This is a genomic window from Mesorhizobium sp. BHscii (assembly GCF_053848065.1).
On sequence record NZ_JBSPKW010000026.1, the window covers coordinates 1 to 56,278 of the forward strand.

51 protein-coding genes, 1 tRNA gene, 1 pseudogene and 1 riboswitch are annotated in these 56,278 nt (G+C 62.5%); of the genes and pseudogenes, 27 read left to right on the top strand and 26 right to left on the bottom strand.

Annotated elements, in window-relative coordinates:
• From ACWTU7_RS27110 to ACWTU7_RS27120, 3 genes and pseudogenes are all read left to right on the top strand, one after another.
• Positions 1 to 900 (top strand): annotated as a pseudogene (locus ACWTU7_RS27110) (hypothetical protein); the annotation flags it as partial.
• Positions 901 to 1,045: 145 nt separating this feature from the next.
• The gene (locus ACWTU7_RS27115; protein WP_455840973.1) at positions 1,046 to 1,183 is read left to right on the top strand and encodes a hypothetical protein; all 138 of its coding nucleotides are present in this window, start codon (positions 1,046 to 1,048) and stop codon (positions 1,181 to 1,183) included.
• A 274-nt stretch (positions 1,184 to 1,457) separates the two neighbouring features.
• Positions 1,458 to 1,907, top strand: coding sequence for a YybH family protein (locus ACWTU7_RS27120; protein WP_165778533.1), 450 nt, complete (start codon positions 1,458 to 1,460; stop codon positions 1,905 to 1,907).
• Between the two features lie 96 nt (positions 1,908 to 2,003).
• Here the strand turns inward: ACWTU7_RS27120 and ACWTU7_RS27125 are convergent.
• The 3 genes from ACWTU7_RS27125 to phaC form a co-directional block, all read right to left on the bottom strand.
• Positions 2,004 to 2,078, bottom strand: a tRNA-Glu gene (locus ACWTU7_RS27125).
• A gap of 180 nt (positions 2,079 to 2,258) precedes the next feature.
• Positions 2,259 to 3,401 carry a YcbK family protein gene (locus tag ACWTU7_RS27130; RefSeq protein ID WP_455840975.1) on the bottom strand — a complete coding sequence of 381 codons (1,143 nt, stop codon included), beginning with the start codon at positions 3,399 to 3,401 and terminating at the stop codon, positions 2,259 to 2,261.
• 336 nt (positions 3,402 to 3,737) lie between these two features.
• The gene (phaC, locus tag ACWTU7_RS27135; protein ID WP_095520540.1) at positions 3,738 to 5,573 is read right to left on the bottom strand and encodes a class I poly(R)-hydroxyalkanoic acid synthase; all 1,836 of its coding nucleotides are present in this window, start codon (positions 5,571 to 5,573) and stop codon (positions 3,738 to 3,740) included.
• A 97-nt stretch (positions 5,574 to 5,670) separates the two neighbouring features.
• On the opposite strand from phaC, the gene ACWTU7_RS27140 reads away from it, so the two are divergent.
• The 5 genes from ACWTU7_RS27140 to recJ all read left to right on the top strand — a co-directional run bounded on the left by ACWTU7_RS27140 (position 5,671) and on the right by recJ (position 11,772).
• The gene (locus ACWTU7_RS27140; RefSeq protein ID WP_455840972.1) at positions 5,671 to 6,063 is read left to right on the top strand and encodes a hypothetical protein; all 393 of its coding nucleotides are present in this window, start codon (positions 5,671 to 5,673) and stop codon (positions 6,061 to 6,063) included.
• Between the two features lie 61 nt (positions 6,064 to 6,124).
• Positions 6,125 to 7,342, top strand: a complete 1,218-nt coding sequence (locus tag ACWTU7_RS27145) for an LL-diaminopimelate aminotransferase (RefSeq protein WP_127319036.1) — start codon at positions 6,125 to 6,127, stop codon at positions 7,340 to 7,342.
• A gap of 46 nt (positions 7,343 to 7,388) precedes the next feature.
• Complete coding sequence (locus ACWTU7_RS27150) at positions 7,389 to 8,702, top strand: homoserine dehydrogenase (protein ID WP_455840971.1); 1,314 nt, start codon at positions 7,389 to 7,391, stop codon at positions 8,700 to 8,702.
• Between the two features lie 240 nt (positions 8,703 to 8,942).
• Positions 8,943 to 9,926 carry a class II fructose-bisphosphatase gene (gene glpX, locus ACWTU7_RS27155; RefSeq protein WP_455840970.1) on the top strand — a complete coding sequence of 328 codons (984 nt, stop codon included), beginning with the start codon at positions 8,943 to 8,945 and terminating at the stop codon, positions 9,924 to 9,926.
• A gap of 61 nt (positions 9,927 to 9,987) precedes the next feature.
• A complete protein-coding gene (recJ, locus tag ACWTU7_RS27160) occupies positions 9,988 to 11,772 on the top strand; it encodes a single-stranded-DNA-specific exonuclease RecJ (protein ID WP_455840969.1) in 1,785 nt (594 codons plus the stop codon).
• 35 nt (positions 11,773 to 11,807) lie between these two features.
• Here the strand turns inward: recJ and ACWTU7_RS27165 are convergent, their stop codons facing one another.
• From ACWTU7_RS27165 to folE, 3 genes are all read right to left on the bottom strand, one after another.
• Positions 11,808 to 12,776 (bottom strand): patatin family protein, encoded by a 969-nt coding sequence (locus tag ACWTU7_RS27165; protein ID WP_455840968.1) that lies wholly within the window; start codon positions 12,774 to 12,776, stop codon positions 11,808 to 11,810.
• 84 nt (positions 12,777 to 12,860) lie between these two features.
• Complete coding sequence (hisI, locus tag ACWTU7_RS27170; protein ID WP_455840967.1) at positions 12,861 to 13,331, bottom strand: phosphoribosyl-AMP cyclohydrolase; 471 nt, start codon at positions 13,329 to 13,331, stop codon at positions 12,861 to 12,863.
• A gap of 65 nt (positions 13,332 to 13,396) precedes the next feature.
• Positions 13,397 to 14,032: a GTP cyclohydrolase I FolE gene (gene folE / locus ACWTU7_RS27175; protein ID WP_029353093.1), complete on the bottom strand. Its 636-nt coding sequence runs from the start codon at positions 14,030 to 14,032 to the stop codon at positions 13,397 to 13,399.
• A 239-nt stretch (positions 14,033 to 14,271) separates the two neighbouring features.
• Between folE and ACWTU7_RS27180 the strand changes: the two genes are divergently transcribed.
• From ACWTU7_RS27180 to ACWTU7_RS27200, 5 genes are all read left to right on the top strand, one after another.
• Entirely contained in the window at positions 14,272 to 14,718 is a 447-nt protein-coding gene (locus ACWTU7_RS27180) for an iron-sulfur cluster assembly scaffold protein (RefSeq protein ID WP_029353091.1), read from the top strand.
• Between the two features lie 7 nt (positions 14,719 to 14,725).
• Positions 14,726 to 15,094: a membrane protein insertion efficiency factor YidD gene (gene yidD, locus ACWTU7_RS27185; RefSeq protein ID WP_455840966.1), complete on the top strand. Its 369-nt coding sequence runs from the start codon at positions 14,726 to 14,728 to the stop codon at positions 15,092 to 15,094.
• A gap of 136 nt (positions 15,095 to 15,230) precedes the next feature.
• Positions 15,231 to 16,058: a class D beta-lactamase gene (blaOXA, locus tag ACWTU7_RS27190; protein ID WP_455840965.1), complete on the top strand. Its 828-nt coding sequence runs from the start codon at positions 15,231 to 15,233 to the stop codon at positions 16,056 to 16,058.
• A 113-nt stretch (positions 16,059 to 16,171) separates the two neighbouring features.
• Entirely contained in the window at positions 16,172 to 18,148 is a 1,977-nt protein-coding gene (thrS, locus tag ACWTU7_RS27195; protein ID WP_455840964.1) for a threonine--tRNA ligase, read from the top strand.
• Between the two features lie 118 nt (positions 18,149 to 18,266).
• Positions 18,267 to 19,205 carry a lysophospholipid acyltransferase family protein gene (locus ACWTU7_RS27200; RefSeq protein ID WP_455840963.1) on the top strand — a complete coding sequence of 313 codons (939 nt, stop codon included), beginning with the start codon at positions 18,267 to 18,269 and terminating at the stop codon, positions 19,203 to 19,205.
• A gap of 52 nt (positions 19,206 to 19,257) precedes the next feature.
• Here ACWTU7_RS27200 and ACWTU7_RS27205 read toward each other — a convergent pair whose 3' ends face one another.
• Positions 19,258 to 20,223: a hypothetical protein gene (locus tag ACWTU7_RS27205; protein ID WP_455840962.1), complete on the bottom strand. Its 966-nt coding sequence runs from the start codon at positions 20,221 to 20,223 to the stop codon at positions 19,258 to 19,260.
• Between the two features lie 157 nt (positions 20,224 to 20,380).
• On the opposite strand from ACWTU7_RS27205, the gene ACWTU7_RS27210 reads away from it, so the two are divergent.
• Together ACWTU7_RS27210 and ACWTU7_RS27215 are read left to right on the top strand one after the other, a co-directional pair.
• A complete protein-coding gene (locus ACWTU7_RS27210) occupies positions 20,381 to 20,965 on the top strand; it encodes a nitroreductase family protein (RefSeq protein WP_455840961.1) in 585 nt (194 codons plus the stop codon).
• Positions 20,966 to 21,574: a flavin reductase family protein gene (locus ACWTU7_RS27215; RefSeq protein WP_455840960.1), complete on the top strand. Its 609-nt coding sequence runs from the start codon at positions 20,966 to 20,968 to the stop codon at positions 21,572 to 21,574.
• A gap of 30 nt (positions 21,575 to 21,604) precedes the next feature.
• On the opposite strand, the gene ACWTU7_RS27220 is transcribed toward ACWTU7_RS27215, so the two are convergent.
• Positions 21,605 to 22,486: an HpcH/HpaI aldolase/citrate lyase family protein gene (locus ACWTU7_RS27220; protein ID WP_455840959.1), complete on the bottom strand. Its 882-nt coding sequence runs from the start codon at positions 22,484 to 22,486 to the stop codon at positions 21,605 to 21,607.
• 3 nt (positions 22,487 to 22,489) lie between these two features.
• Positions 22,490 to 22,969, bottom strand: coding sequence for a MaoC family dehydratase (locus tag ACWTU7_RS27225; protein ID WP_455840958.1), 480 nt, complete (start codon positions 22,967 to 22,969; stop codon positions 22,490 to 22,492).
• Positions 22,970 to 23,182: 213 nt separating this feature from the next.
• Between ACWTU7_RS27225 and ACWTU7_RS27230 the strand changes: the two genes are divergently transcribed.
• Positions 23,183 to 24,304: a DUF2336 domain-containing protein gene (locus ACWTU7_RS27230; RefSeq protein WP_455840957.1), complete on the top strand. Its 1,122-nt coding sequence runs from the start codon at positions 23,183 to 23,185 to the stop codon at positions 24,302 to 24,304.
• 88 nt (positions 24,305 to 24,392) lie between these two features.
• Here ACWTU7_RS27230 and ACWTU7_RS27235 read toward each other — a convergent pair whose 3' ends face one another.
• The 5 genes from ACWTU7_RS27235 to gcvT form a co-directional block, all read right to left on the bottom strand.
• Positions 24,393 to 25,067, bottom strand: coding sequence for an outer membrane protein (locus tag ACWTU7_RS27235; RefSeq protein WP_127212158.1), 675 nt, complete (start codon positions 25,065 to 25,067; stop codon positions 24,393 to 24,395).
• A gap of 362 nt (positions 25,068 to 25,429) precedes the next feature.
• Positions 25,430 to 27,481, bottom strand: coding sequence for a DNA topoisomerase IV subunit B (gene parE, locus ACWTU7_RS27240; RefSeq protein ID WP_455840956.1), 2,052 nt, complete (start codon positions 27,479 to 27,481; stop codon positions 25,430 to 25,432).
• A 234-nt stretch (positions 27,482 to 27,715) separates the two neighbouring features.
• Entirely contained in the window at positions 27,716 to 30,526 is a 2,811-nt protein-coding gene (gene gcvP, locus ACWTU7_RS27245; RefSeq protein WP_455840955.1) for an aminomethyl-transferring glycine dehydrogenase, read from the bottom strand.
• A gap of 16 nt (positions 30,527 to 30,542) precedes the next feature.
• Positions 30,543 to 30,911, bottom strand: a complete 369-nt coding sequence (gene gcvH / locus ACWTU7_RS27250) for a glycine cleavage system protein GcvH (protein WP_455840954.1) — start codon at positions 30,909 to 30,911, stop codon at positions 30,543 to 30,545.
• 5 nt (positions 30,912 to 30,916) lie between these two features.
• A complete protein-coding gene (gene gcvT / locus ACWTU7_RS27255; RefSeq protein ID WP_455840953.1) occupies positions 30,917 to 32,035 on the bottom strand; it encodes a glycine cleavage system aminomethyltransferase GcvT in 1,119 nt (372 codons plus the stop codon).
• Between the two features lie 148 nt (positions 32,036 to 32,183).
• Positions 32,184 to 32,270: riboswitch (glycine riboswitch) on the bottom strand.
• 164 nt (positions 32,271 to 32,434) lie between these two features.
• Between gcvT and ACWTU7_RS27260 the strand changes: the two genes are divergently transcribed.
• Positions 32,435 to 33,436 (top strand): hypothetical protein, encoded by a 1,002-nt coding sequence (locus ACWTU7_RS27260; protein WP_455840952.1) that lies wholly within the window; start codon positions 32,435 to 32,437, stop codon positions 33,434 to 33,436.
• Positions 33,437 to 33,480: 44 nt separating this feature from the next.
• Here ACWTU7_RS27260 and ACWTU7_RS27265 read toward each other — a convergent pair whose 3' ends face one another.
• The 6 genes from ACWTU7_RS27265 to ACWTU7_RS27290 form a co-directional block, all read right to left on the bottom strand.
• Positions 33,481 to 34,287, bottom strand: a complete 807-nt coding sequence (locus tag ACWTU7_RS27265; RefSeq protein ID WP_455840951.1) for a molybdopterin-binding protein — start codon at positions 34,285 to 34,287, stop codon at positions 33,481 to 33,483.
• Between the two features lies 1 nt (position 34,288).
• Entirely contained in the window at positions 34,289 to 35,173 is an 885-nt protein-coding gene (locus tag ACWTU7_RS27270; RefSeq protein WP_455840950.1) for a cytochrome b/b6 domain-containing protein, read from the bottom strand.
• Positions 35,174 to 35,287: 114 nt separating this feature from the next.
• Positions 35,288 to 35,971 carry a DUF1345 domain-containing protein gene (locus ACWTU7_RS27275; RefSeq protein ID WP_127211939.1) on the bottom strand — a complete coding sequence of 228 codons (684 nt, stop codon included), beginning with the start codon at positions 35,969 to 35,971 and terminating at the stop codon, positions 35,288 to 35,290.
• Positions 35,972 to 36,103: 132 nt separating this feature from the next.
• Entirely contained in the window at positions 36,104 to 36,598 is a 495-nt protein-coding gene (locus tag ACWTU7_RS27280; RefSeq protein WP_127211940.1) for a YaiI/YqxD family protein, read from the bottom strand.
• The gene (locus ACWTU7_RS27285; protein ID WP_455840949.1) at positions 36,585 to 36,860 is read right to left on the bottom strand and encodes a hypothetical protein; all 276 of its coding nucleotides are present in this window, start codon (positions 36,858 to 36,860) and stop codon (positions 36,585 to 36,587) included. Before ACWTU7_RS27285 ends, ACWTU7_RS27280 begins: the two co-directional genes overlap by 14 nt.
• A gap of 116 nt (positions 36,861 to 36,976) precedes the next feature.
• Positions 36,977 to 38,104, bottom strand: a complete 1,128-nt coding sequence (locus ACWTU7_RS27290; RefSeq protein ID WP_455840948.1) for an S-(hydroxymethyl)glutathione dehydrogenase/class III alcohol dehydrogenase — start codon at positions 38,102 to 38,104, stop codon at positions 36,977 to 36,979.
• A 200-nt stretch (positions 38,105 to 38,304) separates the two neighbouring features.
• Between ACWTU7_RS27290 and ACWTU7_RS27295 the strand changes: the two genes are divergently transcribed.
• From ACWTU7_RS27295 to ACWTU7_RS27310, 4 genes are all read left to right on the top strand, one after another.
• Positions 38,305 to 40,317, top strand: coding sequence for an acetyl-CoA carboxylase biotin carboxylase subunit (locus ACWTU7_RS27295; RefSeq protein WP_455840947.1), 2,013 nt, complete (start codon positions 38,305 to 38,307; stop codon positions 40,315 to 40,317).
• A gap of 246 nt (positions 40,318 to 40,563) precedes the next feature.
• Entirely contained in the window at positions 40,564 to 44,043 is a 3,480-nt protein-coding gene (gene dnaE, locus ACWTU7_RS27300) for a DNA polymerase III subunit alpha (protein ID WP_455840974.1), read from the top strand.
• Positions 44,044 to 44,216: 173 nt separating this feature from the next.
• Positions 44,217 to 45,227, top strand: coding sequence for a methyltransferase (locus ACWTU7_RS27305; RefSeq protein ID WP_455840946.1), 1,011 nt, complete (start codon positions 44,217 to 44,219; stop codon positions 45,225 to 45,227).
• Positions 45,228 to 45,331: 104 nt separating this feature from the next.
• Positions 45,332 to 46,132, top strand: a complete 801-nt coding sequence (locus ACWTU7_RS27310; protein WP_127210358.1) for a potassium channel family protein — start codon at positions 45,332 to 45,334, stop codon at positions 46,130 to 46,132.
• Positions 46,133 to 46,237: 105 nt separating this feature from the next.
• On the opposite strand, the gene ACWTU7_RS27315 is transcribed toward ACWTU7_RS27310, so the two are convergent.
• A complete protein-coding gene (locus ACWTU7_RS27315; protein ID WP_127210360.1) occupies positions 46,238 to 47,119 on the bottom strand; it encodes a DMT family transporter in 882 nt (293 codons plus the stop codon).
• 182 nt (positions 47,120 to 47,301) lie between these two features.
• On the opposite strand from ACWTU7_RS27315, the gene ACWTU7_RS27320 reads away from it, so the two are divergent.
• The gene (locus ACWTU7_RS27320) at positions 47,302 to 47,808 is read left to right on the top strand and encodes a hypothetical protein (protein WP_029353042.1); all 507 of its coding nucleotides are present in this window, start codon (positions 47,302 to 47,304) and stop codon (positions 47,806 to 47,808) included.
• Positions 47,809 to 47,894: 86 nt separating this feature from the next.
• On the opposite strand, the gene ACWTU7_RS27325 is transcribed toward ACWTU7_RS27320, so the two are convergent.
• Positions 47,895 to 49,223 (bottom strand): DNA polymerase IV, encoded by a 1,329-nt coding sequence (locus ACWTU7_RS27325; protein ID WP_455840945.1) that lies wholly within the window; start codon positions 49,221 to 49,223, stop codon positions 47,895 to 47,897.
• 68 nt (positions 49,224 to 49,291) lie between these two features.
• Here ACWTU7_RS27325 and ACWTU7_RS27330 point away from each other — a divergent pair, with 68 nt between their 5' ends.
• From ACWTU7_RS27330 to ACWTU7_RS27340, 3 genes are all read left to right on the top strand, one after another.
• Entirely contained in the window at positions 49,292 to 49,867 is a 576-nt protein-coding gene (locus ACWTU7_RS27330; protein WP_455840944.1) for a GNAT family N-acetyltransferase, read from the top strand.
• A 148-nt stretch (positions 49,868 to 50,015) separates the two neighbouring features.
• Positions 50,016 to 50,726, top strand: a complete 711-nt coding sequence (locus ACWTU7_RS27335; RefSeq protein ID WP_455840943.1) for a DUF6065 family protein — start codon at positions 50,016 to 50,018, stop codon at positions 50,724 to 50,726.
• A gap of 112 nt (positions 50,727 to 50,838) precedes the next feature.
• Positions 50,839 to 51,249, top strand: coding sequence for a hypothetical protein (locus ACWTU7_RS27340; RefSeq protein WP_455840942.1), 411 nt, complete (start codon positions 50,839 to 50,841; stop codon positions 51,247 to 51,249).
• Positions 51,250 to 51,270: 21 nt separating this feature from the next.
• Here the strand turns inward: ACWTU7_RS27340 and ACWTU7_RS27345 are convergent, their stop codons facing one another.
• From ACWTU7_RS27345 to ACWTU7_RS27355, 3 genes are all read right to left on the bottom strand, one after another.
• Positions 51,271 to 52,056, bottom strand: coding sequence for an anti-sigma factor family protein (locus ACWTU7_RS27345; RefSeq protein ID WP_455840941.1), 786 nt, complete (start codon positions 52,054 to 52,056; stop codon positions 51,271 to 51,273).
• Positions 52,053 to 52,595 carry an RNA polymerase sigma factor gene (locus ACWTU7_RS27350; RefSeq protein WP_029353034.1) on the bottom strand — a complete coding sequence of 181 codons (543 nt, stop codon included), beginning with the start codon at positions 52,593 to 52,595 and terminating at the stop codon, positions 52,053 to 52,055. The genes ACWTU7_RS27345 and ACWTU7_RS27350 overlap by 4 nt, the downstream gene beginning before the upstream one ends.
• A gap of 187 nt (positions 52,596 to 52,782) precedes the next feature.
• Positions 52,783 to 52,908 carry a hypothetical protein gene (locus ACWTU7_RS27355; protein ID WP_455840940.1) on the bottom strand — a complete coding sequence of 42 codons (126 nt, stop codon included), beginning with the start codon at positions 52,906 to 52,908 and terminating at the stop codon, positions 52,783 to 52,785.
• A 138-nt stretch (positions 52,909 to 53,046) separates the two neighbouring features.
• Between ACWTU7_RS27355 and ACWTU7_RS27360 the strand changes: the two genes are divergently transcribed.
• Both ACWTU7_RS27360 and ACWTU7_RS27365 read left to right on the top strand, forming a co-directional pair.
• The gene (locus ACWTU7_RS27360; protein WP_455840939.1) at positions 53,047 to 54,153 is read left to right on the top strand and encodes a S8 family serine peptidase; all 1,107 of its coding nucleotides are present in this window, start codon (positions 53,047 to 53,049) and stop codon (positions 54,151 to 54,153) included.
• Between the two features lie 225 nt (positions 54,154 to 54,378).
• Complete coding sequence (locus ACWTU7_RS27365; protein ID WP_455840938.1) at positions 54,379 to 55,872, top strand: hypothetical protein; 1,494 nt, start codon at positions 54,379 to 54,381, stop codon at positions 55,870 to 55,872.
• 24 nt (positions 55,873 to 55,896) lie between these two features.
• Here ACWTU7_RS27365 and ACWTU7_RS27370 read toward each other — a convergent pair whose 3' ends face one another.
• Positions 55,897 to 56,196, bottom strand: a complete 300-nt coding sequence (locus ACWTU7_RS27370; RefSeq protein ID WP_095520561.1) for a DUF3572 domain-containing protein — start codon at positions 56,194 to 56,196, stop codon at positions 55,897 to 55,899.
• Positions 56,197 to 56,278: the final 82 nt, after the last annotated feature.

Sequence of the window (56,278 nt, forward strand, 5' to 3'; positions counted from 1 at the left end):
CCGGCCTTTGACTATACCTATAAGTGGGGAACACAGAACGGCGACACCGCGCTTGAAAGCTCCCCGGAACTGCAGGCTGTTTTCCGGGAACACAATCTCAGCACCGCTGGGACCGCCGCTTCAGACGCCACCGATGACAGCTCTACCGCGACTGTCCCTGCCGACGTCACCATCAGCGACGACAGCTCTACTGCGGCCGCCGCTTTCGACACCACCATCAGCGACGACAGCGCTACTGCGACCGCCGCTTCTGACACAACCATCAGCGACGACAGCTCTACTGCGGCCGCCGCTTCCGAGACCGCCGCCAGCGATGGCAGTTCCACTGAGACCGCCGCTTCCCGCCCCACGACCAGCAATGGCGGTGTTCATGCTGTCCATGGTGCCGATGCGACCCATGCAGCCGCCGGCACCGACAGGGCGGCAAACCATGACGGCAACGACACCTCCCATGTCGACAATGGCGGCGAAAAGGCAGGCAGCAGTGTCGACCGGGTGTTGGCCGCCCTTTCTGGCGGCTCGGAGTCGCTCGCCGGTTCACACGACAAGACGGCCGGCAACGGGTTCGCCCACACCGTCGATAATGAAAATGTCGGCGCCAATGCTAGCAAGGGCGGCGCCGCCGAGATCATGTCCGGCCGCGGAGGCCACGACGCCTTCGACTTCAGCTGGCTCCAGGAAAAGCTGCAGGACAAGCCTCACTTCGACCAGGCCTTCTTGGACGGGCTCAAGTCGGGAGGGGAGTCATCCGACGCTCTGTCTACGGCTGCGCATGATCGTTCCGACCAGGTCAGCTACGACAGTTCAACCGGGTCGCTCTCTTTGGACAGCGACGGGACGGGAGATGCATCTCAAACGCAGCTCGCCAGCCATTTTCCATGGCAGCATCATTCGCTGTGACCTGAAGGAGCTACGGGCGGGAAACTAGATCAGGCCCGGCCTTTGTTCACCTCGAAGAACATGGGCCGGGTCGTTCCCGTGCCGGTCATCAAACGTCTTTCCAGAAATTCCGCGGCGAGATACAGGTCATACAGGCGTCGCGGGATTGCCTCCGCAGTTCGGCAAAATCCGAACGGGCCTTCTCATCGAGGACGATGGCTTCGCCGTTGATGAGGCCTCGCCCGGTGAAGACGCGCGCGCCGCCAGCGATGAGCTGTGCGTGGCGGCAAGAAAGCAGGCCTGATCTACACGCCCCACACTGCGCCGAACGCCTATGGCAAGGCCAAGGACGAACTATGAGAGACGCGCGAGAGCATCAGCGCGACCGGCGGAAACGCGCGCGCTGGTGAGGCTTTACGCCCCGCTCTTGGCTGCGCAGCTGCGCTTGCGCCGTCATATCAGATAAGCCTAATGTAAATCATGACCTGGCCATTGAGCGGGCGCGGCGGCGCACTCGGATTGGGCCCACTATTCATCCGGTGGATATATCGATCACGCAAAGGGAGGACGAGATGAGAGTGGCTAAGTTATTTGCATTTGCTGCTGTGCTGTTTCTTTCGTCTGCGTTGTCTGCGGCCGCCCAGTCGGCTCGCGAGGACATCGAAGCTGCGCTGACGAAATTCACGGACGCCTTCAACAGCGGAAACGCGGTGGAGGTCGGTCAAATGTATACCGAGGATGCCGCCGTGCTGCCGCCCGACGGCAAGCGCGTCGATGGTCGCAAGGGCGTGGAAGAATTCTGGCAGGGCGCGATCAAAAGCGGGATGAAGAATCTCACCCTAAAGGCCCTGGAGGTGGAAGAGAGCGCAAACCTCGCCTACGAAGTTGGCGCATTTACGCTCGATGTGCCGAGCAAAGACGGCGCCCTCTCCACCGTTGCGGGCAAGTACATCGTCGTCTGGAAGAAGGGCGACGACGGGACATGGCGCCTGCATCGGGACATCTGGAATTTAGGTGCGGCCCAATAGGGATTTGATATCCAGGTCCTCATCGACCGCCTTGGCGACGAGTACGGCTGCATGCACTGGGATCTGATGCTCTATTGCCATGCCAGTTGAAATCTCTGGTACGCCCAAGGGGAATCGAACCCCTGTTACCGCCGTGAAAGGGCGGTGTCCTGACCGCTAGACGATGGGCGCGCTCAGATGTGAGCGCTTATAGTTGCCTTGCACCAAACCGGCAACCCGTCTGCCGCCGCCTGCGACAACTTTTTTCATTGGCCGCAAAACCGCGCATTTTCGGCGATTTAGCCCGGTTCGACCGTGCCGTCGTGAGGCGGCACATTGCGAACGTTGCGTAATGAGAGAGAGAGCCAGCCGTTACCGCCGCCGGCGGCAGCGCCAGTTCCAGTCGCGCTCGGGACCGACGTCGATGTGAACAGATTCGGTATGGCAGTAGGTGCCGACGCCGCCGCGCCCGGGCATGCTGCGGATGTAGCTTGCCAGTTGCGCTTTCGCGACGCCTGGAACCTGGATGTCGGCAGCGGCGCAATACATGTGCAGCGAATTCTTGGCGCCGTTGGCGCGGCGGTTGCGGGCCGGGTCACGATAGCCGGAGGTGACGATCATCTTCTTGCCGTAGTGGCCCTCGATCGTCTTCAGCACACGGACCAGCGAAGGTTTTAGGCAGGCAACGTCGACATTCTCGGTCTGCTTCAAAAGACCGTTGGGCGCCAGCCGGGCAAGCCCGGCAGCGGATGCCACCTGATAGGCGCCGCCTTCATCCTCGTTCAGATCGACGTCGCTGTCGTCGTCGAGGCCGGATTTGCGCTTGATCTCGAAGAGTGCGGTCTTGCGTACGCCAGGCAGCGCGTCATCGGTGAAATGGCTGGTATCGCCGATCGAAGCCAGTTGCACCGGCTTTTCAGCCGATTTGGCCGAGGCCAACGTGATGGTCGGCTTTGCGGCCGCCTTGGGCTGCGCCGCCGTCGATTGCTCGCCCGACCTGTTGCTGGTCTGCGGGGCAGGCGCCGCCGAGGCCGGCGTGGCGCTGAACAAAGAGGCGAGGAACCCCTTCTTCTTCGGCGCATAAGCTTGCGGCTGCGGCTCCCCGGCGGTCACATAAACCGGGTTGTTCATCGCCGGCGCGGCGGCCTCGGCCTTGGACTTCGGCGCGGTCGTGCCTGCATCGACAGTTACAGTCTTCTGCGTAGCAGAGCCGGCCTGTTCAACCGTCTGCGCGGACTGTTGCTGGGGCTGCGGCGTCTGGCCCGCAGCAGCGTCTGCGCGAGCAGGAGCCGTGACGGGGAGGCCGGCATCGGACTTGGCGCCTCCCTGAGGGGCTCCCCCCTGGGTTCCCGGCTTGCCCATTGGCACATAGCCGACCTGCTCGGGAAGGCTTGCGTCGCCCTCGGCGGTCATCGTCATCTGTGAAGTCGTGATCTGCGATGACGAATCAACGGCGACCTGTTGGGTACCAGAGGCCGTGCTGATATCCGTAGCAGAGGCGTTATAACCGGGCATGCCGACGGACAGGGACGGGTCGCCGGCCGAGGTGCAGGACGCCAGGAGCACGGAGAAAAGCGCGGCCGCAATGGCGCGGCTTTCTCCCTTCGCGAGGCGCGATCCTGCTGATTTCAAAACAAAATTCCCCCTCGATGTCCGGCCGGTACGTCATTGGCGGCGTCGAAACGTCTCGCCGAAATAAATCCTTGTCCCCGAACGAAAACGAGACCTGTGTCAAATCCGCAAGCCCCAGAGTAATTCGACGGCTAAAGAGGAATCGAGACTGCTTGAGGGTTGACGACACCATTTCGCCCTCTTTTACCGGCGCGTCAACTCACCACACATTACAGAAGGTTACACACGCACCTTGACATAGGTGCCTGGCGCGTCGCCCAGAGTTTTCATGTGCTTGCCGGGTTTGCGGGCCGGCACGCGGGTGTTGTCCTTCGCCTCGACCCAGCGTTGCCAGTGCGGCCACCAGGAGCCGGGATGGTTTATGGCCTCGGCGATCCACTGGTCGAAGTCGCCCGCCGGCTTGCCGCCGGTCCAGTAGTGATATTTCTGCGCTGCCGGCGGATTGACGACACCGGCGATGTGGCCGGAGCCGGCCATGACGTAGTCGACTTCGCCGCCGAAATACTTCGAACCGAGGAACACCGAAAGCGCCGGCGCGATGTGATCTTCCTTCGCGGCAAGGTTGTAGACCGGGATGGTGACGTCCTTCAGCGAAACCACGCGGCCCGCCAGCTCCATCATGCCTTGCGAAAGTCTGTTCTCGAGATAGCAGTTGCGCAGATAGAAGGAATGGTTGGCCGCGCCCATGCGGGTCGAATCGGCGTTCCAGTAGAGCAGATCGAAGGGCAGGGGATCCTTGCCGCGCATGTAGTTGTTGACGACATAGGGCCAGATCAGGTCGCCCGAGCGCAGCATGTTGAAGGCGGTCGCCATCTTGGTGCCGTCGAGATAGCCTTTCTCGTTCATCGCCTTTTCGACGGCCGCTACCTGCTCCTCGTCGACGAACACTTTCAGGTCGCCGGCATAGGTGAAATCGACCTGCGTGGTGAAGAAGGTGGCCGATTTGATGCGGTGGTCGCCTTCCTGCGCCATCAGCGCCAGGGCCGCCGCCAGAAGCGTGCCGCCGACGCAATAGCCGACGGCATTGACGTCCTTTTCACCGGTGGCCTTTTCGATCGTGTCCAGGCCGTATTGCAGTCCCTCTCGGATATAGGCCTCCCAGCTCTTGGTGCCGTGCCGCTCGTCCGGGTTGATCCAGGAGATGACGAAGACGGTGTGACCCTGCTCTACCGCCCAGCGGATGAAGGACTTTTGCGGGTTGAGATCGAGAATATAGAATTTGTTGATCCATGGCGGGCAGATCAGTAGCGGCCGCTTGAGTACGGTCTCGGTCGCCGGATCGTACTGCAAGATCTCGGCGACATCGCTGCGGCCCACCACCTTGCCGGGCGTCGTGGCGAGGTTCTTGCCGATCTCGAAGGGCGAATAATCGGCCTGCCGGAGTTTCAGGTCGCCCTTGCCGGCGGCGATGTCCTCGGCCAGCATCTTCATGCCGCGGACCAGGTTTTCGCCATTCGAAGCGACGGTCTCGCGAAACAGCTCCGGGTTGGTCAGGATGAAATTCGACGGCGAGATGGCGTTGGACACCTGCTTGACGTAGAAGCTGGCCTTGTGGCGGGTGTGCTCGTCCAGGCCATCGGCGTGCTCGACCAGCTCGGCCGCCCAGCGCGAGGTGACGAGATAGGCCTGCTTGAGGAAATCGAAGAAGGCGTTGCGGCCCCATTCCGGGTCCTGGAAACGCTTGTCGCCGGGCTCGGGCTTGACCGCGTCTTCGGCATCTTCGCCGCCGGCGCCGAGACGCTGGATGGAGTTGGCCCAGACGGTCATGTAGCCGGAGAACAGCCGCGTCTGCGCCTCCAGGGCACGCTGCGGGTCGGAAAGCCAGTATTCGCTGAGCTTGGAGAAGGTTTTCACCATGTCGACGACCGGCTCGGCGACATGATCGCGTACGTCGCCTTTTTCGCGCGGCTCGGCCCATGCGGAAGCCGCCTTGCCGGCCTGCTCGATCATGCGAGCCATGTTCAAGGCGAAGCGCTCCGGGTCCTTCACCAGATATTGCTCGACGGTCGAAGCCTGGTCATCTTCCGCTTTGCCCGAATCGGGTGTTTTGGACATGGTTCGCGGGGTTCCTCCCGAAGCGTTTTCTTGACATATTATCATGGGACATCGGACAGGGTCCAACGCGCTCTACCTCGGCTGCCAAGGAAACAATATGACGATTAATATTGGCGAAACTGTTTTTTCTGGCACTGGTCGTTTTTGCCGCATGGGCGCGGCGGTCGTTTTGCTGGCGATCGCCGGCTGTTCGAGCACCAACATCGAGGGCGCCACGCCTGTCGCGGCTACCGACGGGCCGAAGAACACCGGCACCTATCCGAACCTGAATATCCCGCCGCAGGTGGCGGCGGAGCAATTCACCGAGGCGGAAAAGAACGCCAAGCTCGCCCAGTTGAAGGCCGACGGGCAGGCGCAGGCCTCAAAGGGCGGAGCGGTCAAGGCTGCGAACCCGGCGGCGCTGAACACACTGGCAAGGAAGCACGGCGCCGACGCGCTGAAGCAGATCGAAGCCAAATGCGATCCTGCCCTCGACCCTACCTGCAAATAGGGTTATATCGCGCGACCGACAACCACCTTCGCCAAAACCCCTTTGACCGTCTGGAATTGACATGGAAGAATTTCACAAGGTCCGCCGGCTTCCGCCCTATGTCTTCGAGCAGGTCAACCGGCTGAAGGCCAGTGCCCGCTCGCGCGGCGCCGACATCATCGACCTTGGCATGGGCAATCCGGATCTGCCGACGCCCAAGGCCATCGTCGACAAATTGTGCGAGGTCGTGCGCGATCCGCGCACGCATCGCTATTCGTCGTCGCGCGGCATTCCGGGCCTGCGCCGCGCCCAGGCCAATTACTATGGCCGCCGTTTTGGGGTGAAACTCGACCCGGACACGCAAGTGGTGGCGACGCTGGGGTCGAAGGAAGGTTTTGCCAATATGGCGCAGGCGATCACCGCCCCCGGCGACGTGATCCTGTGCCCTAACCCGACCTATCCGATCCACGCTTTCGGCTTCATCATGTCGGGCGGCGTGATCCGCTCGTTGCAGGTGGAACCGGACGACGGCTTCATCCCCGCGCTGGAGCGCGGCATCCGCCATTCGATCCCGAAGCCGCTGGCGTTGATCCTCAATTACCCGTCGAACCCGACGGCGCAGGTCGCCTCGCTCGATTTCTACAAGGAGGTGGTGGCCTTCGCCAAGAAGAACGACATCATCATCCTGTCGGACCTTGCCTATTCGGAAATCTATTTCGACGGCAATCCGCCGCCCTCGGTGCTGCAGGTGCCGGGCGCGATTGACGTGGCGGTCGAGTTCACCTCGATGTCGAAGACCTTTTCCATGCCCGGCTGGCGCATGGGTTTTGCCGTCGGCAACGAGCGGCTGATCTCGGCGCTGACCAGGGTCAAGTCCTATCTCGACTACGGTGCCTTCACGCCGATCCAGGTGGCGGCTGCGCACGCGCTCAACGGCGACGGCGCCGATATCGCCGAAGTTCGCGACATCTATCATAAGCGTCGCGACGTCATGGTCGACGCCTTCAGCCGCGCCGGCTGGATTGTCCCGGCGCCGGCGGCGTCGATGTTCGCCTGGGCGCCGATCCCGGAGCCGTTCAAGCATCTCGGTTCGCTCGAGTTCTCCAAGCTTCTGATCGAGCACGCTGACGTGGCGGTGGCGCCGGGTGTCGGCTTCGGCGAGCATGGCGACGACCATGTGCGCATCGCGCTGGTCGAGAACGAGCACCGGATCCGGCAGGCGGCTCGAAACATCAAGCGCTTCCTGGCGTCCAGCGCCAAACAGCCCAACAATGTGGTGCCGCTGGCCGCACATCGTTGAGCGCCTGACACTACATCGACCAAATTCTTGGGGGGCGTCGCCGGACATGGCTGAAGCGTTGCGTGTTGGAATTGCCGGTCTCGGCACCGTCGGCGCGTCGGTGGCGCGCGTGCTGCACGACAAGGCGGCGGAACTGACGCGGCAATGCGGCCGCGAGGTCGTCGTGTCAGCCGTCTCGGCCCGTGATCGCAAACGCGACCGCGGCGTCGATCTCGGCGCGGCCAAGTGGTTCGACGATCCGGTAGGAATGGCGCAGACCGCCGAGATCGACGTGTTCGTCGAGCTGATCGGCGGCGACGAGGGACCGTCGCGATCATCCGTGAAAGCAGCGCTTGAAACCGGCCGCCACGTCGTCACCGCCAACAAGGCGCTGCTCGCCAAGCATGGCGTGGCGCTGGCCGAGATCGCCGAGAAGAAGGGCGTGCTGCTCAATTACGAGGCGGCGGTGGCGGGCGGCATTCCGGTCATCAAGACGATGCGCGAGGCGATGGCCGGCAATTCGGTGACCCGTGTCTTCGGCATCCTCAACGGCACCTGCAACTATATCCTGACCCGCATGGAGGCCGAGGGCCTGTCGTTCGACGCCTGTCTGAAGGATGCGCAGCGGCTGGGCTATGCCGAGGCCGACCCGACCTTCGACATCGAGGGCCACGACACCGCGCATAAGCTGTCGATCCTGACCAGCCTTGCCTTCGGCACGCGGATTGCCGCCAACGACATCTACATGGAAGGGATCTCCAACATCAGCCAGGCCGACATCCGCGCGGCCGGCGATCTCGGCTACCGGATAAAGTTGCTCGGCGTCGCCCAACGCACGGAAAGCGGGATCGAACAGCGCGTGCACCCGACCATGGTGCCGACGGCCTCGGTCATCGCGCAGGTGCACGGCGTCACCAATGCGGTGGCCATCGAAACCGATATTCTTGGCGAACTCCTGCTCTCCGGTCCCGGTGCCGGCGGCAACGCCACCGCATCGGCGGTAGTCGGCGACATTGCCGACATCGCCAAGAGCCGGCCCGGTTTCCAGCACGGTCCGGTCTTCGGCCTGCCGGCGAAGGAATTGCGGCCGTACAAGAAGGCGCAGATGCGCAGCCATGCCGGCGGCTATTTCATCCGGCTGACCGTGCATGACCGCATCGGCGTCTTTGCCGCCATCGCCAAGCGCATGGCCGACAATGACATTTCGCTGGAATCGATCGTGCAGCACGCCTCCGGTCCCGATACCGCACTGCAGAAAACGGTGATCCTGGTCACCCACGAGACGACAGAAGCGGCGGTGCGCAAGGCCGTCGACGGCATCACCAGGGACGACCATCTGACCGACAAGCCTCAAGTCATTCGCATCGAGCGGGCAGAGTAGGAATTCTCTTTCTCAAATCGATTGTTATCGCTGCGTTTTCAAGAAAGACCCGCCCAGGTCTTGCTGTTGTCATGGAGCTTTGACACAACCGGCGCGCCTCTAACGCATCGGCCCGGAAATCGGAATCGATTTTCGGGAAAGCACGATGCGTAGATTCAAAGACTTAGAGCGTCCTTTGCGCGCTCAATGGACGCGCGGCGCTCTAACGGGAGGCAATGTGCCAACGAGGATTGTCCACCGATGAACATTGCCCAGAACATCGTCGCCGGCCTTGACCGGATACTCACCATGGAACTGGTGCGTGTCACCGAACGCGCCGCGGTTGCGGCGGCCAGGTTGCGCGGACGCGGCGACGAAAAGGCCGCCGACCAGGTCGCAGTAGACGCCATGCGCGAGGAGCTCAGCCGCCTCGCCATCAACGGTACGGTGGTGATCGGCGAGGGCGAACGCGACGAGGCGCCGATGCTCTATATCGGCGAAGAGGTCGGCTCCGGCAAAGGCCCGGCGGTCGATATCGCGCTCGATCCGCTCGAAGGCGCGACGATCTGCGCCAAGAACCTGCCCAATGCGCTGGCCGTCATCGCCATTGCGGAAAAGGACAGCCTGCTGTTCGCGCCCGACGTCTATATGGACAAGATCGCCGTCGGCCCGGGCTATGCGGACGGCGTCATCGACATCGATGCCTCGCCGGCCGAAAACATCGCCAGCCTGGCCAGGGCCAAAGGCGTGCCGGTGCCGGAGATCACCGCCTGCATCCTCGACCGGCCGCGCCATGGCGGCCTGATCGAGGCCGTGCGCGCCACGGGCGCTGCGATCCGGCTGATCGGCGATGGTGACGTCGCCGGCGTCATCCACACCACCGATCCGGATGAAACCGGCATCGACATCTATCTCGGCACCGGCGGCGCCCCAGAGGGCGTGCTGGCGGCGGCGGCGTTGCGCTGCACCGGCGGCCAGATCCAGGGAAGGCTGATCCTCGACACGCCGCAAAAGGTGGCGCGCGCGGCGAAGATGGGCATCTCGGACCCGAAGCGGGTTTACCGCACACAAGACATGGCGCGCGGCGACGTGCTGTTCGCCGCAACCGGCGTGACCGACGGCAACATGCTGGCCGGGGTCAAGTTCGGGCGCAATTCCATCACCACGCATACGATCGTGCTGCGCTCGTCGTCGCGCACCGTTCGCGAGATCAAGGCAAGGCACCAGGATCTGGAAAAGTTTTGATTCCCGACTCGGCTAGCCGTCGCATATTGTGAGAAATGACAATCCGCAGATGGCGCGTCGCATGACGGGCGAAAACCGTATCTTCCTCGACGTCAGGCAGTCGGCATCAGGTGTTTCCTGGGAACACCGGCTGACCGAGCGGCAGGACATGACTGCGCTTGCGATAGCGCAAGGCTTTGGCGTGCCGGACATCGTCGCGCGCGTCCTTGCCGGGCGCGGCGTGACCGCCGAGCAGACCGAGCGGTTCCTTGATCCGACCATCCGCGATCTTTTGCCGGACCCGGCTTCGCTGACCGACATGGACAAGGCCGCCGCCCGCATCGCTGATGCGATCGTGACCGGGGAAAGAGTGGCGATCTTCGGCGACTACGACGTCGACGGCGCGGCCTCATCGGCGCTGCTCAAGCGGTTTCTCACGCATTTCTCCGTGCCAGCGGAGATCTATATACCGGACCGCATCTTCGAGGGGTACGGACCCAATCCGGAAGCCATGTGCGAACTTGTCTCGCGTGGCGCGACGCTGATCGTCACCGTCGACTGCGGCACCAACAGCGCTGTCTCGATCGACGCGGCGAAGGCTGCCGGCGCCGATGTCGTGGTGCTCGATCATCACCAGCTCGGCGGTCCGTTGCCGGCGGCGGAAGCGGTCGTCAATCCCAATCGCGAGGACGACCTTTCGGGGCAGGGCCATCTTTGCGCCGCCGGCGTCGTCTTCCTGGCTCTGGTGCAGACGGCGAGGATCCTGCGCGGCCGGTTGCCGGATGCCGCACCACCGGACCTGCTTGGTCTGCTGGACCTGGTGGCCCTAGCGACCGTTTGCGACGTGGTGCCGCTGACCGGCGTCAACCGCGCCTTCGTGGTGAAGGGGTTGCAGATGGCGCGCCAACAGAGGAACGAGGGGTTGGCGGCGTTGGCACGGGTCTCGCGCATCGGCGAGCCGGTCAGCACCTTCCATCTGGCCTATCTGATCGGCCCGCGCATCAATGCCGGGGGGCGCATCGGCGACGCAGCACTCGGCAGCCGCCTGCTCGCCACCGACGATCCCGTCGAAGCCCGCACCATCGCCGAGACGCTGGACCGGCTCAATCAGGAGCGGCAGCAGATGGAATTGGAAATGCTGGCCGCGGCACGAGTGGAGGCCGATGCCGAGCTTGCCGGCGGCAATGGGCCGGCCATCGTCGTGACCGCCAGTTCCAATTGGCATCCGGGCATCGTCGGCCTGCTGGCCTCGCGGCTCAAGGACCATGCGCGCCGGCCCGCCTTTGCCATCGCCTTCAACGCCAATGGCGTCGGCACGGGTTCAGGCCGTTCGGTGTCGGGCTTCGATCTCGGCCGGCTGGTGCGCGAGGCCGCCATTGCCGGGCTGATCGTCAAAGGCGGCGGCCATGGCATGGCGGCCGGCATTACGGTGGAGCGGGCGAAACTTGGCGCGCTCCGCGCCTTCTTCGAGGAACGGGCGGCGGCCGACGTGTTCCGGCTGCAGGGCGAGGAAAGCCTGGCGATCGACGGTGCGCTGGCCGCCGAGGGTGCGACGCTCGGCCTGCTCGATGCGCTGGAGAAAGCCGGCCCGTTCGGCGCCGGGCATGTCGCGCCGGTCTTCGCGCTGCCGCGCCATCGTCTTGCCGATGCGAGGCCGGTCGGCACCAATCACATCCGCGCCGAGTTGCAGTCGGAAAGCGGCGGCCGGATCCAGGCGATCGCCTTTCGCGCCGTCGATACGGCGCTCGGCGAATTCCTGTTCACGAACAGGGACAAACCGGTGCACGTCGCCGGTTCGCTGTCGGGCAACCACTGGAACGGCAACCGCACCGTGCAGTTCCGCATCGTCGATGCCGCACGTGCCTGAGAGCGGTTTTCGCTTCTGCACAAGTCTTCGATGATTTAAGCCAGAACCGTCTGCAGCCGGGCCAGCTCGCCGATCTGGGCCACCGTCACCTGATAGCCGATGCGGATCGCCTCGTCGGCGCGGTGGAATTCGGTCAGGCCGATATGGCTGAGCTTAGGCTGCAGCGACATATCCGGCGGGTCGCCGGCAAGCCGCGCACGCGAAATGCGGTCCTGGATGATGTTGAAAGCTTCGACCATAACGCCGGTGATGCCGAGCCGTGTTTGGTACTGGTGCCCTGTATCGACCAGGCCGGGCCTTGGCGCATCCTTTTCGACGACCAGTTCGCCGGCGCTGTGCTTGATGACGGCGGCGCGGCCGAACAGATCATAGTGAAGGTTTACCGCGACCACCAGCGGCTGCTCGTAGGCGCGGCAGACCGAGACCGGAACCGGATTGACCAGCGCGCCGTCGACCAGCACGCGCCCGTTGCAAGTGACCGGTTCGAACACGCCGGGCAGTGCATAGGAGGCGCGCATAGCGGTGATCAGCGAGCCGCCCGACAGCCAGATTTCATGGCCGGTGCGGATTTCCGAGGTGACACAAACGAATGGTTTCGACAAATCCTCGAAACGGATGCCGGCCATATGCTCGCGCAGCCGTGCGTCGAGCTTCATGCCGCCGAACAGGCCGCTGCCGCGCAGATTGAGATCGAGAAGACCAAAAATGCGGCGCTTGGTCAGGCTTCTGGCGAATTCTTCCAGCTCGTCCAGCTTGCCGGCAAGATAGCAGCCGCCGACCAGCGCGCCGATCGAGGTGCCGGCGATCATCGACACTTCGATGCCTGCTTCGTCGAGCGCGCGCAGCACGCCGATATGGGCCCAGCCGCGCGCGCAGCCGCCGCCCAATGCCAGCGAGATGCCTGTTTTCTTGGCGGGGTTCGTTTCGGATACGCCGGCGGACGACGACAGGCCATTGGCCTCTCGAACGTCCGGTCTGTTGAGCGATGACGCCCATTCGAGCATCACAATCTCCCTTGTCCCACGGCCAACATACAGGCTGGCCGTATCGAAATCATGAATATACGAGGCTGCAGTTCGGCGAATGGTTCATTTGGATGGTTCACGGGGCTTTCGATACGTTTCTTGCGCATCGAACAGCGGCCTGCTCCCATCGCTGGCACGCGTCCCCTTGCCGTCGATCAGTCCCACCGTCCGATAAAAGCAGGAACGTCGGCCGGTGTGGCAGGTTGCGTCGTGGCCCATCACTTTGACGCGCAACCATATGGCGTCCTGGTCACAATCCGTGAGCATCTCGACAACGTTCTGGACATTCCCGGACGTTTCGCCCTTCTTCCACAGAGCGTTGCGCGAGCGCGACCAGTAGTGGGCGATGCCGGTTTCCAGCGTCAGCGCCAGCGCTTCGGCGTTCATGTGCGCGACCATCAGCAGCATGCCGTGGTCGGCATCGGTGACGACGACGGTGACGAGGCCGCTGGCATCGAAGCGCGGCGAAAAAACCGTGCTTTCTTCCAGTGCTTTCTTGTCTGATGGAGCTTTCGGGAATTTCAGTGCCGACATCGCCGGTCCTTGTTCAGAGCCTTACCCACTTCTCGGGATCATGGCTAGCGACCGGCGACGATCGTTCAGCCCCTGCCGCCACGCACCATTGTGACGAAACGGACCTGTTCCTCGGGCGTGTCCTTGAAGACGCCGGTGAAGGTCGAGGTCAGCGTGGTGGAGCCTTCCTTGCGGATTCCGCGCATGGCCATGCACATATGCTCGGCTTCGACCATGACGGCGACGCCGCGCGGATTGAGCACGTCCTGGATGACGCCGGCGATCTGCGCGGTCATGGCTTCCTGGGTCTGCAGTCGCTGGGCGAAGATATCGACGACGCGCGCGATCTTGGACAGGCCGACAACCTTGCCGTCCGGCAGATAGCCGACATGCGCCTTGCCGATGATCGGCACCATGTGGTGCTCGCAATGCGAATGGAACGTTATATCCTTGACGAGGACAAGGTCGTCATAGCCGGCGACTTCCTCGAAGGTGCGGCCGAGTTCCTCGGCCGGGCACTTGTCGTAGCCGCCGAACATTTCGCGATAGGCCTTCACCACACGCTTCGGCGTATCGACCAGGCCCTCCCGGTCCGGATTGTCGCCGGTCCAGCGCAACAGCGTGCGAACCGCGGCCTCGGCTTCGGCTTCGGTCGGCCGATCGGTGACCGGCTTTTCCATATAGGCGGAGGGGGGCATGAATTTCTTGATGACGGCATCCATAAAGGCGTCTCCCGTAGTTCCCCTCTCAGGAGGAACGAGTTGAACGGACACGACCTTTCGGGTGTTAGAAACGTGCCCTGTTTCCAGCCCGTAAGCGGCGTGAACTGATTTGAGCAAGGACGAGGCTGTTGGTTACCTTGTCCATACCCGACTACCAGCATTATATATGATCGTGCCGAGCGAAAGGAAGACCGTCAGCGGCAATCGCTGTTCGCTCGGCGGCGACGGATTGGAAAAATATGATCGACGACGTCTACAATGCGAAAATTCTGGGATTTGCCGGGAATATCGCGCGGATCGGCCGGCTCGACCGTCCCGATGCAACCGCGCGCGCGCATTCCAAGCTGTGCGGCTCGACCGTGACTGTCGATCTGAAGATGGATGACGGCGTCGTCACCGATTTCGCCCATGATGTGAAGGCCTGTGCGCTTGGCCAGGCTTCGTCCTCGATCATGGCGCAACATGTCATCGGCGCCAGCGCGGGCGAATTGCGCGCTGTGCGCGAGACGATGCTGAAGATGTTGAAGGAAAACGGCACACCGCCCGAAGGCCGCTTCGCCGACCTCAGATATTTAGAACCGGTGCGCGATTATAAGGCGCGCCATGCCTCGACCATGCTGACCTTCGATGCGGTGGTCGACGCGATCGGCCAGATCGAGAAGAAGCGCGCCGAACAGGCGGCTTAGCCGTCAAATGGCGACCGATCACACGCACCAGCATCAGAGGCCGCGGTACACGCGCAACTGGCCCGGCCCCTGGCGCAAGACGCCCGGCCGAATCCTCGGCACGACGCTTGTGCGCTTTTACCAGCTGACGCTGTCCGGCTTTGTCGGCAATTCCTGCCGGCATCTGCCGACCTGTTCCGAATACGCACATGAGGCAATCGCCCGCCATGGATTATGGGCCGGCGGCTGGATGGGGTTTTTCCGGGTGCTGCGCTGCGGGCCGGGCGGAACGCACGGCATTGATCGTGTGCCGGATGTGCTGGCCGATCGCTACGTCTGGTTCGCGCCCTGGCGGTACTGGCGGATCGGAAAAAAACGCAGTGACTCGGAAAGCTGATCCCGGTAGAGGGGCTCGGTAATCGGGCAGATCTTTACGACTTGCTAACCTTAACCCCACGTTGCGTATTTAAGACAAAATCGAGACAAGACGCCTCGCTAAGCCGCTCCTGACATGCCTCAGGAGAGATTGCCAAATGCGCCAGATTGACCGCCGTCCATTCGTTTTCGCATTGGTTCTCTACCTTCTGGCTTGGCTGTTGGGTTTTCCGATCCGTGCTCAATCCGCGCCGCTGAAGGACGTTGAATGCACGCTGATCCTGGATGCTGCAAGCGGCGAAACTCTGTATCGGCAAGGGGTTTGTGACCAGCGCTTCAGTCCCGCCTCGACATTCAAGGTCCCATTGTCGCTGATCGGCTACGACGCGGGGATCCTGATCGACGAGCACACGCCGGCATGGGATTACAAGCCGGAGTTCAATGCGGTGAAGCGGGACCAGAAAACCGTCGACGCGACGATCTGGGAAAAGGACTCGGTGCTGTGGTTTTCGCAGGAAATCACCCGCCGGCTCGGCAGCGAGCGGTTCGCCGGCTACGTGTCGAAATTCGACTACGGCAACACCGATGTATCCGGCATTGCCGGCAAGAATGATGGCCTCACCCGGTCCTGGGTGAATTCTTCTCTCAGGATATCGCCGGTCGAACAGGTGAATTTCCTGCGCCGCTTGCTTGCCCGCAAACTGCCGGTTTCGGACAAGGCCTATGCGATGACCGAGGCGATCTTGCCGACCTTCCAGGCAGGTGGCTGGACGGTGCAGGGCAAGACCGGGACTACGGGGCTTCGCAACGACGCCGACAAGGTCAACCGCTCGCTTGGCTGGTTTGTCGGCTGGGCGCAAAGTGATGGCCGCAAGATCGTCTTTGCCCGCCTGGTGGTCGACACGAAACGATCGGACACGCCCAAGGGCCTCAGGACGCGGGCGATGTTCATGAAAGAGCTGCCGAATCTCGTCAAACAAAACTAAGTGATCGGCCATTCGCCTTTACGGCACGGGAATCTGCCCATAAAAGACTGCCGCCGGACGCATCCGGCATTTCACCACCCGCGCTCGTTTGCGGGACTGGATAGGAGAACTTCATGCTGAATTCCGTTTCCCTGACATTTCCCGATGGCTCAGTCCGCGACTACGAGGCGGCGATGACCGGCGCCGGCCTGGCGGAATCGATCTCGAAGTCGCTGGCCAAGAAAGCCGTCGCCTACAGCATCGACGGCGTGGTGCGCGATCTTTCCGACCCGCTCGGCAAGTCCGGCAAGGTCGAGATCATCACCCGCGAAGACCCGCGCGCGCTGGAGCTCATCCGTCACGACGCAGCGCACGTGCTGGCCGAAGCCGTGCAGGAATTGTGGCCGGGTACGCAGGTGACCATCGGCCCGGTGATCGAGAACGGGTTCTACTATGATTTTGCCCGCAACGAGCCGTTCACGCCCGACGATTTTCCGGTGATCGAGAAGAAGATGCGCGAGATCATCGCGCGCAACAAGCCATTCACCAAAGAGGTGTGGTCGCGCGAGAAGGCGAAAAAAATCTTCGCCGACAAGGGCGAGCGCTACAAGGTGGAACTGATTGACGCCATTCCCGACGATCAGGACCTCAAGATCTATGCGCAGGGCGACTGGTTCGACCTCTGCCGCGGCCCGCACATGGCCTCGACCGGCCAGATCGGAAGCGCCTTCAAGCTGATGAAGGTGGCCGGCGCCTATTGGCGCGGCGACAGCAACAACCCGATGCTGACCCGCATCTACGGCACGGCCTGGGCCGACCAGGCGCAGCTCGATGCCTACCAGATGATGCTGGAGGAAGCCGAAAAGCGCGATCACCGGAAGCTCGGCCGCGAGATGGACCTGTTCCATTTCCAGGAAGAGGGGCCGGGCGTCGTCTTCTGGCACGCCAAGGGCTGGAGAATGTTCCAGAACCTGGTTAACTACATGCGCCGTCGCCTCGACGACCTCGGTTATCAGGAAGTCAACGCTCCGCAAGTGCTCGACAACTCGCTGTGGGAGACTTCAGGCCACTGGGGCTGGTACAGGGACAATATGTTCAAGGTGACGGTTGCCGGCGACGACACTGATGACGACCGCGTCTTCGCGCTGAAGCCGATGAACTGTCCCGGCCACGTCCAAATCTTCAAGCATGGATTGAAGTCATACCGAGATCTGCCTGTAAGATTGGCTGAATTCGGCGCCGTTCATCGCTATGAGCCGTCCGGCGCGCTGCATGGGCTGATGCGCGTGCGCGGCTTTACTCAGGACGATGCCCACATCTTCTGCACCGAGGAACAGCTCGCCGACGAGTGCATCAAGATCAACGACCTGATCCTGTCGACCTACGCAGACTTCGGCTTCGACGAAATCACCGTCAAGCTGGCGACCCGCCCCGAAAAACGCGTCGGCACCGACGCGATGTGGGATCATGCCGAGGGTGTGCTGCAGGACGTGCTCGACAAGATCGCGGCACGGTCGGGCAACCGGATCAAGACGGGCGTCAATCCGGGCGAGGGCACGTTCTACGGGCCGAAGTTCGAATATGTGCTGCGCGACGCCATCGGCCGCGACTGGCAATGCGGCACCACGCAGGTCGACTTCAACTTGCCGGAACGTTTTGGCGCCTTCTACATCGGCTCCGATTCGGAAAAGAAGCAGCCGGTGATGGTGCATCGCGCCATTTGCGGTTCGATGGAGCGCTTCCTCGGCATTCTGATCGAGAATTATTCGGGCCATTTCCCGCTGTGGTTCGCACCGCTGCAGGTGGTGGTGGCGACGATCACCTCCGATGCCGACGATTACGCGCAAAAGGTCGTCGCGCAGCTGAAGGCGGCCGGACTGTTGGCGGAGGCCGATCTTCGCAACGAGAAGATCAACTACAAGGTCCGCGAGCACTCGCTGGCCAAGGTTCCAGTCATCCTCGTCTGCGGCAAGCGCGAGGCGGAGGAAGAGACGGTCAACATTCGCCGGCTCGGCTCGCGCGACCAGGAGTCACTTGGCCTTGGCCAGGCGGTGGCAATGCTTACCGAAGAGGCGGTGACGCCCGACCGCAAGCGCAAACGAGCCGCCTGAGTTCAGTCAGATCATCGGCAAATGGCGGTGCAGCGATCCACCGCCATTTTCACATGCCGCTATTTCACATGCCCGCTATTTTCATATGCTTGTCACGCCAGCCTTGTAACGAGCCTTCATGCTCAAGCTGAAGATTCACGAAAGACCGTTTCCCGAGCTTTCTTACGCCGGTCCGGATCAGCCGGCTTTGACGCGCTGGTTCATCCATTCCATCGAAGGCCTGTCTGGCCGCGATCGCTTCGCGGCCCTCTATGACTCTTGGCGCCGCCATGTGGTGCCGGCCGGCGAACGTGTGTTCAGCCGCATGCTGGAGCTGATCGATGTCCAGGTGCGGACCACCGGCCAATGGCCGCCGGCAAAATTGCCTGATACGCCGCTGGTGATCGTCGCCAATCATCCGTTCGGCATCGGCGACGGCATGGCGGTGCTCTCGCTGGCCGAGCAGCTTCAGCGCCCGTTCCGTGTCATGATCCACAAGGATCTGCTCAAGATCCGCGAGATGGAGCCCTATTCGCTGCCGATCGACTTTTCCGAGGCCAAGGACGCGCTGAAGAACAACATGGCGGTACGCCATGAAGCGGTGCGGTTGCTGAAAGAGGGCGTCATCATCGTCGTCTTCCCCGCAGGCGGCGTCGCCACTGCGCCGAAAGGTTTTGGCCGGGCGCGCGATCTGCCGTGGAAGATGTTTCCGGCCCGTCTCGTCCAGGATGCCAAGGCATCGGTTGTCCCAATGCACTTTTCCGGCCAGAACGGGCGGCTGTTCCACCTGGTCAGCGGACCAATGAACATGGCCGAGCGCGACGGGCGTGTGGCGAAGTTAGTCGGGAGGGCTTCGCTGACGCTGCGCATTTCCCTACTCATCCACGAATTCGCGCGGCTGTCGGGCAAATCGATCGACGTGTGCATCGGTGACGTGTTGGGACGGGATGAACTGGAGCCGCTGCGCGACCGCAAGGCTTTGCTCGACCGCCTCCATCGTGGCGTTTTCGATCTGGCGCCGGCCGAACCGCGCGGCCGCGGCCAGTTCCTGCCGCGACGCATACGCAAGTTAGCCTGATCGGCAAATCATAGGCTGCTGGACCCGAATCTACACGGCAGTGTCCGGACGGTTAGTCCGCGCCTTCCTCGGGATCCATCGCCGAGGCCTCCGTGGCCAGAACCTCGATTTCCTTGTTCTGCCCGGCCACGACGGTAAAATCCTTCTGATAGATGCGGTCGCGGTTCTTGGCGATGATGGTGTAGTCGCCTTCGGCAAGCACCATCGAAGCAAAGGCGCCTACGGTTTCCTTAATGGGATCGCCGGATTCGTTGAGCAACGACCAGGAGGTGTCGGCGATCGCCTCTCCACCCGGCTCGCGTACCAGCTTCATGGTCATCTCCGCCGCACGGTGCTCGACGGCCGCTTCGGTCAGCTTGCCGGCTTCGACGCGGATGTCGGAACGGATGACCGCATTCACCGAGCCATAGGTCGAGACGACGTGGTAGACGCCCGCGTTCAGCCGCACGACGCTGTTCGGCTCGACATCGGGTATGATCAGGGCGCGATCGTGATTGGCCTCGGCTTGGCCTTCATAGATCGAAAACCGCAGTTTCTTCGGCGGTATGCGCACCCCGCCCGACAGTACGGCATCGAGCTTGAGCCCGCCGGCATCGAGCACGAGGCTTTCGCGCTTGGCGTCGTTGCCGACGGTGATGCGCTTGGTGGCGCCGGCCCGGCCGTAGGAGGCATGGACCAGATAGCTGCCGGGCTCGAGCTGGAACACCGCGCTGCCGCCATGGGCGGAAGCGACCATCGGCAGCTTGCCGTCGCCGGTGGGTTCAGGCTTGAAGACGCGCCAGACGATGCCGCGCGTGATGTCGGCACCCTTGTCGGTCAATTGCGCCGACAGCGTGATTGCCCCACTGCTCCCCGACGCCAGTGGTATCTCGCTTTTCGGAGGCGCATAGCTCGAAATTCCGGGAAGTTTCAGATCACCGAGGCCGTCCGCATCCTGCGCGACCGCAAGCGAAACCGGCACCATGAACAGTGCGGCAGCGAGCCAGATCAGGAAAAGACGCATTGTCCCCTCAAACATGCCTTGCGTTGAAGCCTAAGGCGGTGGCAATTTCAAGGCTTAAGAGTCCGATCGGCTTCTGCTAGAGGGCTCTTTGTCCGGCGCGCCGCGCCAATGCCCGAGCCGCCCGATGTCCCGATGGTGCGCTTCAGCTCAAATTCCAAGGAGACTTGCGCCCATGGCGTCGCCGATCATCGACTTTCTGCTGACCCGAAATTCCGTGCCGATCCCGGAGTTGAAGGAACCGGCTCCCAACGACGCTGACATCGCGACGATGATTGCCGCCGCCTCGCGGGTGCCAGACCACGGCCGGCTCGAGCCCTGGCGTTTCATCCTCTACCGGGGTGAGGCACGCGTCGAGATCGGCAAGAAGCTGGCGGCACTTGCCGAACAGCGCGAAGGGCCGCTGCCAGAAGGCCGCCACAACCAGGAACTGGCGCGCTTTTCACGCGCGCCCCTGGTGATCGGCGTGGTGTCGAGCCCGAAGGAAAATCCAAAAATCCCACAATGGGAGATGTTCCTGTCGGGCGGCATGGCGGCGATGAACCTGATGATATCAGCCAATGCGCTGGGCTATGGCACCAACATGATCAGCAACTGGTATTCCGATGTGCCGGAGGGCAGGGCGATCCTGGGGCTGGCGCCGCATGAGCGCGTCGTCGGCTTTATCCATATCGGTTCCTATCAGGGGCCGGCGCCGGAGCGGCCCCGGCCTGATCCGGCAAAGCTCTATGCCGACTATGCAGGGCCGTGGGTGGGCTGAATGTTCTACGAGCCGGCAAAGGGGCATGGGCTGCCGCATGACCCGTCCAAGGCGATCGTGGCGCCACGGCCGATCGGCTGGATCTCGACGGTGAACAAGGCCGGCGAGATCAACCTCGCTCCCTATTCCTTCTTCAATGCTTTTTCGACGCGGCCCTTCGTCGTCTGGTTTTCGTCCGAAGGCGAGAAGGACAGCGCTACCTTCGCCGAAGAGACGGGCGAGTTCGTCGCCAACCTCGTCAGCCGCGATCTTGCTGAAAAAATGGTCCGCACGGCGGTCGATGCGCCGCGCGGCGTGACCGAATTCGACTATGCCGATCTCACAATGGCGCCGTCGCGTCTGGTTGCGCCGCCCCGCGTCGCGGCAGCGCCCGCGGCGCTTGAATGCCGGGTGACGGAGATCTTGCGGCCAAAGGCGCTGGACGGGACGCTGACCAGCGCCATCGTCGTTGCCGGCGAAGTCGTCGGCGTGCATATCGACGATGCATTCCTGAAAGACGGCATCTTCGATATCGTCAGGGCGGGCAATGTCGGCCGTCTCGGCTACATGGATTATGCCAGCGTCAGCGAGATCTTTTCGATGCGCCGGCCTCGGTGGGGAAAGGATTAGGGCTGGAGAAAGATTAGGGCTGGCAAAAGATCAGGTGGAAATCCCTGCCGCCCTGGCTCGCGCCACAAGCCGCTCTGCCAGCCGCAGATGCGGCCGGTCGTACATTTTGCCATCGATGCCGACGACGCCGGGATTTCCAGCCGCCTCGAATGCCTGAACGATCGCCAGGGAGTGTTTCACCGCCTCGGTCGACGGCGTAAAGGCAGCGTTGATGACCGGCACTTGCGCCGGATGGACTGCCATCTTGCCGGTGAACCCGTCGCGCTCTGCCTCGGCGCATTCCGCCTCGAAGCCGGCCATGTGGCGAAAGTGCGGAAAAACCGTGTCGATCGCCGCGACTTCCGCGGCAGCCGCGGCAAGGATGGTCATAGTGCGGGCGAAGCGGAACACATCGGTGTAGCGGCCATTCTCGTCGCGGGCCATGCGCGCACCGATTGCTGCCGAGAGGTCTTCCGCACCCCAGGTCAAGCCGACAAGCCGCGCGCTTGCGTTGGCGTAGGTCGCAGCCGCCAGCACGCCGGCAGCTGTTTCGGTGATGATCGGCAGGATTTTTATCTCACCATCCGGCAGCCCGCTTTCGGCCTCGTGCACCCTGAGCTTTGCCGAGAGATGCTGGACATCCTGTCCGCCATTCGACTTCGGCAGCATGATCCCGTGGGGTTTCACCGGCACGAGCGCCGCCAGATCGTCATCGGTCAGGCCGGTCGAGAGATCGTTGATGCGGACATAGATCGCGGATCTGGTTTGATGCCTGTGCTCGGGGATGAAGCGTGCGGCGATATCGCGTGCCAAGGCCTTGTTTTGTGGCGCGACCGAATCCTCGAGATCGACGATGACCACGTCGGCGCCGGCGCCAAACGCCTTTTCCAGCTTCTTTTCGGAATCGCCTGGAACGAACAGCAGCGAGCGCATCGGTCAGGCCGCCTTCTTCTTCATCATCATCGCCTGCCTTGTGCATTTGGCGACGAGCACGTCGTTCTGATTGTAGGCGCGGTGCTCGAATTCGACGATACCGCGGTCCGGCTTCGACCTGGAGTCGCGCACCGACACCACCGTCGTCTCGACGCGGATGGTGTCGCCGTGGAAGACCGGATGCGGAAACACCGTCTCCTTCATGCCGAGATTGGCGATGGTGGTGCCGACGGTGATGTCGTTCACCGAAATGCCGATCATCAGGCCCAGCGTGAACAGCGAATTGACCAGCGGCTTGCCCCATTCGCTCTTGGCGGCGAAGTCGAAATCGATGTGCAGCGGTTGCGGGTTCAGCGTCATTACCGAAAACAGCATGTTGTCGCTTTCGGTGACGGTTTTCCGCAGCGTGTGCCGGAAGACATGGCCGACGACGAACTCTTCCAGATAAAGCCCGGCCATGCTCGATCTCCTCCGCTGCCGCATCGGCCTGAAAATCGGAACGGATGTTCGGAAAGCACGATGCGAAGATTCAAAGTGTTAGAGCGTACTTCTGTGCGCCCCTCTAAGGGATTGATAGGCGCTGCATACCGCGCTCGCAAGCCAGTTAACAAACATGGTGAACCGTTCGTAAACCATTTCTGCCTACGGTCTTCACTGGGGCGGGAACGGACTCGGGTTAGGGGCGTAGCGGACGGCATGGTTGTTTCGCATTTCCTGAAATGGATCTACACGGCCAAGGTTTCGGAGCGCGCTGCTGCGGCACGCGCTCTGGCTCGCGCCTACATCAATGCCGATTTGCATTTCGAGGACCGCTGCGCGGCGGAGGCCGCGCTGACGCTGCTGCTCGACGATGCTTCGTCGAAAGTGCGGCTGGCGATTGCAGAGGCGCTGTCGATGAGCCATCACGCGCCGCTGCAGATCATCAGCGCGCTGGCGTCCGATCAACCGGAAGTCGCAAGCCTGGTGCTGGCACGTTCGCCGCTGCTGACCGATGCTGATCTGATCGACTGCGTTGCCGGCGGCCAGAACGCGACGCAGAAACTGATCGCCGATCGTGCGCGCGTCTCCATGGCGGTTGCCGCGGCGATCGCCGAAATCGGCGAGCCGGAAGCCTGCGCCACGCTTCTCGCCAACAGCGGCGCCGACATAGCTTCGCTCAGCTTTCGCCGTATCGCCGAACGCCATGGCCATCTGCCTTCGGTGCGCGAAGCGCTGATATCAGACGCGCGTCTGCCCGCCGACTGCCGGCATATGCTGCTGATAAAACTTGGTGAAACGCTCAAAGGTTCGCCGCTGGTGCTGGCGTTGATGGGCCGTGCCAGAGCCGAGCGCGTCATGCGCGACGCCTGCGTCAAGGCTTCCGTGACGCTGATCGAAGGCACGCGCCAGGAGGAACATGCGGCGCTCATCGAGCATCTGCGCCTGCGCGGCGACCTGACCGCAAGTTTCATCATTCGCACCATCGCGCATGGCAAGGTCGATTTCTTCGGCTCGGCGCTGGTCGCGCTCAGCCAGCAATCCGAACAACGGGTAAGAGCGCTGCTGGCCGGCGGGCACGATGTGGCGCTGCAGGCGCTGTTCCGCAGCGCCGGCCTTGCCACGGCTACGCATGGGATCATCCTGCGCGCGCTGAAGATCTGGCGCGAGGTCGCCAATGGCAAGCGCCTGGCCGGCGTCCAGGAAGTCAGCTGGCTGATGCTGAAGGAACTGGGCGGGCAGTCCGCCGAAGGCGATCTCGCCGGATTGGTCAAATCGATCCATCTCGATGCGCTGCGCGAAAACGCGCGCGGCCATGCGCTGGCGATCGCGGCGGCCTGACACTCAAACGGACTGTCTGTGGTTTGCGCAACACCAGAAGCTCGGGCGTTTTACAACACCCGAGCGAGAAATCAGGACAGGCCGATAGTCAGAATCGGTAATTGACGCCGAACTTCACGGTTGAGAACTTTGCCGTGGCGCTGAAGTCCGAGCCGTCGCTGTCGTATCGCCAATCTCCGAGATCAGTGTAGAGATATTCGACCTTGGCGGTCCATTGCTGCGTGATGCCGTACTCAATACCTGCGCCCACCGTCCAGCCGATCTGAGTCTCCTCGCCGTCCTGCAACGTGGGAGCATTTTGGATGCGTGCATCCACGCCTCCGATCGCCACACCACCAGTTACGTATGGCAGGATATTGTCGAAAGCATAGCCCGCCCTGCCGCGAATTGTGGCAAGCCAGTTGACTTCAGTCTCGCACGGGCCCGACCCGCAATTGAAGGTGTTGAACAAAGCTGGCCCATGGGAACCGTCTATGCCCGACCAGGCAATGTCTGCCTCGACGCCAAGAACGTAATGGTCCACCTGGTAGTTGTAGCCCACGGCGACGCCGCCGATGACCCCGTCGATGTCCAGATTTCCCGTCTCACCGGGCGGATTGAGATGTTCGGTGTCACCAAAACCGTAGCCGATAAATCCGCCCAAATAGGCGCCGCTCCAGTTGTAGGCCGACTCAACGGGTAGTGTATCAATCACAGCGTCGGCCGAGATTGCAACCTCGGATGAGCCAATAACGAGAATGGATGCGAGAAGAATCTTGCGCATAATTTGCCCCCTAATGATAGTAAACTACTACCTTAGACTGCTGGCTTTGGTCCATATGCGCGGTCTCTCTTCGAGTCGGTTGGACAACGGTTCCTCTTTGTTGTTGCAAATAGGACACAAAATTGCAGAAGTCGCCGGATTTCAAAGCAGCAGACTCAACTATTTCGGCTCTTTCAGCGCTGCTTGACATGCAAAGCGGCACCGGCTTGCTTCAATCGCGTTTCTAGTGCTTGGCACATTGATGGGATTACCCTTCCTTCGCGAAGAAATCCGGGAAATCCTTGATCGCGGCGGGGATGATGCGCAGCGAGGCCGCGATCTGCAGCAACGATCGCCGTTTGCGGTCGCCGAGCAGAAGACGCTCAGATATCCAGCACTTCGGTCTCGGCGAATTCCGCACGTTCCTGGATGAAGCGGAAGCGGGCTTCCGGCTTGGTGCCCATCAGCGCGTCGACCGCATCCTTGGTCGCCGCCTCGGCCTCGATAACATCGACCCTGAGCAGCGTGCGCTTTCTCGGGTCCATGGTGGTTTCCTTCAGCTGGGCGGCCATCATTTCGCCCAACCCCTTGAAGCGGCCGATTTCGACCTTGCCGCGCCCGGTGAACTCGGTGCGCAGAAGTTCGTCCTTGTGCGCATCGTCGCGGGCATAGCCGACCTTGCCGCCTTGCCGGATCGAGTAGAGCGGTGGCACCGCCAGATAGAGATGGCCGCCGCGGACCAGGCTCGGCATCTCCTGATAGAAGAAGGTGATCAGCAACGAAGCGATATGGGCGCCGTCGACGTCGGCATCTGTCATGATGATGACCCGGTCGTAGCGCAGATCCTGATCGCGGTACTTCGAGCGTGTGCCACAGCCAAGCGCCTGGATCAGGTCGGAAATCTGCTGGTTGCCGGCAAGTTTGTCGTTGCCGGCGCTGGCGACGTTGAGGATTTTGCCGCGCAGCGGCAGCACCGCCTGGCTGGCGCGGTCGCGCGCCTGTTTCGCCGAGCCGCCGGCCGAATCGCCCTCGACGATGAAGAGTTCTGCGCCGGCCGCGGCATTCTGCGTGCAGTCGGCGAGCTTGCCGGGCAGCCGCAGCTTGCGCACCGCGCTCTTGCGCGAGATTTCCTTTTCCTGGCGCCGGCGCACCCGCTCGTCGGCACGCGCGATCACCCATTCGAGCAGCTTCGAAGCTTCCTGGGGATTATCGGCCAGCCAGTGATCGAAGGGGTCGCGGATGGCGGTCTCGACGATCCTGATCGCTTCGATCGTGGCCAGCCTGTCCTTTGTCTGACCGACGAATTCCGGCTCGCGGATGAACACCGACAGCATGCCTGCCGCTGAGATCATGACGTCTTCCGACGTGACGATCGAAGCACGCTTGTTGCCGACCAGATCGGCATAGGCACGCAAGCCGCGCGTCAAGACATTGCGGAAGCCGGCCTCGTGCGTGCCGCCTTCGCCGGTCGGAATGGTGTTGCAATAGGAATTGAGGAACCCGTCGCCGCCGAACCAGGTCACCGCCCATTCGAGCGAACCGTGGCCGCCTTGCCTGTCGCTTTTGCCGGCAAAAATTTCGCGGGTGACCTGGAATTCGTCGCCGAGCGAGGCTTTCAGATAGTCCTTGAGGCCACCGGGAAAATGGAACTCGGCCTTAGCCGGCGTCGTGTCCTTCTCCTTGATCAGCGACGGATCGCAGGTCCAGCGGATCTCGACGCCGCCGAACAGATAGGCCTTCGAGCGCGTCATGCGGTAGAGCCGCGCCGGCTCGAATGCCGCACCCTTGCCGAAGATCTGCTCGTCGGGATGGAAGCGTATCCTGGTGCCGCGCCTGTTATGCACCTCGCCGAGTTGCTCCAGGCCGGTCACCGGAACGCCGCGCGAAAAACGCTGGCGATAGAGCTGGCGTCCGCGCGCGACCTCGACCTCGAGATGGTCCGACAGTGCGTTGACGACGGAGACGCCGACGCCGTGCAGGCCGCCCGAGGTTTCGTAGACCTTGCTATCGAACTTGCCGCCCGAATGCAGCGTCGTCATGATGACTTCGAGCGCCGGCTTCTTGAATTTCGGATGCGGATCGACCGGAATGCCGCGGCCATTGTCGGTCACCGCCAGATATCCATCGGCCGAAAGCTCGACATCGATGAAGGTCGCGTGGCCGGCGACCGCCTCGTCCATTGAATTGTCGATGACCTCGGCGAACAAATGGTGCATAGCCTTGTCGTCGGTGCCGCCGATATACATTCCGGGCCGCCGCCGCACCGGCTCCAGCCCTTCCAGAACCTCGATGTCGGCGGCGCTGTAGCTCTCGCTGCCGTCGCGGGATGCCGGGCGCTTCGCCGCCTGCACCAGCGGGTCGGCCGGGCGAGCGGTGGCGCGAACCGGTTGCGACTGCTTGTCCATAGTGCCGAAAAGATCGTTGTTGTCGTCCATGCTGGTCCTGGATTGCGATGCTGCGAATCACCATCCGATACTGCCACGCTTTTTGCGGGCAGGCGACGGAGGTTCCTGTTACGTTCGAGGATAGGGCTCTTACTGCAAAACCATCCGGCAACCAAGCGGCCGAAATGGGTCGAAACTCCGGCCTTCAGGGGTTTGCCGCATCAGCCACCCTCATTGCGTGTGCGCGGGAAATGAGGGGGCAGTCTGCGTCGCAATCGGCTGGTTCTATTCCGCCGCCCCCAGATATTCCGACAGCGGCGGGCAGGAGCAGACGAGGTTGCGGTCGCCGGCGACATTGTCGATGCGCGACACCGGCGGCCAGTATTTGGCTGATATGTCGGCATCACCGGCGGGGTAGGCCGCCTCCAGGCGCGAATAGGGATGGGTCCACTGGCCGGCCAGCGCCTCGGCCGCGGTATGCGGCGCATTGACCAACGGATTGTCGGCCAATGGCCATTCGCCTTTCGCCACCTTGGCTGCCTCGCCTGATATCGCGATCATCGCCTCGCAGAAGCGATCGAGTTCGCTCTTGGGTTCGGACTCGGTCGGCTCGACCATTAGCGTGCCGGCCACCGGAAACGACATGGTCGGCGCATGGAAACCATAATCGATCAGCCGCTTGGCGATATCGTCGACGCTGATGCCGGAGCTCTCCTTCAGCACGCGGGTGTCGAGGATGCATTCATGGGCGATGCGATCGTGCCTGCCCTTGTAGAGGAGCGGGAAGTGCGGCGCGAGCCGCGTCGCCACGTAGTTGGCGGAAACGATCGCCGTCTCGGTCGCCTGCTTGAGGCCGGAAGCGCCCATCATGCGGATATACATCCAGGTGATCGGCAGGATCGAAGCGCTGCCGAACGGTGCGGCCGACACGGCATGGCCCGAGCCTTCGGTGACGTGGCCGGGCAGATAAGCTCTCAGATGCGCCTTGACGCCGATCGGGCCGACGCCGGGACCGCCGCCGCCATGCGGGATGCAGAAGGTCTTGTGCAGGTTCATGTGGCAGACATCGGCGCCGATGTCGCCGGGGCGAGCGAGGCCGACCAAGGCGTTGAGGTTGGCGCCGTCGAAATAGACCTGGGCGCCATGCTCGTGAATGAGGGCGCAGAGGTGGCGCGCGCCTTCCTCGTATACGCCATGCGTCGAAGGATAGGTGAACATAAGCGCGGCGAGATTCTTGGAATGCTCATTGGCTTTGGCACTCATATCGTCCATATCGATATTGCCATCCTCGGTGCAGCGCACGACGACGACGCTCATGCCGGCCATCGCCGCACTCGCCGGATTGGTGCCATGCGCGGATGACGGGATCAGGCAGACGGTGCGGTGGCCTTCGCCGCGCGAGCGGTGATAGCCGCGAATGGCGAGCAGCCCGGCATACTCGCCCTGGCTGCCGGCATTGGGCTGCAGGCTGACCGCATCGAAGCCAGTGATCTCCGACAGCCAGCCTTCCAGTTCGCCGACCATCGCGCGATAGCCTGCCGAATGCCCGGCCGGCGCGAATGGATGCAGATTGGCGACGCTTGGCCAGCTCACCGGCATCATCTCGGCGGCGGCGTTGAGCTTCATCGTGCAGGAGCCGAGCGGGATCATGGCGCGGTCGAGCGCCAGGTCCTTGTCGGCCAGCCGGCGCAAGAAGCGCATCATCTCCGTTTCCGAGTGGTTTTCGTGGAAGACCGGCTGGCTGAGAAACGCCTTACCACGTGGCTTGCCCGGAGTGGTGCTGGTGCCAGCAGCGCCTGCCTTGGCGCCGAACAGTGCTGCAATGGCGTCCAGATCGGCATCGGTCGAGGTCTCGTCGAAGCTGATGCCGATGTGGTCGGCGTCGATGACGCGCAGCAATCGGCCGGTCTTTTCAGCAGCGGCGGCGATCGCGCCGGCTCTGCCTTTCACTTCCACCGTCACCGTGTCGAAGCGGCTTGCGCCAAGCACCGAAATTCCTGGCGCGGTGAGACCGGTCGCCAGCCGGTTGGCCAATGAATGGATTCGGCCGGCAATCGCCTGCAGCCCGGCAGGGCCATGCCAGATCGCATAGGCCGTCGCCATGTTGGCGAGCAGCGCCTGCGCGGTGCAGATGTTGGAGGTCGCCTTGTCGCGGCGGATGTGCTGTTCGCGCGTCTGCAAGGCGAGACGATAGCCGGGGCGGCCCTTGCTGTCAGTGGACTGGCCGACAAGGCGGCCGGGCATCAACCGCGTCAGCCTGTCGGAAACAGCGCAATAGGCGGCGTGCGGCCCGCCAAAGCCCATCGGCACGCCAAAGCGCTGCATCGGGCCGACGGCGATGTCGGCGCCAAGCGTAGCCGGCGCGTCGGTCAGCGTCAGGCCGAGCGGATCGGCAACGAAAACGACCAGCGCGCCGGTGGCGCGGGCCTTCTCGATTGCCGCCTTGTGGTCGCCATAGACGCCAAACGTATCAGGCCAGGAGACCAGCAGAGCGGCGGTGTTGTCGTCGATCGTGTCGCCGTCGACCTCGATGCCGAGCGGCTCGGCGCGGGTGCGCACGACGTCGAGCGTCTGCGGGTGCGGCGTGCCGGCAAGCGCCACCTTGGTCCGCTTGTCGCGATGATGGCGCAATGCAATGCCGACCGCCTCGGCCACCGCCGTCGCCTCGTCGAGCAGCGAGGCCGACGCCACCGGCAGGCCGGTCAGCTCAGTGACCAAGGTCTGGAAATTGAACAGCATTTCGAGCCGGCCCTGGCTGATCTCGGCCTGGTAGGGAGTGTAAGCCGTATACCAGGCCGGGTTCTCGAACAGATTGCGCTGGATGACCGGCGGCACGTGGACGCCGTGGTAACCGGCACCGATAAAGCTCTTCAACACGGTATTTTTGGCCATCGTCGCCGAAAGCTCGGCCAGCGCCTCCGCTTCGCTCGCCGGGGCCGGCAAAGCCAGCGGCCGGTCGAGCCGGATCGATCTCGGCACAGCCTGGCTGATCAGCGTCTCGACTGAGGGAACGCCGATCGTCGCCAGCATGGCTCTGACGTCATTGAGGTCGTGGCCAATATGGCGGGCCGAGAAGGCGTAGGGTGCTGCGGTCATCTTCCTGGTCCTGCTATCAACCAATATGGGCTTTGTAGGCGGTCTCATCCAGGAGACCTTCGAGTTGGCTTTCATCGGCCAGCCTCATCTTCCACAACCAGCCGTCGCTGGTCGCCGCCGAATTGACCAAAGACGGGTCCGACGAGAGCGAGGTGTTGGCCTCGGTGATCTCGCCGTCGACCGGTGCATAGACGTCCGATGCCGCCTTGACGGATTCGACCACGACGGCCGTATCGCCCTTGGCCAGCTTTTTCCCAAGCTCCGGCAATTCGACGAAGACGAGATCGCCGAGTTGCTCCTGCGCGTAGTTGGTGATGCCGACGGTGGCGATACCGCCTTCGACGCGGAGCCATTCGTGATCTTCGGTGAAATAGGTTTTTGCCATGAAGTTCATCCTTTGCGGTAGCGATGGGGCGTGAAGGGCAGGGGACTGATATCGACCGGGATTTTGGTCCCGCGAACGTCGGCGAAGAGTTTTGCGCCAGGTTTGGCCAGCGCCGCCTGCACGTAACCCATGGCAACCGGATGGGCGGCCGAGGGGCCGAAGCCGCCGGAGGTGACGTGGCCGGCGGGATTGCCGTCGGTGTCGAAAAGGGCAGCGCCGGTGCGCACCGGCTGGCGGCCTTCCGGCTTCAGTCCGACGCGTTTCTGCGCCGGGCCGCGCTCCAGGATTGAACGCAATGCGTCGGCGCCGATGAAAGCGCCAGAGGCGCGAACCTCCTTTGGGATCGCCCACATCAGCACGGCGCTGGCCGGGTCGATCTCAGGCGTGATGTCCAGCCCGTGCAGGCACAGCCCTGCTTCGAGCCGCAGACTGTCCCGGGCGGCCAACCCAACCCACATCACGCGCTCGTCCTCAAGCAGCTTGGCGACGAGATTTCGCGCATCCGCTTCCGGCAGGCCGATCTCGAAACCGTCTTCACCGGTATAGCCCGACCGGCTCATGAACCAGTTTTCGCGGGGCTCAAAGCCGTGCATGAACAGCAGCGAGCCGGTCTCGATGCCGGCACGGGACAGGGCGGCCCAGGCTTCAGGCCCCTGGACCGCCAGGAAGACGCGGTCGAGTGCATCGATCTTGGCATCAAAATCCCCCTTTGCCTCAACATCCAGGGCAAGCCCACGAAGGTGCTTTTCGTCGGCTTCGGCATTACCGGCATTGGCGACGACCATGAAGCGTTGCTGGCCGAGCCTGGTGACGATCAGATCGTCGAGGATGCCGGCGGCTTCATTGAGAAAGAACGTGTATTTGGACTGGGAAACTTCAAGCGCGCCGGCGTCGAACGGGCAGGCACGATTGAGCAGTGCTTCAGCGCCCGAGCCACTGATCTCGAACAGCTTCATGTGCGAGATGTCGAACAGGCCGGCATGTTCGCGGGTATGAAGGTGCTCCTTCATCACGCCGGCCGGATAAGTCAGCGGCATCGACCAGCCGGCGAACGCGCCAAAGCGCGCACCGGCGGCCGCGTGCAGGTCTTCGAGGGGAAGGTGTTTGGTGTCGTCGCCCGTCATGTCGTCTCCAGAGTCGCACGCAATCGGCCGCGAGTGGCGACCAGTCCGTGCCCCTCTGTCTGAAGCCTGAGAGACTCGCGCCCCGTAACTCTGTCGGCAGCGCTTACACCTTCGGCGCGGGGGCAAGCCCCGACTTTCCAGAGTGTCTTTCCCGTCTACGGTTCTTTTGCCTGAGAGATTTCGGGCGATTTCCCCTTCGGCGGCAGCTCTCGCTGCTCTCTCCCGCAAACAGGTAGGACTCAATTTGAGCCCTCGACTCGCCATCCATAGCCTGCGGGCGACACCTTGTCACCTCCCAGCGACACCTTACCGACAAGTCTTCGCTAACGACGCGGTTTGCCGGTTTCTCAACGAACTCCCGATATGTTGGGTCCAAACGACGTTCGGACGGGGAACGAAATGGGCGAATTAACGATGAGCGCGCCTGTGGCCGGGCTGACCTCGAAAAATTGGATCACAGCGGAAGACGTGGTCATGCTGCGCCGCGAGGTGTTTGGCGACGGCGTGGTGACGCGCGGCGAGGCCGAGGCGCTGTTTGCGCTCGACGCAACGGCCAAGGACAAATGCGCGCAATGGCCTGTTTTTTTCGTCGAAGCTGTGACCGACTTCATCGTTCATCAGGAAAAGCCGGCGGGCTATATCTCGCAGGACAATGCCGACTGGCTGGTCCGAGCGATTTCGCGCGACGGCATGGTCGATAGCCGGACCGAACTCGAATTGCTGGTGCATGTGCTGGAAAAGGCGAAATCGTCGCCGAACGGGCTTTGCGTTTATGCGCTGGCGCAGGTCGCCAATGCCGTTCTGGACGGCAAGGGGCCGCTGATGCACGACGGCAAGCTGGTTCCCGGCCTGATCGCCAAGGCGGAAGTCGAGCTTCTGCGCCGCATCCTCTATGCCCATGGCGGCGACGGCAACATCGCGATCACCCGCGCCGAGGCCGAGATGCTGTTCAAGATCAATGAGCGGACAGCGGCAGCCAACAACGATCCGTCATGGAATGATCTGTTCGTCAAAGCGATCGCCAATTTCGTCATGTGCTCGGCCGGCTACGAAGCGCCGAGGCGCGACGTGGCACTGCGCCGGGATTCTTTCTTCGAGCAGGCGGAACCGGGGATCGGCAGTTTCTTTGGCCGCATGGTATCGGGCGGCCTCGCCGGCATCATGGAAGCCTATCGCGCGCCGGGCGATATCGAATCCGAATGGGAATCGAAGAACAAGGCAGCCGAGGCACTGGCCCGCCGCGCCGAAACCATCGACGCCAGCGAGGCGAAGTGGCTGGCTGAGCGCATCGGCCGCGACCGGCCGCTGCGCGAGAACGAGCGCGCGCTGCTGACACTGATCAAGCATGCCTCGCCGGAAATCCATCCGGTGCTCAAACCGCTAATCGACAAGGTCGCTTGAGCAAAAGCACTAAAACACTGATCGGAAATGGCGGAGCTATGGCCTCAAATGCCGCCGTACCAGTCGTAGCCGTTGTCCTCCCAGTAGCCGCCCCTGCCGCCGCCGATAGTGGCGAAACCGTCGACCAGTTCGATCTTGCGGAGATATTTCGGCATCTTGTAGCCGATCTGGCGCTCGACGCGGACACGCAACGGCGCGCCGTTCTCGACCGGCAGCGGCTTGCCGTTCAAGCCATAGGCAAGGATCGTCTGCGGATGACGGGCATCGAACAGGTCGATCGAACCGTAATATTTGATGTCGCCGGACAGGCTGCGGTCGATCGTGTCGAGGCAGTGGAACATGACGTATCGCGCCTGCGGCTTGACCACCGCCTGATCAAGCACCAGCGACAGCGGCGTGCCGGTCCATTTGGCGATGCAGCTCCAGCCTTCGACGCAGTCGTGGCGGGTGATCTGGGTGCGGCTTGGCATGCTCATCAGCTGCTCGCGCGTCAGCGACAGCGGCTTTTCGACGAGGCCGGAAACCTCGAGCCGCCAGTCGGCGAAATTGTTGGCGAGCAGGCCCTTGTAGACATCGTCGTCTGGCGCGGTGACGCCGTTCGGCCGCTGCGGCTGGCGAATGTCGGCTTCGGTGAATTCCGGCGCCAGCGAATCGCCGGCAAGCAGGCGTTGCGCGCGCCAGGTAAGGCCGTTGGCGCCTTCGAGGAAGCTGCGCAGGCCGTCGCCCACGCCAAGCTGGCTGTCGAAAGCATCGCAACCCGACAGCATGATGCCGGAGACGCCGAGGCTGGCCGAGGTCAGGAATTTTCTTCGGCTTATCTGTAGTTTGGGGCTGATCTCAAACTTCGCCATCTCACGCACTCCTTTGGGGCGTCTTGCTGCCATGGGCCGCCGGCGGATCGGTTCGGTACCAGCCGGTGATGATGGAACGCAACTCGTTGATCGGGCCGGCGGCGAAGATCATCAGTATATGGACGATGAAGAAGCCGACGAGCAGCAGCATTACGATGAAATGAATCGTCCTCGCCGTCTGCCGGCCGCCGAGCAGATCGTTGAGGAACGGCAGCACCGCGTTCATGCTCGGCGACATGGCAAGGCCGGTGATGATCATCAGCGGCAGTAGCACGAACATGACGCCGCCATAGGCGATCTTCTGCAGCGTGTTGTACTCGCGCCTGTGGTGGAACTTGAGCCTGGCATGATCGGTGATGTCTCGCGGCAAGCGCCTGAGATCGTCGATGCGCGGGGCAAGATCGCGGCGGAGATGGCCGTTCATCAGGCTGGCGACCAGCCAGACGACCAGTGTCGTGGTCAGTATCCAGGCGAAGAAGAAATGGACGACGCGGGCGGTGCCGAGGTCGTAGTAGGAGGGGATCGTCGCCCAGGACGGGAAGGCGCGGGACGTCTCCCGACCCGCCGGTCCCGACCAGCCGAGCACACCGGTCGTATCGAAGCGCTTGCCGAAGATTTCGGTGTAGCCGCGCGGACCGTTTGCGGTGTTCTCGGCGCCGATGGCGAAGATGGTGTTGTTGTATGCGAATCCCGACTCCTTGCCGATATAGAGCTGAGGGCGGGCGTTGAAGATCTGCAGGCCGGAAAGTAGCATGAAGAACAGCGAGATGGCCCAGAGCCAGTGCGTCAGCCGAGTCCAGCGCGACTGCCGGTAGATCAGCGTTGCGTCCTTCGGCGCGGCAGTATCTGGCCCGACGGTGGATTGACTCCTGACAACCGATTCCATTTTTTCGCGTCCTTCCGGCCGCTCAGTCGGCCTTTCCGATCGTTCTCCTCCCAATACGTTGCCAGCCAAAGCGATGTTTCATCCGATCACGAAATTATTACGGCCTGCCTGGTACTACCGGCTCCCGAGACTAACGGCGAGGTTGACCGCGGCGGCGACGATCACTGTATTGAAAAAGAACGACACGATCGAATGCAAGAGCACGATGCGACGCATTTGCGTGGTCGAAACCGCGGTATCGGAGGTTTGTGAAGTCATGCCGACGGTGGTCGAGAAATAGAGGAAATCCCAGCCGTCCGGCCGCTCCTTACCCGCAAACACGAGGCCGCCGACGGGCTTTCTCTGCTTCGCTTTGCTGCCGGGGTCGGTCTCTTCATCGTTCAGCCAGTAAACATGGGCGTAATGCAGCGCCGTCATGGCGTGGATGGTGAACCAGCCGAGCGGGATCGACAGCAGCGCGAAGGTGAGTTCGACAGGATGCGCGCTGCGCTCGCGATTGATCAATTGGAACAACGAGATGATGGCGACGGCGACGACAATCAGCGTCACGCCAAAGATGACCAGCACCGGCTGGTCGGTGGCGCGGGCATTCTTGCTCAGATAGCGGTCGGTGAGCAGCGGCATCTGGGCGACGACGATGACGGTGTAGGCGGCGAAAAACGCATTGGCGCCGATGGAAAAGGCGAGCGGAGTGCGCAAGAGCAGCGCGATCGCCAGCGCCACTACACCGATGCAGGCCGACACCGCGAACTGCATGTGGCGGTGAAGTGGTTTCTTCAGGGGCATCTCGGTCGTCATGGCCCGGCCTCTGATGGCGGTCCGTCTTACGCCGCTCGTCTTTTAGGACTCGGACATTATAACACTTTTGACTGTGCCCATGATGCCGAAGATCGATTCCCGATTTTGCTGCGCGATCTCCGGTTCAAAGCGCTAGCCCGGTGCGGCGGATTTCAGCGCGCGCCGCAAGATGCGGTCGAGCTCGCCGAGAAACCGTGAGCGGTCCTGCGGCGCGAAACCGGCATTGTAGCCCTTGCTCTCGCCGGTCTCGCGCAGATGCTGCTTGAGGTCGCGCATGGCCACCGCCATGCCGATCGTTTCCGGCGTGAACGGGCGCCCGGTCGGCCCAAGCACGTGGGCGCCGAGTGCCACCGTGCGGGCGGCGAGCGGGATGTCGGCTGTCACCACAATGTCGTTGGGCTTGGCATTGTCGACGATCCAGTCGTCCGCCGCGTCGGCGCCCTTGGAAACGACGACGTTGCGGATCATCGGATCGCGCGACGGGCGCAGGCCGCCATTGGAGACGAAGGTGACGACGATGCCATGGCGCTCGGCGACTTTCTCGACCTCAGCCTTCACCGGACAGGCATCGGCATCGACGAGAATCTGTAGGCGGCTTCGTTCTTGGTTGATGTTAGTCGTGTTCATACGGCGTGAATTTCAGCTCGTAGCCGCGCGGCTCGGTGCCGGGCGGCTCAGTGGGCTCAGTGTTATAGACGTAAATTCTTCCAGTGGAGGAGAAACCAATGTGTTGGCCGATGGTGCGTATCATATCGATCGCTTGATCCGCGTCCGACGCCCAAACTTTCATTCCAAAGAAAGCCGGCCCGGGCTCTGTTTCAAAGTCCTCATTGGGAGATACAACCTCGCCCTCGGCCAGAACCGTGAAGTGACGGAACGCTGTCTTCATCCGCCCGTTCCGGAGCTTCATTCTCCAATTGAGAGTCTCAGGATTCATGGGAGTGCCTGATTAACTTCGCGGTGACTGCGAACGGCAATACGAACGCGAATTTGAACCTCCTTCACCTAGTAAACCACCACGCTCCTGATGCTCTTGCCCTGATGCATCAGGTCAAAACCCTTGTTGATGTCCTCCAGCTTCAGCGTGTGGGTGATCATCGGGTCGATCTCGATTTTGCCGTCCATGTACCAGTCGACGATCTTCGGCACGTCGGTGCGGCCGCGCGCGCCGCCAAAGGCGGTGCCCATCCAGGTGCGTCCGGTGACCAGCTGGAACGGCCGCGTCGAGATCTCCTGGCCGGCGCCGGCAACGCCGATGACGACCGACTTGCCCCAGCCGCGGTGCGATGCTTCAAGGGCCTGCCGCATCACCTTGGTGCTGCCCGTGCAGTCGAACGTATAGTCGGCGCCGCCGATCTGGTCGGCGCCGCGCTTGGTCATGTTGACGAGATAGGGCACGATATCGCCATCGATCTCCGTCGGATTGACGAAATGCGTCATACCGAATTTCTCGCCCCATTCCTTCTTGTCGTTGTTCAGGTCGACGCCGATGATCATATCAGCGCCGGCAAGGCGCAGCCCCTGGATGACGTTGAGGCCAATGCCGCCGAGGCCGAAGACGGCGGCCGTGGCGCCGATCTCCACCTTGGCCGTGTTGATCACTGCGCCGATGCCGGTGGTGACGCCGCAGCCGATGTAGCAGATCTTGTCGAAGGGCGCGTCGGGATTGACCTTGGCCACCGCGATCTCGGGCAGCACGGTGAAGTTGGAGAAGGTCGAGCAGCCCATATAGTGGAAGATCTTGTCCTTGCCGATCGAGAAGCGCGACGAGCCGTCCGGCATCAGGCCTTGCCCTTGCGTGGCGCGGATCGCGGTGCACAGATTGGTTTTCCTGGACAGGCAGGACGGGCATTGCCGGCATTCCGGCGTGTAGAGCGGGATGACGTGGTCGCCCTTCTTGACCGAGGTGACGCCCTTGCCGACATCGACGACGATGCCTGCACCCTCATGGCCGAGGATCGCCGGAAAGATGCCTTCAGGATCGGCGCCCGACAGCGTGAATTCGTCGGTGTGGCAGATGCCGGTCGCCTTGATCTCGACCAGCACCTCGCCGTTGCGCGGGCCGTCGAGGTCGACCTCCAGGATCTCCAGCGGCTTTCCGGCAGCGACTGCCACAGCGGCACGGGTTTTCATCGGGGCTCTCCTCTCCAGCCAAATCGGCAATCGAGGCGAGCTTTAGCGTATCTGCAGGTTCTGGACTATGGGACGAATTGACAGTTCGTGACCGGGTTTTGGTCGGTGTCAGCCGACTTGCGCCCGGGATATGCGCCAACTTGCCTTGACCGGCCGGGCGAAGCCCATCAAAGAAAGGCAGCCGAGGGAATAAAACCCGCATGTTCACAAAAATCCTGATCGCCAATCGTGGCGAGATCGCCTGCCGCGTCATCAAGACGGCGCGCAAGATGGGCATCGCCACCGTTGCGGTCTATTCGGATGCCGATCGCGACGCCGTGCATGTCGAGATGGCCGACGAGGCTGTGCATATCGGGCCTTCGCCGGCCGCGCAGAGCTATCTGGTGCCGGAGAATATCATCGCCGCCTGCAAGGCGACCGGTGCTGAAGCCGTGCATCCCGGCTACGGGTTTTTGTCCGAACGCGCATCCTTCTGTGAAGCGTTGGAGAAAGAAGGCATCATCTTCATCGGCCCGAAACCCAAAGCGATCAGGGCGATGGGCGATAAGATCGAATCGAAGAAATTCGCCAATGCTGCAAACGTGTCGACGGTACCCGGCTGGCTTGGCGTCATCGAGAATGCCGGTCATGCCGAGAAAATAGCCGGCGAGATCGGCTATCCCGTGATGATCAAGGCCTCGGCCGGTGGCGGCGGCAAGGGCATGCGCATCGCCTGGAGCAAGGCCGAGGTGCGCGACGGGTTCGACCGGGCGCGGTCCGAGGCCAAAAGCTCGTTCGGCGACGACCGCGTCTTCATCGAGAAGTTCGTGGTCAATCCGCGCCACATCGAGATCCAGGTGCTGGCCGACGCGCACGGCAACGCGCTTTATCTCGGCGAGCGCGAATGCTCGATCCAGCGCCGCAACCAGAAGATCGTCGAAGAGGCGCCTTCGCCCTTCCTCGACGCCAAGACCCGGAAAGCCATGGGCGAGCAGTCGGTGGCGCTGGCCAGGGCGGTCGACTATCAGAGCGCCGGCACGGTTGAGTTCATCGTCGACAGCGAAAAGAACTTCTATTTCCTTGAAATGAATACGCGATTGCAGGTCGAGCACCCGGTAACCGAGCTCGTCACCGGCATCGATCTGGTCGAGCAGATGATTCGCATAGCTGCCGGCGAAAAGCTCGCTATCAAGCAAAGCGATGTCAAGCTGAACGGCTGGGCGGTGGAAAGCCGGCTCTACGCCGAGGACCCGTATCGCAATTTCCTGCCGTCGATTGGCCGGCTGACGAGATACCGGCCACCGGAAGAGGGACGGTTCGGCGACGTCGTCGTCCGAAACGATACCGGCGTCACCGAGGGTTCGGAAATCTCGATGTTCTATGATCCGATGGTCGCCAAGCTGTGCACCTGGGCACCGACGCGGCTCGCCGCCATCGACGCCATGTCGGAGGCGCTCGACAGCTTCGTCGTCGACGGCATCGAGCACAACATGCCGTTCCTGGCGGCGCTGATGCAGCATCCGCGCTGGCGGGAAGGGCTGATATCGACCGCCTTCATATCAGAGGAATATCCTGATGGCTTCGCGCCGATCGCGCCTGTTAGCCAGGAAAAGGCCATTTTCGCAGCCATCGCCACCGCGGTCGAACTGCTGCGCCGCGACCGGCTCGACCGGCTGGGCGGGCGGCTGGCGCCGCATTCGGGTGCCCTGAAACGCGACTGGGTGATCAAGATCGGCGAGGATTACCTTTCGGCCTCTGTCCTTGGAGGCATGATTTCCATTCCGCTGGAGCTCCACATGTCGATCGACGGTGGCAAGGCGCTGACAGTGGCGTCCGACTGGCGGCCGGGCGATCTCATTTGGCGCGGCACGGTCGGCGACCGCGGGGTTGCCGCGCAGATCAGGCCGGTGCCGAACGGATTTCGCATCGCCTGGAAAGGCATGTCGGTGACGGCACGCGCCATGCTGCCGCGCACCGCGGAGCTCGAAAGGCTGATGCCGGAAAAAGTGGCGCCCGACACGTCGAAGATGCTGCTCTGCCCGATGCCCGGCCTCGTCGTGTCGATTGCCGTTGCCGAGGGGCAGGAGGTCAAGGCCGGCGAGACGCTGGCGGTCGTCGAGGCGATGAAGATGGAAAACGTGCTGCGCGCCGAGCGCGATCTTACCGTGTCGAAACTCAAGGCTAAGCCGGGCGACAGCCTCGCAGTCGATGCGGTGATCATGGAATTCGCGTGAGGCTGAAAATAAAACCCGCCTCGGCGGCGGGTCGTTGGCGCAATTAACACCATGCATATATTCCTAGCATTAATGCCTTCACAAAGCCAACGATCGCGAACTTGCACGGCTCGAATGGCAATTGCTGGACTCGCATCATCCGGTGCCGGACAATACATCTTCATCGGCTGAGTCCTTTCAAGCGGCGCTAAAAAAACCATGGCGAATGAGACACTTCCACGCGACCCGTTGCGGCGTGAGGCCTTCATGAAGGCATCGCGGCCGGAAGCGCCTGCGCGGCCGTTCATTCATCTGCGCGTGCATTCGGCCTATTCGCTGCTCGAAGGCGCACTGCAGCTCGGCACCGTTGTCGGCCATGCGGTGAAGGATGACGCCCCGGCCATCGCCGTCACCGACACCAACAATCTGTTCGGCGCGCTCGAATTTGCGCAAAAGGCGGTAAAGGAGGGCATTCAGCCGATCATCGGCTGCCAGACCGCTCTCGCCTTTTCCGGTGAAGCCAGCGACAGCCAGCGCGACCGCAGACGGCAAGGCCCGGAAATGCGGCCCGTGGTCCTGATCGCGGCGACCGAGGCCGGCTACAGCAATCTGGTCAGGCTGGTCAGCCGGGTCTATCTCGAAACGCCGCCCGGCGAGGCCGTGCATCTGACGACCGAGATGCTGCACGGCCATTGCGACGGCCTGATCTGTCTCAGCGGCGGGCCGCGCGGCCCGATCGGCAATGCTCTGAAAGAGGACCGCCGCGACCTCGCCGAGACGCGGCTTTTGGCGCTCAAGGCGCTGTTCGGCGACCGGCTCTATGTCGAGCTGGAACGGGTTTCCGGTTATGACCGGGCCATCGAAAAATCGTCAGTCGACCTCGCCTACATCAATGACTTGCCGCTGGTTGCCACCAACGAGGCGTTTTTCTCCTCGCGCGACGACTATGAGGCGCATGATGCGCTGATCGCCATCGCCGAAGGTTCGGTGGTCGCCGTGGACAATCGCCGGCGCCTGTCGCCCGACAATTTTCTGAGAAGCCAGGCTGACATGGCGAGGCTGTTCGCCGATCTGCCGGAAGCGATCGACAACACCGTCGAAATCGCGCTGCGCTGCTCCTACTATCCCAAGACCCGCAACCCGATCCTGCCCCGCTTTGCCGGCGGCGACGTCGCCGACGCCGATGCGGCGGTGAAGGCGGAGGCGCAGGAGCTTGCCAGACAGGCGCATGAAGGGCTGGAGGCGCGGCTCGCAGCGCACGGCCCGACCGCTGGCTACACAGCCGAACAATATCGCGAAAGGCTGGATTTCGAGCTCGGGGTCATCGAGAGGATGAAATATCCCGGCTACTTCCTGATCGTCGCCGACTTCATCAAATGGGCGAAGGCGCAAGGCATTCCGGTCGGGCCGGGCCGCGGATCGGGCGCCGGCTCGCTGGTTGCATATTCGACGACCATCACCGACATCGATCCGCTGCGCTTCTCGCTGCTGTTCGAGCGCTTCCTCAATCCAGACCGCGTGTCGATGCCCGACTTCGACATCGATTTCTGCCAGGACCGGCGCGAGGAGGTCATCCGCTACGTCCAGCAGAAATACGGACGCGACCAGGTCGGCCAGATCATCACCTTCGGCACGCTGCAGGCCCGCGCAGTGCTTCGCGATGTCGGCCGGGTGCTTCAGATGCCCTATGGCCAGGTCGACAAGCTCTCTAAGATGGTGCCGTCGAACCCGGCCAATCCGGTCAAGCTCGCCGACGCCATCGCCAACGAGCCGCGCTTTGCCGAAGAGGCCGAGCGCGAGCCGATCGTGCAGACGCTGCTCGACATGGCGCAGAAGCTGGAAGGGCTCTACCGCCACGCCTCGACGCATGCCGCCGGCATCGTCATCGGCGACCGGCCACTGTGGGAGCTGGTGCCAATGTACCGCGACCCGCGCTCCGACATGCCGGTCACCCAGTTCAACATGAAGTATGTCGAGCAGGCCGGGCTGGTGAAGTTCGACTTCCTCGGCCTGAAGACGCTGACGGTGCTGGAGACCGCGGTCAAGCTGATCCGCCGCCGCGGCATCGAGATCGATCTCGCCCACATTCCGCTCGACGACCCCGATACCTATGCCATGCTGTCGCGCGGCGAAGTGGTCGGCGTGTTCCAGGTGGAAAGTGCAGGCATGCGCAAGGCGCTGATCGGCATGCGCCCCGACTGCATCGAGGACATCATCGCGCTGGTCGCGCTTTACCGGCCGGGGCCGATGGAGAACATCCCGACCTACAACGCCAGAAAGCATGGCGAGGAGGAGATGGCGTCGATCCATCCGAAGATCGACCATCTGGTGAAGGAGACGCAAGGCGTTATCGTCTACCAGGAACAGGTGATGCAGATCGCGCAGGAACTTGCCGGCTATTCGCTCGGAGAAGCCGATTTGCTGCGCCGCGCCATGGGCAAGAAGATCCGCGCCGAGATGGACAAGCAGCGCGAGCGCTTTGTTTCGGGCGCAGTCGAGCGCGGCGTCGGCAAGCCGCAAGCCGACTTCATTTTCGACCTGCTGGCAAAGTTCGCCGACTACGGTTTCAACAAGTCGCATGCGGCCGCCTATGCCGTCGTCTCCTACCAGACGGCCTATCTGAAGGCGCACTACCCGGTCGAGTTCCTGGCCGCGTCGATGACGCTCGACATGGGCAACACCGACAAGCTCGCCGATTTCCGCCAGGATGCGCTGCGCCTCGGCATCGACGTCGTGGCGCCGTCGGTGATATCAAGCTTCCGGGCCTTTGAAGTCGGCGAGAACCGGATCTTTTATTCGCTGGCCGCGCTCAAGGGCGTCGGCGACGCGGCGGTCGAGCATATCGTCGCCATGCGCGGCGAGAAACCGTTCAAGAACCTCGCCGATTTCTGCGAAAGGGTCGATCCGAAGATCGTCGGCAAGCGCGTCTTCGAAAGCCTGATCATGGCCGGCGCGCTCGACTGCTTCGGCCACGACCGCGCCGCGATGATGGCGGGCGTCGAGCGGATGATGGGGCTGGCGTCGCTGGCGCAGCAGAATGCAATGTCGGGCCAGCACGACATTTTCGGTGCTTCGCTCGGCGCACAGTCGCAGGCGCTCAACCTGCCGGCGACCGACCCGTGGCTTGCCGCCGACCGTCTGCACCGTGAATTCCAGGTGGTCGGCTTCTATCTCTCCGCGCATCCGCTGGACGAATACAAGGCGGCGCTGCAGAAGATGCGGGTGCAGAACTGGGCCGAGTTCTCGGCCGCGGTCAAACGCGGTGCTGCCGCCGGGCGGCTTGCCGGCACCGTCACCACCAAGCAGGAGCGCAAGACGCGCACCGGCAACAAAATGGGCGTCGTGCAGTTCTCCGACACGTCGGGCCAGTATGAAGCGGTGCTTTTTTCCGAAGGTCTGGCGCAGTATCGCGACCTGCTCGAGCCCGGCCGATCGGTGGTGATCACCGTTTCGGCCGAGGACAGGCCCGAAGGCGTCAATCTGCGCATCCAGACGGTGCAGTCGCTGGAGGACGAGGCAAGCCGCATCCAGAAGGCCTTGCGCATCTTTGTCAGGGATGACCGACCGGCGTCGGCGATTCAATCGCAGCTTACCCAGCGCGGCGATAGCCAGGTGAGCATTATCGTCATCAAGGATGAGGCGCAGGGCGAGGTCGAGATCGAACTGCCCAACCGTTACCGCGTCTCGCCACAGATCGCGTCGGCCATGCGCGCGGTGCCGGGCGTGGTGGAAGTAGAGCTGGTGTGAGCTAAGCACAGCCTCGTTTGTTTGGACCGTGTTCCGCCAAGCCAGCGCCAGCATGCCCAGCGCCGGATTGCCCGGTGACATTGCCACTGGTATCGTGAGGTCGGCCCGCCATGCCATCAACTCGTCTTTTCGGTTGCTGGCCTGGCGCTTTCGGCGGCCGGGGGGAGAGCCTCATGGACGAGCGGACAGCTGCTGCCGAACTCCAGAAAATTGTCAATGGGTTCCAGGTATCTCAGGCGGTATGCGTCGCCGCCACACTGGGCATCGCAGACCATCTCAAGGACGGAAAACGCACCAGCGGCGAACTTGCCGCGTTGACCAATACCCATCCGCAAGCGCTCTACCGGCTGCTGCGCGCCCTGGCATCGGTCGGCGTGTTCCATGAAGCGGAAGACCGGTTTTTCTCGCTGACCCCGGTTGGCGGCGCGTTGCGATCCGATGTTCAGCATTCGGTCGCACCGTGGGCGATTCTGGCCGGACGGCCGTATTTCCGTCAGGCATGGAGCGATCTGCTGCACAGTGTCAGCACCGGCGAAAATGCCTTTCGCCACGCTCATGGCAAGGGCGTTTGGGAATACCGGGCGGAGCATCCGGAAGAGTCCGTCATCTTCGACCGCGCGATGACGGCCATGTCGCGTGGCGTCGCCGCCGCGGTGATCGCGGCCTATGACTTCCGGCCGTTCTCTGTTGTCATGGATGTCGCGGGCGGGCAGGGCGCGCTGCTTGCCGAAATTCTCTGCCGCAATCCCGGCCAGCGCGGCATTCTTTTCGATCAGCCGCAGGTCGTGGCGAGGGCCGGCCCGGTCTTTGACGCCGCGGGCGTGGCCGATCGATGCGACATCGTCGCCGGCGATTTCTTCCTCTCGGTGCCCGAGGGCGCCGATGCGGTTGTGCTTAAATGGATCCTGCATGACTGGGACGACGACACAAACATCCGGATCCTGAAAACCTGCCGCCGGGCGATGCGCCCAGACGGCAAACTGCTGGTGCTTGAGGGCATTCTGGCGCCGCCCAACGAAGGCGCCGGCGCAAAATTCGGCGATCTGAACATGCTGGTCATGCCGGGCGGGCAGGAGCGCACGGCAGAAGAATTCGAGTTGCTGCTTGCGGCGTCGGATTTTCAGGTCGCCAATATCGTTGAAGCTGGACCTCGCATCAGCATCATCGAGGCAGAACCGGTCTGATCGCTTTCCGGGTCTGAAACGCTCCGGATGTTCTCAAGCCACAGCGGCTTCACCCTGCTCTGCCCCACTGGACGGCTGTCGCAGTGAGCGTTATCGCAGTTGTCATGAAGGCGCCAGACAGGGACGGAGCTCGGGATTCAGCCTTGACGCGGCTGCGCGGCACGCTGCGCAAGCTCTATCACGGGCGCACGCCCGCGGCTTTCCGGTTTCAACTGGTCGCGATCATCATCGACCTTGCCATCATCGCCTTCTTCATCGCCACACCGGTGATCCAGGAGTCGCCTTCGTTCCTCTGGCTCGATTATTCCGTGGCAGCGCTTGTCGCCGCCGACATGATTGCGCGGCTGCTTGCCTCCAACGACATGCTGCGCCTGATGAAACAGCCGGCGTCGTGGGTCGATGCATTTATCCTGCTGACGCTGCTGATGCCTTCAGCGCTAGCCAATCTGGGCTTCCTGCGCATATTGCGGCTGTGGTCGCTGTCGCGCAGCGGCGCGCTGTGGCGGTATCTCGAGATGCGCGGCCTCAAAAAATGGCGCGAGGCGAGCCACGCAGTCATCAATCTCCTGACATTCCTCCTTGTCATCACCGGTTTTGTCTACACCTTCTTCTTCCGCACTGGGGCCGGTCTCGAAGGCTATGTCGACGCGCTTTATTTCACCGTCGCCACGGTGACCACGACCGGCTTCGGTGACATCGTCCTGCCGGGTATCGCCGGCAAGCTCACCGCCATCGTCACCATGATCATCGGCATATCGCTGTTCGTCAGGCTGGCGCAGGCGCTCTTCCGTCCCAACAAGGTGTTTTTTCCCTGCCCGCAATGCGGCCTTCAGCGGCATGAAGCCGACGCCGTCCACTGCAAGGCCTGCGGGCATATCCTCAACATCCCCGACGAAGGCGACTAGGATGCGAGGTCAGAGCGCGGTTTTGCTGGAACTAAAACCGCGCTCTAACTCTTTGCTTTCACGCATTTTGTCGGACACCAAACGAAGATGCTTGGCTGCAAAATGCTAAGACGCTGCCACTTCCGCTGGTTTGCTCGCTTTTTTCTGCAGATTGAGCAGATTGCCCAACAGGATCAGCAAGGCGCCGCCGGCGGTGAAAGCATCGATCTGCTCGTGGTAGAGCAGCCAGCCGATCAGCGCTGACAGCGGCACGCGCAAAAAGTCCATCGGCGAGATGACGGTCGCGTCGGCATAGGCGAGCGCGCGGGCCATGCAGAAATGCGACGACATGCCGGTGAAGGCGATCAGCAGGATCCACGGCCATAGTTCGAGCGGCGGGTTGCGCCATTCGTACAGCGCCGGGATAAGGCCGAGCACCGACTGTATGACCAGCATCCAGAAGATGATGGACACGACGCTGTCCGTCCGCGTCAGCGATTTGACCAGGACCACAGATATGCCGAAGCAGACCGCGGCACCCAGCACGACGATATGTCCCGGATCGACGGAGCCGACGCCCGGACGGACGATGATCACCACACCGATCAGTCCGAGCACGATGGCCGCAAGTCTTGGCCGGCTTAGTCTTTCACCAAGAAAGCCGACCGCCAGAATGGCCGTCCAGATGGGCGTCGTGAATTCGATGGAGATCAGCACGGCCAGCGGGATCAGCGTCAAGGCGTATAGCCATGCCGCCTGGCCGACAAAATGGACGACATTGCGGGCGATATGAGCCAAGGGGCGTTTGGTGCGCATTGCCGCAAAACCGCCTGATATCATCACCAGCGGCAGGAGGATGAAAAGGCCGATCACCGAGCGCAGCTCCAGCACCTGGAATACGTTGAGCTCGGCCGTCGTGGCGCGGCCGGCGACCGACATCGTCAGAAACGATGCGATCGACAGCGCCATCCAGAACGCGGCCCGGGGGATCGAGGGTGAGGGTGCCATGCGCGCTATGTCGCAAGCCGGGACTTTCACCGCAACCGCTAGTCGACGCATTCGGCTGGGCCAGAAGCGACGTGTTGCAAAACGGTCATGTTGAAGGCGGAACCTGCCGTCACGGCGGGCGTTGGTCCAACAGCCAGTTCATTGGAAATATCGTCGTTCCGATATCAACGAGGAGAGATCCCATGAAATCATTTGCACGATTTGTACTTGCCGGCTGCCTGACGGCTGCGGCTGGCGCGGCTCATGCCGACGAGGCCGATTTTCTCCGCTCGTTCGAGGGAAACTTCGCCGGCAAGGGGACCGTCAAGGTAACCACCGAGGCGCCGACGGTGAGCGTCTCCTGCCGCTTCAATTCCGACGCGACATCGAGCTCATTGTCGCTGGACGGCACCTGCCGCGGTCTCGTCGTGGTGACGCGCGCCATCAGTGCCGATCTGAAGTCCCGCGGGACGAAGTACACCGGGACCTATGTCGGGTCCCGCACCGGGCCGGCGCAGCTCAGCGGCAGGCGCTCAGGCAATGCGATCAATCTCGGCATCCGTTGGGCGAAGGAGGTCAACGGCGATCGCACGGCGCAAATGACGGTCGAGAAGAATGGCGAGGACGGGATGCGGCTGACCGTTATCGACGTCGATCCGAAAACCGGCGAGCGCGTTTTGACCAGCCGGATCGACTTGAGGCGCATCTGACAGCCGCTCTATCTTTTTGTGGCATGATCTTTTCCGAACCGGGTTCCACTTTTCGCTTACGCGGACCTCTCGGTTCAGAATCGTACTCAGTCCTCGATCGGCTCGGGCGGGTGGGCGTTGCGGCCCTTGCCGAAGGTGTAGCCGGTCTCCACCGCCCTGCGGCCGAACTTGTCGCGTAGCGTGTCGATGGCGCCTTCGGCCATGGCGCGCTTGCGCGACTGAATATCGACGAGATCGGGCGGATCGGCCTTGTCGTCATTCGAGAGGTCGCTGACACCGATGCCGAGCAGCCGGTATCTTGTGCCGTCCGCTTCCTTGCGCAGCAGTTCGAGCCCGGTCGAAAAAATGCGGTCGGCCAGCCGTGTCGGATCGCCGAGCTGGCGGTTGCGCGTGCGGGTCTTGAAATCCTGGGTCTTCAGCTTCAGCACGACGGTGCGTCCGGCAATGCCGGATTTCTTCAGCCGCCCGGAAACCTTTTCCGACAGCGCTCTCAGCACCGAAACCAATTCATCCAGGGAAGCGATGTCGGTGTCGAAGGTGGTCTCCGCCGATACGCTCTTCGCATCCTGGTCGGGATGGACGCGGCGGTCGTCCTCGCCGCGTGAAAGATGATAGAGCCGGTCGCCCATCACGCCGTAGCGGCGCATCAAGTCGCCGCGCTCCATGCGTTGCAACTGGCCAATCATCCGGACGCCGTCCCGTTCAAGCGTGGCGGCGAAAGCTTTTCCCACACCCCAGATCAGCGTCACCGGCTGCTCGGCCAAAAAGCCAGATGCCTCGGCCTCGCCGATCACCGAAAAACCGCGCGGCTTGCGAAAGTCCGATGCTACCTTGGCCAGGAACTTGCAGTAGGAAAGGCCTGCTGAAACGGTGATGCCGATCTCCTTCTCCACGCCAAGCGCGAAGCGCGCCAGCACCACCGCCGGCGGCAAGCCATGCAGACGCTCGGTGCCGGCAAGATCCAGAAATGCTTCGTCGATAGAGATCGGCTCGACCAGCGGCGTCAGCGCCTGCATCATGGCGCGCACCTCGCGGCCGAGGCGTGCATATTTTTCCATGTCCGGCGGGATGACGACCGCTTCCGGACAGGATTCGAGCGCCTTGAACATCGGCATCGCCGAGCGCACCCCGTGGATGCGGGCGATGTAGCAAGCGGTGGAGACGACGCCGCGCTTGCCGCCGCCGATAATCAACGGCCGGTCCTTCAGCGCCGGGTTGTCGCGCTTTTCGACCGCCGCATAAAACGCGTCGCAGTCGATATGGGCAAGATGCAGCCGGTAGAGCTCCGGATGGCGGGCAAGCCGTGGACTGCCGCAACGTTCGCAGCGCCGGGCCTCGCCGCGCTGGAAGGTCAGGCAGTCGCGACAAAAACCGTGATCGGGATTGTTGACAGAGGCCGCCATCGCTGCGAACATAAAGAGAACAAAGGCAATGGTACGTCAGGACGGACGCCACGACAAGGCGGTAGGCCGGGAGAGAGCTCATGAATACGACCATAGCGCCGCTGGTGCCCGAGCTTTGGGCTGATTTCGAAGATCTTTTCGGTAAGCAAGGTGCCTGCTACGGCTGCTGGTGCACACATTTCCGGCTGTCGCCGGCAGCGCGCCGCGCCAGCAACCGGGAGCGGAACAAGGACCACATCAAGGCGCGGATCGAGGCCGGGCCGCCACCGGGCCTGCTGGCGTTCGAGGATGGCAAGGCGGTCGGCTGGATGCAGATCGGCCCGCGCGCCCATGTGCCCGAATGGAACAATAAGGGCAGGGGATCGGCGCCCGTCGATCCCGCCGACGCCGTGGATCCGGGCGTGTGGGCGATTTCCTGCTTCTTCATCCGCGTCAAGGCGCGCGGCAGGGGCGTGACGCACCGGCTGGTCGAAGGCGGCATCGAGTTTGCTCGCCAGAATGGCGCGCGGCTGGTCGAGGCGTGTCCGATCGACCTGTCGAAAGATTCGCGTTCGATCGGGCTGTTCGTCGGCTCGTCGCGGGTCTTCGAGAAAGCCGGCTTCGAGAGGCTGGTCGAGCGCAAGGCGGGCCGACCGCTGATGCGATTGGTGCTTTAATCAGTGTGCTGTGCGCGCCGCTGCCGCGACGGTCGCTCGGCGGCGGCCAAATCTCGTAGCCGGCCTGCATAATCAGACGGTTGACATCCAGCAGGAATAAATCCGCCTGCGGCCCGTTCCTCCTCGGATTTTTCCTTGGAGGCTATCAATGTTTCATTTTTCCCAGACCACTCGCTCGATCCGGTTTGTCTGTCGGCCGGAAGATTATGGCGTCATCGCGCCGCCAGTAGCAGCCAAGACGGTTCTGCCGGACTGGTTCCGCAAATTGCCGGCAGTCGATTCGCAGCAAGCGTCGGCCACCAACAATGGTCTGACCGTCAAGCGCTGCATGCCGTTTCTCGATGCGATGACAACCGGCTGGATCCTGCCGCTCGCGGCGACCGTCCGCCTTGAGATCAAGGACGGCGGCCGCGTCGTCGATGCCGGCTGGGAGTTCGACAGGGTGATGGTGAGCAATCATGGCGCCCATCAGGTCGCCGGCAACCCGAAGGAACCGGCACCCCCATGTAAATTTCACAATTACTGGTCGATACGGACCCCGCCGGGCTGGAGTTGTTTGTTCCTGCCGCCGCTCAACAGGCCGGCTCAGCCTTTCGAATGCGTCGCCGGCATCGTCGATACCGATAGGTACGCAGCCGACATCCATTTTCCGTTTTTCGCGACCGCGCCCGACGGCCTCTACGTCATCGAAAAGGGCACGCCGCTCGTCCAGGTCATACCGGTTCGCCGCGAAGATGCCGCACTCAAGGCAGAAATCCGGGCGGAGACCGGAGCCGAGGCGACGGAGCGCGAAACTGTCTATCGCAACACGATTGCGGGCGAAGGCTGGTATCGCAAATGGGCCCGCGCGGCCCGCTAGACTTTTTTTGCGGAGAAGAATGCGAAACGGGGCCGCTAGGCCCCGTTTCTTTGTGAATTGCTAGCGGAACCGCCAGTTGCGCGGACCGCGATCCGAACTGTTCGAGTTCGAATTGGAGGAGCTGTTCGACGATGAGTTCGAATTCGAGTTGCTCGACGAATTGGAGCTGGAGTTCGAACTCGAATTGCTCGACGAGTTGGAGCTGGAATTCGATGAACCGTTGGACGACGAATTGGAGCTCGAATTGGACGAACTGTTGCCCGCGACGATGAAGGCACCTTCGCTTTGGCTGGTCATTGCGGCCGGCGGACCCTCGGTTTCCGGTGACGCCGCGGGATATTCCTTCGCCTGCGCCGCGGTGCTCGCGAGCGCTGCCATTCCTGCGACCAGTGTCGACTTGAGTTTCCAGTGTCTTGTCATGGTAGTTACTCCTTGTTTCAGACTGGACCGGCAGTTGCGGTCCGGCGGAGTAACGGGCGATTGCCGGCTTTATTCCATTCAGAGAAAGCCGGATTCCATTTAGAGAACGGGGGCCGTTGCAGCTTCACTTCCGGTCCTTCCGACGGACCTCGGTCAACGCTTGGACTTCCTCCTCGGCTGACATCGGAGCGCCCGCTTCGATCGCCGAAAGATAGGCGTCGAGGGCTTCGGTCGACGAGGCCGGGGCATAGCCTCCGGCGTCGCCGGGGGCCACGACCGCGAAGCTGACGCGCCATTCGTCGCCGGAACGGCAGGCGACCGACACCACCGTGGAGCGGTCCTGCGAGTCAACCTCGAATTCTCGGCACAAATCCTGCGAATTGTTGCGAAAGGTAGCGATAGCCCGGAATCGGTCACTGATCCCGGCGAGCCTGATTTCCTTGCCGGACTCGACCGTTTCAAGGGCTTGGGCCAGGGCCGGCCTAATGACGCCGGCAACCCATAGCCCGCCCTGCCTGCGTTCGTTGGTACCTGCTGCCCAATACCCGGTGAGCGCGCCGACGACGGCCGCCGCGAGAGAGGCGGCAATCGGCAGCCTCCAGTGAGACCTCGATGGAGGCGCCGCTATGCGCCCGCCGCCGAAGGGCAATGCCGATGCCGCCTTCTCGACGGCGCGCCTGGCCTCGATCATTTGCTCAACGGCGGCCACAAGTTTTTCGGGAACCGGCTCGTCGAGCAGCGGCTTCAGCGCGGCCTGCGCCTGCGCTCTGGTTTCGATGAACATGGCAACCCTGGTAACCAGACGGTCATCGATCTCCATCGCCTGCTCGATCCTGGCGACCGTCTCCGGATCAAGCTCACCATCGGCGAACCGCATCAGGATCTCGTCCGAAAACGTCTCTTCGGTCATTTGCTAGCCCCTTTTGTGACCGCAGAACGGGTGGGAGCCATGGATATTCCCGTCGCCTCCGCCAGATTCTTTCTTGCCCGGGCCAGTCTGCTCATCACCGTCCCGATCGGCACGGCAAGGACTTCCGCGGCTTCCTTGTAGGAAAGCTCTTCGACACAGACCAGAAGCAGCACGTCGCGCTGATCGCCGGCAAGTTCGCCAATGGCTTGCGCCACGCTGTTCAGCGCCAGCCGCGCCTCCATCTCGCGCTCACCGGAAATGCCGGCGATGTCATGGCGCTCGTCGACATCGTCCTGCGGGCCGGCGACCTTGCGCCTGCGGATGTCATCGATCCACAGATTTCGGAGAATTTTGAACATCCACGCGTCGAAGCGCGTTCCTTGCTCGAAACGCTGCTCGTTGGCGAGCGCCCGTTCGCAGGCTCGCTGAACGAGATCGTCCGCAATATCGCGGGACCGGCAGAGCGCAATCGCGAACCGGCGGAGATTCGGGAGAAAAGCGACAAGCTGGTCTTGGACGCGGTCGGTTTTTTCCGGCATGTTGCTCCAAGTTATTTTGGAATAAAGCGGCCCCGCACCCGTTTCCTCGCAAAGCTAGCTTATTGTCGGATAGGTCCGCTAGCCTCGCGATGTTGAAAATCGGCAACGGCGGAAATGTGAGGGAGATATGGGCGCCACCGCCTGGCTGAGACCAAGAGCCCTGCTGCCTTTCTGGGTAGCCGTCGCGTTAATGGTCGATCTTCATCCGACGGGCGGCCTGCTGGTGCTCGGAGAGTTCGGACCAAGATCGGCGTTCGCCGATGATGACGGTGGTGGTGACGATGGTGGTGGTGATGACGGTGGCGGCGGTCAATCCGGCTCGTCGTCTGGTGGATCGGGAGCGATTCCTCGCCGGTCGACCGGAACGAATCTGTTTCGCACGCTGACCGATCGGTTTCTTCCGCGTCCGCCAAGACGCGGCGGCAGGCGCGCGCAACGGCCCGCCGTCCCTTTGCCGTCTCGGGCGCCGGACCAGATCGTAGCGACCGGGCTGAGTTCGGCTGAAATCGGTCGGCTTCAGGCAACGGGCTTCACCGTCCTTGACCGCACCGACATCCAGCTTCTGGGGTCGGAGCTGGTCCGGCTGCGCATACCGCCCAACATGCCGCCGGAGGCTGCGCGCGATCTTGTCATCGACGCCGCTCCGCAGTCGACAGCGGATTTCGTGCATTACTACCGGCCCGGACAAGAAGCCGAATGTGCCGGATCCCACTGCGCCGCCGCAGGCCTGATCGGCTGGCCGACTAATACCGGTCTTCCCGCCGGTTGCGGTGGCAATGTCACGATCGGCCTCATCGACACGGCGATCAATCCTGCGCATGCCGCCTTCGCGAATGGCCGGGTCGAAGTTCTTCGCCTTTCGGACCACGGCTTTCCCGAGTCCGGCCGCCAGCACGGCACCGCCGTCGCGGCGCTGCTCGTCGGCGGCGCCGACAGCCGTACCCCGGGCCTCCTGCCGCAGGCTAGGCTCATCGCGGTCGATGCGTTTCACCGGGGCGATCGCCAGGATGACCGCTCGGACGTCTATGATCTTCTTCGCGCACTCGATCTTCTTTCCGTGCGCGGCGTGCAGGTGACGAATATGAGCCTGTCGGGTCCTGCGAATGCCCTTCTCGAACAGTTTGTCCGAAAACTTTCCGAAGGCGGCATGGTGATCGTCGCCGCTGCCGGCAATGGAGGTCCCAAGGCCGGACCTGCCTATCCGGCGGCCTACGCGGAAGTGATCGCGGTGACGGCGGTGGACCGCATGAAACGCCCCTACAGGCGTGCCGGCCGCGGCGAGCATATCGACCTGGCCGCCCCCGGCGTCGAAGTATGGACGGCCGCGTCGGTCAGCGGCGCACGGCTGAAGACCGGTACCTCCTTCGCGACGCCGTTTGTTGCCGCCGCAGCGGCGTTGATGAAGTCGGCAAACAGCAGCGCCACCGCAGCCGACATTCATGATGCGCTCGGCAAGTCGGCGGAAGATCTCGGCGCGCCCGGCAAGGACGCCGTCTTCGGTTGGGGCCTGCTCAATGCCCGCGCCGCTTGCGTCGTCACGCCGAAGAAGGCGATGTGAAGCTCCGATGACGCGAGCTCTTGCTGGGGCGACAGGCTGATGCATCGTCGATGCTGGCGAACACCGCGATCGGGCAGGGCGCATTGCATCAACCACGTCGCGCCGCGCCGCTGCTTCATGAACGGTGGCCGGGACCTAGCGCTCAGGAGGGATTGCACCTTACCCGTTTCGGCTTACGGTTACGATTGGAGTTTTCTACCAGAAGAATAGCAACGGAGATTCTGCGTGAACCGTGTTCTGCCGGCCGTCTTTGTTCTCGCGCTCAGCGCGCCTGCCTTAGGCCAGACCGTCGATGGCGAGGGTGCGAAGCAGCTCTCCGAAAATTTGTCTCGCTACATCGGCAGCAAGGCGATCGACAGCGGTTTCCTGAAGGTTTCCGTGGAAGGCGACGCTTACAAACTCGCCGTCGACTTCAAACCTGTCGTGAACCTGTTGGCGACGCAGCATTCCTTCAAGTTCGACTTCAGCCCCTACGCATTCCTCGTCAAGCCAAGCAGCAACGGGACGTGGAATGTCTCTGCGGATTTGTCGCCAAGCGGGTCCTTCGAGTTCATGGGGCCGGAAGGCCCGCAGAGCATGCAATTCTCGATCAAAGACAGCAAGTTCACCGGCGTCTATGACACCGAACTGGCGGCTTTCACCAGCGCCACACACTCGACGGCCGGGATGACGATGAAAACCCGGGACACCATGCAGCGCGCGGAGGTGAGCACCGGCGCCGGTACTGCCACTATGAACGCAACCCAAGCTGCGAATGGCGGCGTGGATTTCACCGCGACGCAGACGATCGCCGATTTTGCCGAAACGCTTGATTTTGACGATCCCAAAAGCGGGCTGAAATTCCCGCTTACAATCAAATCGCCAGAACTGTCGGTGAATGCGACCGGCAAAGGAATGCGGACAAAGCCATTTCTCGACCTGCTGGCATTTGCCGTCGCCAATGAAGACGAAGCCAAGCTGAAGGCCAACCAGGCGCAGCTCAAATCGCTTTTACTCGCCGCGCTGCCGCTGTGGGAGCGGATCGACGGAAGCTACGGATTCAAGGATGTCACTGTCGAAAGCCCGGTCGGGCATTTCGGAGCGACGGAGCTGGGCACCAGCTTCGGGACCGACGGCATCGCCCAGAACGGAGCAGTCAACTATACGATCAAGGCCGCAGGATTGACGATCCCTCAGAATCTTGTGCCCGCCTGGGGTACGGCGCTGCTGCCCACCGACATTAATCTGAATTTCGGCGGCGCCAACATCGGTCTCGACAGCATGGCGAAAAAGGCGATCGAGGCCTTTGATCTCAACAAGAATCCGCCGTTGCCGGCCGACTTTGGCGATCAGATCAAGGCTGATTTCATGGCCAAGACGCCGAAATTTGTCATCGGCCACAGCACGGTGAAGAACGGCGACATGGAAATCGCGATGGAAGGCGAGATGACGTTCCCCGGCATGAAGCCCGAGGCAAATGTGACGATCGATATCGCAGGCTATGACAGAATTGTGGAAAGCCTGCAGGCGGCGGCGAAGACGGAGCCGGAAGCCGCGCAATATGTGCCGGTGGCGCTTGCGATCAAGGGATTCGGCAAGACGCTGCCGGACGGTCGCATCGAATGGGTCGTCAACGGCAAGCCGGACGGTTCGGTCACGGTCAATGGTGTCATGGTGAAGCCGGCCGATCCGGTTGCGAATGATGAAGGCGACGACAGCGAAGAAGAAACGACGCCGTAGGCGTTTTCGCGATCCGGTCGTCGCTCATATCGAATGTTCATGGTCGTCGTCGCCAAGCGGCAGTGCCCGCAGCGCCTTGCCGACGGAAGCCGGCGGCGTGCCGGTCTCCGCCGCGAACCGCATGAGCGTCGGCTCGTGGGCGAGGATGAACTGCAGCACGCCGGCCAAGAAACCCGGCTCGCCGGCTGCCTGGCGGATGGAATGCGCCTCGATGCCGGTGATCGCCAGGAAACGGGGCAGAAGTTCCGGATCGGCGGCGACGAAGCCCAATGCCTTCACGGCAATGGTTTCCGCTTCCTCGCGCATTGACGCTGCGTTTGCCATCACTACCTTCTTGCGCGGTGGAATGAGTCTCTTTTTGGCAGTAATCGCAAGCGTCGCCTGCGGCAAGCCATCTAACTCTGCA

Coding starts and splice junctions, on each gene's coding strand:
- ACWTU7_RS27130 (WP_455840975.1), bottom strand. CDS start 3,401: ATGCCCGGTTATAACGCCTCTGCTACGGATATCAGCACGGCCTCTGGT.
- phaC (WP_095520540.1), bottom strand. CDS start 5,573: ATGTCCAAAACACCCGATTCGGGCAAAGCGGAAGATGACCAGGCTTCG.
- ACWTU7_RS27140 (WP_455840972.1), top strand. CDS start 5,671: ATGACGATTAATATTGGCGAAACTGTTTTTTCTGGCACTGGTCGTTTT.
- ACWTU7_RS27145 (WP_127319036.1), top strand. CDS start 6,125: ATGGAAGAATTTCACAAGGTCCGCCGGCTTCCGCCCTATGTCTTCGAG.
- ACWTU7_RS27150 (WP_455840971.1), top strand. CDS start 7,389: ATGGCTGAAGCGTTGCGTGTTGGAATTGCCGGTCTCGGCACCGTCGGC.
- glpX (WP_455840970.1), top strand. CDS start 8,943: ATGAACATTGCCCAGAACATCGTCGCCGGCCTTGACCGGATACTCACC.
- recJ (WP_455840969.1), top strand. CDS start 9,988: ATGACGGGCGAAAACCGTATCTTCCTCGACGTCAGGCAGTCGGCATCA.
- ACWTU7_RS27165 (WP_455840968.1), bottom strand. CDS start 12,776: ATGCTCGAATGGGCGTCATCGCTCAACAGACCGGACGTTCGAGAGGCC.
- hisI (WP_455840967.1), bottom strand. CDS start 13,331: ATGTCGGCACTGAAATTCCCGAAAGCTCCATCAGACAAGAAAGCACTG.
- folE (WP_029353093.1), bottom strand. CDS start 14,032: ATGGATGCCGTCATCAAGAAATTCATGCCCCCCTCCGCCTATATGGAA.
- ACWTU7_RS27180 (WP_029353091.1), top strand. CDS start 14,272: ATGATCGACGACGTCTACAATGCGAAAATTCTGGGATTTGCCGGGAAT.
- yidD (WP_455840966.1), top strand. CDS start 14,726: ATGGCGACCGATCACACGCACCAGCATCAGAGGCCGCGGTACACGCGC.
- blaOXA (WP_455840965.1), top strand. CDS start 15,231: ATGCGCCAGATTGACCGCCGTCCATTCGTTTTCGCATTGGTTCTCTAC.
- thrS (WP_455840964.1), top strand. CDS start 16,172: ATGCTGAATTCCGTTTCCCTGACATTTCCCGATGGCTCAGTCCGCGAC.
- ACWTU7_RS27200 (WP_455840963.1), top strand. CDS start 18,267: ATGCTCAAGCTGAAGATTCACGAAAGACCGTTTCCCGAGCTTTCTTAC.
- ACWTU7_RS27205 (WP_455840962.1), bottom strand. CDS start 20,223: ATGTTTGAGGGGACAATGCGTCTTTTCCTGATCTGGCTCGCTGCCGCA.
- ACWTU7_RS27210 (WP_455840961.1), top strand. CDS start 20,381: ATGGCGTCGCCGATCATCGACTTTCTGCTGACCCGAAATTCCGTGCCG.
- ACWTU7_RS27215 (WP_455840960.1), top strand. CDS start 20,966: ATGTTCTACGAGCCGGCAAAGGGGCATGGGCTGCCGCATGACCCGTCC.
- ACWTU7_RS27220 (WP_455840959.1), bottom strand. CDS start 22,486: ATGCGCTCGCTGCTGTTCGTTCCAGGCGATTCCGAAAAGAAGCTGGAA.
- ACWTU7_RS27225 (WP_455840958.1), bottom strand. CDS start 22,969: ATGCGGCAGCGGAGGAGATCGAGCATGGCCGGGCTTTATCTGGAAGAG.
- ACWTU7_RS27230 (WP_455840957.1), top strand. CDS start 23,183: ATGGTTGTTTCGCATTTCCTGAAATGGATCTACACGGCCAAGGTTTCG.
- ACWTU7_RS27235 (WP_127212158.1), bottom strand. CDS start 25,067: ATGCGCAAGATTCTTCTCGCATCCATTCTCGTTATTGGCTCATCCGAG.
- parE (WP_455840956.1), bottom strand. CDS start 27,481: ATGGACGACAACAACGATCTTTTCGGCACTATGGACAAGCAGTCGCAA.
- gcvP (WP_455840955.1), bottom strand. CDS start 30,526: ATGACCGCAGCACCCTACGCCTTCTCGGCCCGCCATATTGGCCACGAC.
- gcvH (WP_455840954.1), bottom strand. CDS start 30,911: ATGGCAAAAACCTATTTCACCGAAGATCACGAATGGCTCCGCGTCGAA.
- gcvT (WP_455840953.1), bottom strand. CDS start 32,035: ATGACGGGCGACGACACCAAACACCTTCCCCTCGAAGACCTGCACGCG.
- ACWTU7_RS27260 (WP_455840952.1), top strand. CDS start 32,435: ATGGGCGAATTAACGATGAGCGCGCCTGTGGCCGGGCTGACCTCGAAA.
- ACWTU7_RS27265 (WP_455840951.1), bottom strand. CDS start 34,287: ATGGCGAAGTTTGAGATCAGCCCCAAACTACAGATAAGCCGAAGAAAA.
- ACWTU7_RS27270 (WP_455840950.1), bottom strand. CDS start 35,173: ATGGAATCGGTTGTCAGGAGTCAATCCACCGTCGGGCCAGATACTGCC.
- ACWTU7_RS27275 (WP_127211939.1), bottom strand. CDS start 35,971: ATGACGACCGAGATGCCCCTGAAGAAACCACTTCACCGCCACATGCAG.
- ACWTU7_RS27280 (WP_127211940.1), bottom strand. CDS start 36,598: ATGAACACGACTAACATCAACCAAGAACGAAGCCGCCTACAGATTCTC.
- ACWTU7_RS27285 (WP_455840949.1), bottom strand. CDS start 36,860: ATGAAGACAGCGTTCCGTCACTTCACGGTTCTGGCCGAGGGCGAGGTT.
- ACWTU7_RS27290 (WP_455840948.1), bottom strand. CDS start 38,104: ATGAAAACCCGTGCCGCTGTGGCAGTCGCTGCCGGAAAGCCGCTGGAG.
- ACWTU7_RS27295 (WP_455840947.1), top strand. CDS start 38,305: ATGTTCACAAAAATCCTGATCGCCAATCGTGGCGAGATCGCCTGCCGC.
- dnaE (WP_455840974.1), top strand. CDS start 40,564: ATGAAGGCATCGCGGCCGGAAGCGCCTGCGCGGCCGTTCATTCATCTG.
- ACWTU7_RS27305 (WP_455840946.1), top strand. CDS start 44,217: ATGGACGAGCGGACAGCTGCTGCCGAACTCCAGAAAATTGTCAATGGG.
- ACWTU7_RS27310 (WP_127210358.1), top strand. CDS start 45,332: ATGAAGGCGCCAGACAGGGACGGAGCTCGGGATTCAGCCTTGACGCGG.
- ACWTU7_RS27315 (WP_127210360.1), bottom strand. CDS start 47,119: ATGGCACCCTCACCCTCGATCCCCCGGGCCGCGTTCTGGATGGCGCTG.
- ACWTU7_RS27320 (WP_029353042.1), top strand. CDS start 47,302: ATGAAATCATTTGCACGATTTGTACTTGCCGGCTGCCTGACGGCTGCG.
- ACWTU7_RS27325 (WP_455840945.1), bottom strand. CDS start 49,223: ATGTTCGCAGCGATGGCGGCCTCTGTCAACAATCCCGATCACGGTTTT.
- ACWTU7_RS27330 (WP_455840944.1), top strand. CDS start 49,292: ATGAATACGACCATAGCGCCGCTGGTGCCCGAGCTTTGGGCTGATTTC.
- ACWTU7_RS27335 (WP_455840943.1), top strand. CDS start 50,016: ATGTTTCATTTTTCCCAGACCACTCGCTCGATCCGGTTTGTCTGTCGG.
- ACWTU7_RS27345 (WP_455840941.1), bottom strand. CDS start 52,056: ATGACCGAAGAGACGTTTTCGGACGAGATCCTGATGCGGTTCGCCGAT.
- ACWTU7_RS27350 (WP_029353034.1), bottom strand. CDS start 52,595: ATGCCGGAAAAAACCGACCGCGTCCAAGACCAGCTTGTCGCTTTTCTC.
- ACWTU7_RS27370 (WP_095520561.1), bottom strand. CDS start 56,196: ATGGCAAACGCAGCGTCAATGCGCGAGGAAGCGGAAACCATTGCCGTG.